Source organism: Hydrogenovibrio sp. (genome assembly GCF_049975065.1).
Taxonomy (GTDB): Bacteria; Pseudomonadota; Gammaproteobacteria; order Thiomicrospirales; family Thiomicrospiraceae; genus Hydrogenovibrio.
In genome coordinates this window covers 1-47,452 of sequence record NZ_JBNGDN010000002.1, presented here as the reverse complement: position 1 = coordinate 47,452, position 47,452 = coordinate 1, and the positions used below count along the sequence as shown (strand labels likewise).

Annotated in this window: 50 protein-coding genes and 3 tRNA genes; 30 read left to right on the top strand and 23 right to left on the bottom strand. The window is 52.9% G+C overall.

The features are described from left to right. Positions 1 to 239, top strand: a 239-nt coding sequence (locus ACP5D0_RS00925; protein ID WP_472363667.1) for a hypothetical protein, incomplete at its 5' end; no start/stop codon positions are given. Here the strand turns inward: ACP5D0_RS00925 and ACP5D0_RS00920 are convergent. From ACP5D0_RS00920 to ACP5D0_RS00895, 6 genes are all read right to left on the bottom strand, one after another. Beyond that, positions 236 to 1,117: an alpha/beta hydrolase gene (locus ACP5D0_RS00920; protein ID WP_472363666.1), complete on the bottom strand. Its 882-nt coding sequence runs from the start codon at positions 1,115 to 1,117 to the stop codon at positions 236 to 238. The two genes, ACP5D0_RS00925 and ACP5D0_RS00920, sit on opposite strands and share 4 nt — an antisense overlap. After that, positions 1,114 to 1,677: a peroxiredoxin gene (locus tag ACP5D0_RS00915; protein ID WP_472363665.1), complete on the bottom strand. Its 564-nt coding sequence runs from the start codon at positions 1,675 to 1,677 to the stop codon at positions 1,114 to 1,116. Before ACP5D0_RS00915 ends, ACP5D0_RS00920 begins: the two co-directional genes overlap by 4 nt. 16 nt (positions 1,678 to 1,693) lie before the next feature. Continuing rightward, positions 1,694 to 4,576, bottom strand: a complete 2,883-nt coding sequence (locus ACP5D0_RS00910) for a methyl-accepting chemotaxis protein (protein ID WP_472363664.1) — start codon at positions 4,574 to 4,576, stop codon at positions 1,694 to 1,696. A gap of 177 nt (positions 4,577 to 4,753) precedes the next feature. Next, positions 4,754 to 5,197 (bottom strand): hypothetical protein, encoded by a 444-nt coding sequence (locus tag ACP5D0_RS00905; RefSeq protein ID WP_472363663.1) that lies wholly within the window; start codon positions 5,195 to 5,197, stop codon positions 4,754 to 4,756. Further along, positions 5,194 to 5,988 carry an FAD-binding domain-containing protein gene (locus ACP5D0_RS00900; RefSeq protein ID WP_472363662.1) on the bottom strand — a complete coding sequence of 265 codons (795 nt, stop codon included), beginning with the start codon at positions 5,986 to 5,988 and terminating at the stop codon, positions 5,194 to 5,196. The genes ACP5D0_RS00905 and ACP5D0_RS00900 overlap by 4 nt, the downstream gene beginning before the upstream one ends. A gap of 13 nt (positions 5,989 to 6,001) precedes the next feature. Continuing rightward, a complete protein-coding gene (locus ACP5D0_RS00895; protein WP_472363661.1) occupies positions 6,002 to 6,250 on the bottom strand; it encodes a TIGR03643 family protein in 249 nt (82 codons plus the stop codon). 171 nt (positions 6,251 to 6,421) lie between these two features. On the opposite strand from ACP5D0_RS00895, the gene ACP5D0_RS00890 reads away from it, so the two are divergent. Next, a complete protein-coding gene (locus ACP5D0_RS00890) occupies positions 6,422 to 7,372 on the top strand; it encodes an alpha/beta fold hydrolase (RefSeq protein ID WP_472363660.1) in 951 nt (316 codons plus the stop codon). Between the two features lie 170 nt (positions 7,373 to 7,542). Here ACP5D0_RS00890 and ACP5D0_RS00885 read toward each other — a convergent pair whose 3' ends face one another. Both ACP5D0_RS00885 and ACP5D0_RS00880 read right to left on the bottom strand, forming a co-directional pair. Next, the gene (locus ACP5D0_RS00885; protein WP_472363659.1) at positions 7,543 to 8,982 is read right to left on the bottom strand and encodes an exonuclease domain-containing protein; all 1,440 of its coding nucleotides are present in this window, start codon (positions 8,980 to 8,982) and stop codon (positions 7,543 to 7,545) included. Then, positions 8,979 to 9,473 (bottom strand): DUF3429 domain-containing protein, encoded by a 495-nt coding sequence (locus ACP5D0_RS00880; protein ID WP_472363707.1) that lies wholly within the window; start codon positions 9,471 to 9,473, stop codon positions 8,979 to 8,981. Before ACP5D0_RS00880 ends, ACP5D0_RS00885 begins: the two co-directional genes overlap by 4 nt. 288 nt (positions 9,474 to 9,761) lie before the next feature. On the opposite strand from ACP5D0_RS00880, the gene ACP5D0_RS00875 reads away from it, so the two are divergent. The 3 genes from ACP5D0_RS00875 to ACP5D0_RS00865 all read left to right on the top strand — a co-directional run bounded on the left by ACP5D0_RS00875 (position 9,762) and on the right by ACP5D0_RS00865 (position 10,071). Then, positions 9,762 to 9,837 (top strand) — tRNA-Phe (locus ACP5D0_RS00875). Between the two features lie 7 nt (positions 9,838 to 9,844). Beyond that, positions 9,845 to 9,928, top strand: a tRNA-Leu gene (locus ACP5D0_RS00870). A 56-nt stretch (positions 9,929 to 9,984) separates the two neighbouring features. After that, positions 9,985 to 10,071, top strand: a tRNA-Leu gene (locus ACP5D0_RS00865). A gap of 232 nt (positions 10,072 to 10,303) precedes the next feature. Here the strand turns inward: ACP5D0_RS00865 and ACP5D0_RS00860 are convergent. After that, on the bottom strand, positions 10,304 to 10,633 hold the full coding sequence (locus tag ACP5D0_RS00860; protein WP_472363658.1) for a BrnA antitoxin family protein: 330 nt from the start codon (positions 10,631 to 10,633) through the stop codon (positions 10,304 to 10,306). Then, entirely contained in the window at positions 10,623 to 10,886 is a 264-nt protein-coding gene (locus tag ACP5D0_RS00855; protein WP_472363657.1) for a BrnT family toxin, read from the bottom strand. Before ACP5D0_RS00855 ends, ACP5D0_RS00860 begins: the two co-directional genes overlap by 11 nt. A gap of 213 nt (positions 10,887 to 11,099) precedes the next feature. On the opposite strand from ACP5D0_RS00855, the gene ACP5D0_RS00850 reads away from it, so the two are divergent. Next, a complete protein-coding gene (locus ACP5D0_RS00850; protein WP_472363656.1) occupies positions 11,100 to 11,450 on the top strand; it encodes a hypothetical protein in 351 nt (116 codons plus the stop codon). Between the two features lie 66 nt (positions 11,451 to 11,516). On the opposite strand, the gene ACP5D0_RS00845 is transcribed toward ACP5D0_RS00850, so the two are convergent. Genes ACP5D0_RS00845 through ACP5D0_RS00835 form a run of 3 tightly spaced genes read right to left on the bottom strand, consistent with a single transcriptional unit; the run spans position 11,517 to position 14,172 of the window. After that, complete coding sequence (locus ACP5D0_RS00845; protein ID WP_472363655.1) at positions 11,517 to 12,821, bottom strand: MFS transporter; 1,305 nt, start codon at positions 12,819 to 12,821, stop codon at positions 11,517 to 11,519. Continuing rightward, positions 12,821 to 13,366 (bottom strand): nuclear transport factor 2 family protein, encoded by a 546-nt coding sequence (locus ACP5D0_RS00840; RefSeq protein ID WP_472363654.1) that lies wholly within the window; start codon positions 13,364 to 13,366, stop codon positions 12,821 to 12,823. Before ACP5D0_RS00840 ends, ACP5D0_RS00845 begins: the two co-directional genes overlap by 1 nt. Beyond that, positions 13,363 to 14,172 (bottom strand): SDR family NAD(P)-dependent oxidoreductase, encoded by an 810-nt coding sequence (locus tag ACP5D0_RS00835; RefSeq protein ID WP_472363653.1) that lies wholly within the window; start codon positions 14,170 to 14,172, stop codon positions 13,363 to 13,365. The genes ACP5D0_RS00840 and ACP5D0_RS00835 overlap by 4 nt, the downstream gene beginning before the upstream one ends. A gap of 202 nt (positions 14,173 to 14,374) precedes the next feature. On the opposite strand from ACP5D0_RS00835, the gene ACP5D0_RS00830 reads away from it, so the two are divergent. The 7 genes from ACP5D0_RS00830 to ACP5D0_RS00800 are packed head-to-tail and all read left to right on the top strand — an operon-like array spanning position 14,375 to position 21,273. Further along, positions 14,375 to 15,766 (top strand): NAD(P)/FAD-dependent oxidoreductase, encoded by a 1,392-nt coding sequence (locus ACP5D0_RS00830; protein WP_472363652.1) that lies wholly within the window; start codon positions 14,375 to 14,377, stop codon positions 15,764 to 15,766. Continuing rightward, positions 15,759 to 16,565 (top strand): DUF1365 domain-containing protein, encoded by an 807-nt coding sequence (locus tag ACP5D0_RS00825; protein ID WP_472363651.1) that lies wholly within the window; start codon positions 15,759 to 15,761, stop codon positions 16,563 to 16,565. The genes ACP5D0_RS00830 and ACP5D0_RS00825 overlap by 8 nt, the downstream gene beginning before the upstream one ends. Continuing rightward, complete coding sequence (locus ACP5D0_RS00820; protein WP_472363650.1) at positions 16,553 to 17,791, top strand: class I SAM-dependent methyltransferase; 1,239 nt, start codon at positions 16,553 to 16,555, stop codon at positions 17,789 to 17,791. The genes ACP5D0_RS00825 and ACP5D0_RS00820 overlap by 13 nt, the downstream gene beginning before the upstream one ends. Then, positions 17,785 to 18,333, top strand: coding sequence for a DUF3833 domain-containing protein (locus tag ACP5D0_RS00815; RefSeq protein ID WP_472363649.1), 549 nt, complete (start codon positions 17,785 to 17,787; stop codon positions 18,331 to 18,333). The genes ACP5D0_RS00820 and ACP5D0_RS00815 overlap by 7 nt, the downstream gene beginning before the upstream one ends. After that, on the top strand, positions 18,330 to 18,881 hold the full coding sequence (locus tag ACP5D0_RS00810) for a chalcone isomerase family protein (protein ID WP_472363648.1): 552 nt from the start codon (positions 18,330 to 18,332) through the stop codon (positions 18,879 to 18,881). The genes ACP5D0_RS00815 and ACP5D0_RS00810 overlap by 4 nt, the downstream gene beginning before the upstream one ends. Then, on the top strand, positions 18,878 to 20,389 hold the full coding sequence (locus ACP5D0_RS00805; RefSeq protein ID WP_472363647.1) for a cryptochrome/photolyase family protein: 1,512 nt from the start codon (positions 18,878 to 18,880) through the stop codon (positions 20,387 to 20,389). Before ACP5D0_RS00810 ends, ACP5D0_RS00805 begins: the two co-directional genes overlap by 4 nt. A gap of 59 nt (positions 20,390 to 20,448) precedes the next feature. Next, complete coding sequence (locus tag ACP5D0_RS00800) at positions 20,449 to 21,273, top strand: MerR family transcriptional regulator (protein WP_472363646.1); 825 nt, start codon at positions 20,449 to 20,451, stop codon at positions 21,271 to 21,273. A 19-nt stretch (positions 21,274 to 21,292) separates the two neighbouring features. On the opposite strand, the gene ACP5D0_RS00795 is transcribed toward ACP5D0_RS00800, so the two are convergent. After that, a complete protein-coding gene (locus ACP5D0_RS00795) occupies positions 21,293 to 21,757 on the bottom strand; it encodes a PAS domain-containing protein (protein WP_472363645.1) in 465 nt (154 codons plus the stop codon). 261 nt (positions 21,758 to 22,018) lie between these two features. Here ACP5D0_RS00795 and ACP5D0_RS00790 point away from each other — a divergent pair, with 261 nt between their 5' ends. From ACP5D0_RS00790 to mtnN, 4 genes are all read left to right on the top strand, one after another. Then, positions 22,019 to 23,071 (top strand): c-type cytochrome, encoded by a 1,053-nt coding sequence (locus ACP5D0_RS00790; protein WP_472363644.1) that lies wholly within the window; start codon positions 22,019 to 22,021, stop codon positions 23,069 to 23,071. Between the two features lie 104 nt (positions 23,072 to 23,175). After that, positions 23,176 to 23,985 carry a glucosaminidase domain-containing protein gene (locus tag ACP5D0_RS00785; RefSeq protein WP_472363643.1) on the top strand — a complete coding sequence of 270 codons (810 nt, stop codon included), beginning with the start codon at positions 23,176 to 23,178 and terminating at the stop codon, positions 23,983 to 23,985. 11 nt (positions 23,986 to 23,996) lie between these two features. Beyond that, on the top strand, positions 23,997 to 24,518 hold the full coding sequence (luxS, locus tag ACP5D0_RS00780; protein WP_472363642.1) for an S-ribosylhomocysteine lyase: 522 nt from the start codon (positions 23,997 to 23,999) through the stop codon (positions 24,516 to 24,518). 26 nt (positions 24,519 to 24,544) lie between these two features. Next, a complete protein-coding gene (mtnN, locus tag ACP5D0_RS00775) occupies positions 24,545 to 25,243 on the top strand; it encodes a 5'-methylthioadenosine/S-adenosylhomocysteine nucleosidase (RefSeq protein WP_472363641.1) in 699 nt (232 codons plus the stop codon). A 25-nt stretch (positions 25,244 to 25,268) separates the two neighbouring features. Here mtnN and ACP5D0_RS00770 read toward each other — a convergent pair whose 3' ends face one another. Further along, a complete protein-coding gene (locus tag ACP5D0_RS00770) occupies positions 25,269 to 26,828 on the bottom strand; it encodes a putative bifunctional diguanylate cyclase/phosphodiesterase (RefSeq protein ID WP_472363640.1) in 1,560 nt (519 codons plus the stop codon). A gap of 585 nt (positions 26,829 to 27,413) precedes the next feature. Here ACP5D0_RS00770 and ACP5D0_RS00765 point away from each other — a divergent pair. Together ACP5D0_RS00765 and ACP5D0_RS00760 are read left to right on the top strand one after the other, a co-directional pair. Further along, the gene (locus ACP5D0_RS00765; RefSeq protein WP_472363639.1) at positions 27,414 to 27,875 is read left to right on the top strand and encodes a flagellar export chaperone FliS; all 462 of its coding nucleotides are present in this window, start codon (positions 27,414 to 27,416) and stop codon (positions 27,873 to 27,875) included. A 152-nt stretch (positions 27,876 to 28,027) separates the two neighbouring features. Further along, complete coding sequence (locus ACP5D0_RS00760) at positions 28,028 to 28,579, top strand: HipA N-terminal domain-containing protein (RefSeq protein ID WP_472363638.1); 552 nt, start codon at positions 28,028 to 28,030, stop codon at positions 28,577 to 28,579. Between the two features lie 337 nt (positions 28,580 to 28,916). Here the strand turns inward: ACP5D0_RS00760 and ACP5D0_RS00755 are convergent, their stop codons facing one another. Continuing rightward, positions 28,917 to 29,186 carry a pyridoxamine 5'-phosphate oxidase family protein gene (locus ACP5D0_RS00755; RefSeq protein ID WP_472363637.1) on the bottom strand — a complete coding sequence of 90 codons (270 nt, stop codon included), beginning with the start codon at positions 29,184 to 29,186 and terminating at the stop codon, positions 28,917 to 28,919. 578 nt (positions 29,187 to 29,764) lie between these two features. On the opposite strand from ACP5D0_RS00755, the gene ACP5D0_RS00750 reads away from it, so the two are divergent. The 3 genes from ACP5D0_RS00750 to rpoH all read left to right on the top strand — a co-directional run bounded on the left by ACP5D0_RS00750 (position 29,765) and on the right by rpoH (position 31,877). Next, positions 29,765 to 30,409 carry a hypothetical protein gene (locus ACP5D0_RS00750; protein ID WP_472363636.1) on the top strand — a complete coding sequence of 215 codons (645 nt, stop codon included), beginning with the start codon at positions 29,765 to 29,767 and terminating at the stop codon, positions 30,407 to 30,409. Next, the gene (locus ACP5D0_RS00745) at positions 30,406 to 30,801 is read left to right on the top strand and encodes an MbtH family protein (RefSeq protein WP_472363635.1); all 396 of its coding nucleotides are present in this window, start codon (positions 30,406 to 30,408) and stop codon (positions 30,799 to 30,801) included. The genes ACP5D0_RS00750 and ACP5D0_RS00745 overlap by 4 nt, the downstream gene beginning before the upstream one ends. A 218-nt stretch (positions 30,802 to 31,019) precedes the next feature. Continuing rightward, positions 31,020 to 31,877: an RNA polymerase sigma factor RpoH gene (rpoH, locus tag ACP5D0_RS00740; protein WP_472363634.1), complete on the top strand. Its 858-nt coding sequence runs from the start codon at positions 31,020 to 31,022 to the stop codon at positions 31,875 to 31,877. 107 nt (positions 31,878 to 31,984) lie between these two features. Here rpoH and ACP5D0_RS00735 read toward each other — a convergent pair whose 3' ends face one another. The 3 genes from ACP5D0_RS00735 to aroK all read right to left on the bottom strand — a co-directional run bounded on the left by ACP5D0_RS00735 (position 31,985) and on the right by aroK (position 34,569). Next, on the bottom strand, positions 31,985 to 32,893 hold the full coding sequence (locus ACP5D0_RS00735) for a D-hexose-6-phosphate mutarotase (protein WP_472363633.1): 909 nt from the start codon (positions 32,891 to 32,893) through the stop codon (positions 31,985 to 31,987). 67 nt (positions 32,894 to 32,960) lie between these two features. After that, positions 32,961 to 34,043: a 3-dehydroquinate synthase gene (gene aroB, locus ACP5D0_RS00730; RefSeq protein ID WP_472363632.1), complete on the bottom strand. Its 1,083-nt coding sequence runs from the start codon at positions 34,041 to 34,043 to the stop codon at positions 32,961 to 32,963. A gap of 1 nt (position 34,044) precedes the next feature. Further along, positions 34,045 to 34,569 (bottom strand): shikimate kinase AroK, encoded by a 525-nt coding sequence (gene aroK / locus ACP5D0_RS00725; RefSeq protein WP_472363631.1) that lies wholly within the window; start codon positions 34,567 to 34,569, stop codon positions 34,045 to 34,047. 137 nt (positions 34,570 to 34,706) lie between these two features. Between aroK and gmk the strand changes: the two genes are divergently transcribed. The 7 genes from gmk to ACP5D0_RS00690 all read left to right on the top strand — a co-directional run bounded on the left by gmk (position 34,707) and on the right by ACP5D0_RS00690 (position 42,367). Then, a complete protein-coding gene (gene gmk / locus ACP5D0_RS00720) occupies positions 34,707 to 35,327 on the top strand; it encodes a guanylate kinase (RefSeq protein WP_472363630.1) in 621 nt (206 codons plus the stop codon). A 61-nt stretch (positions 35,328 to 35,388) separates the two neighbouring features. Further along, positions 35,389 to 36,573, top strand: coding sequence for a DegT/DnrJ/EryC1/StrS family aminotransferase (locus ACP5D0_RS00715; protein WP_472363629.1), 1,185 nt, complete (start codon positions 35,389 to 35,391; stop codon positions 36,571 to 36,573). Between the two features lie 46 nt (positions 36,574 to 36,619). Then, positions 36,620 to 37,693, top strand: coding sequence for an iron-containing alcohol dehydrogenase family protein (locus ACP5D0_RS00710; RefSeq protein ID WP_472363628.1), 1,074 nt, complete (start codon positions 36,620 to 36,622; stop codon positions 37,691 to 37,693). Between the two features lie 68 nt (positions 37,694 to 37,761). Beyond that, on the top strand, positions 37,762 to 38,508 hold the full coding sequence (gene kdsB, locus ACP5D0_RS00705; RefSeq protein WP_472363627.1) for a 3-deoxy-manno-octulosonate cytidylyltransferase: 747 nt from the start codon (positions 37,762 to 37,764) through the stop codon (positions 38,506 to 38,508). Between the two features lie 44 nt (positions 38,509 to 38,552). Beyond that, the gene (locus ACP5D0_RS00700) at positions 38,553 to 39,806 is read left to right on the top strand and encodes a 3-deoxy-D-manno-octulosonic acid transferase (RefSeq protein ID WP_472363626.1); all 1,254 of its coding nucleotides are present in this window, start codon (positions 38,553 to 38,555) and stop codon (positions 39,804 to 39,806) included. Between the two features lie 132 nt (positions 39,807 to 39,938). Beyond that, on the top strand, positions 39,939 to 40,163 hold the full coding sequence (rpoZ, locus tag ACP5D0_RS00695) for a DNA-directed RNA polymerase subunit omega (RefSeq protein ID WP_472363625.1): 225 nt from the start codon (positions 39,939 to 39,941) through the stop codon (positions 40,161 to 40,163). 41 nt (positions 40,164 to 40,204) lie between these two features. Continuing rightward, entirely contained in the window at positions 40,205 to 42,367 is a 2,163-nt protein-coding gene (locus ACP5D0_RS00690; protein WP_472363624.1) for a RelA/SpoT family protein, read from the top strand. Between the two features lie 66 nt (positions 42,368 to 42,433). On the opposite strand, the gene ACP5D0_RS00685 is transcribed toward ACP5D0_RS00690, so the two are convergent. Genes ACP5D0_RS00685 through ACP5D0_RS00670 form a run of 4 tightly spaced genes read right to left on the bottom strand, consistent with a single transcriptional unit; the run spans position 42,434 to position 46,400 of the window. Then, positions 42,434 to 43,303, bottom strand: a complete 870-nt coding sequence (locus ACP5D0_RS00685) for a metal ABC transporter permease (RefSeq protein ID WP_472363623.1) — start codon at positions 43,301 to 43,303, stop codon at positions 42,434 to 42,436. Next, positions 43,300 to 44,709, bottom strand: coding sequence for a metal ABC transporter permease (locus tag ACP5D0_RS00680; protein ID WP_472363622.1), 1,410 nt, complete (start codon positions 44,707 to 44,709; stop codon positions 43,300 to 43,302). Before ACP5D0_RS00680 ends, ACP5D0_RS00685 begins: the two co-directional genes overlap by 4 nt. Further along, complete coding sequence (locus ACP5D0_RS00675; RefSeq protein WP_472363621.1) at positions 44,699 to 45,499, bottom strand: metal ABC transporter ATP-binding protein; 801 nt, start codon at positions 45,497 to 45,499, stop codon at positions 44,699 to 44,701. The genes ACP5D0_RS00680 and ACP5D0_RS00675 overlap by 11 nt, the downstream gene beginning before the upstream one ends. A gap of 1 nt (position 45,500) precedes the next feature. Beyond that, positions 45,501 to 46,400, bottom strand: a complete 900-nt coding sequence (locus ACP5D0_RS00670; RefSeq protein ID WP_472363620.1) for a metal ABC transporter solute-binding protein, Zn/Mn family — start codon at positions 46,398 to 46,400, stop codon at positions 45,501 to 45,503. Between the two features lie 293 nt (positions 46,401 to 46,693). On the opposite strand from ACP5D0_RS00670, the gene ACP5D0_RS00665 reads away from it, so the two are divergent. Next, positions 46,694 to 47,080 (top strand): RidA family protein, encoded by a 387-nt coding sequence (locus ACP5D0_RS00665; protein ID WP_472363619.1) that lies wholly within the window; start codon positions 46,694 to 46,696, stop codon positions 47,078 to 47,080. Positions 47,081 to 47,452 lie beyond the last annotated feature (372 nt).

Here is a 47,452-nt window from a genome sequence, read left to right as displayed (position 1 = left end):
CCCAGCAAATCATCCAAAACAATCTGCGCCTGAACAACAAAAATATCGAAGAAAAAAAGCTGCCCAAACAAACCGTGCCGGTCAACGCCATGGACCCCACCCGTCCCCAGAACGACACCCCAGATCCATCCATCCACTACGGCGAAGCCAGTAATGTGCCCTATTGCGCTTCTTACAATGCCGAACTCTTCAAGCAACTCACCCCGAGAATGGAGCAGGTTCTGCGCAACCGGGTTTAAGCGCCAGTGGCGTGAGGCCCAGCCAAAAAGGCCTGCACCTCGCCGAAATGCGCTTCAATCCGCTCAATGGAATCGTGGTCGGCGCCGGGCACGGACAGACACTTGACCGAATTTGGAGCCGCTTGGCACAACGCCTGATGATCCTCAATCGGAATCACCCGATCCGCATCGCCATGCACCAATAACACTGGCACCTGAATGCGCTTTAAGCTGGTGATGGGGGCGATGTCGTCAAACCGGTGACCAATCACCCATTGCACATAGGCCGCAATCAAATTCACCAGGCCTGGCAAAAAACGCAGTCGGTGCAAATGCCGTTTCATCATTCGCTTGGGGTGGACAAAACTGGCCATCGCCACCACGGCATCCACCTCCGCACCGCGTGCCGCCGCCAGCAACACCGCCGCCGCGCCCACCGAATGCCCCACCAGAATCCGCCGGCGGCTCTCATCGGGATGCTGCTGTTGCAGCCAGTCCAACGCTGCCTGCACATCCTCGGCGAACTTGGGCATGGAAGACACCCCGCGCGCATCGCTGTCACCGTGATTGTGCGCATCCAGCATCAAAATGCAATAACCGGCGGCATGGAAGGGGTTTGCCAGCGGCAACAAATCGCTTTTATTCGCGCCCCAACCGTGCATCAGCACCACCGTCGTGTCTGGGTAAGAAGCACCAGGCCTGGCCGGAAGCCACCACCCAGAAAGCCGCCCACCTCGGATATCTGCAATTGCGCAGGCCTGGGCAAACAGGCCAAAACTATCCGGCGTGATGTCATTTGTCCGTCGCGGCGCACGAAAACTGACATGAATCGCCGCCACCAACGCCAGCACAACCACCAAACAGATCGTCACCATCAGCAAGGCGGTTTCGAGCGTCATTTGCCCTCAGCCTGCAAGGCGCTTAAATCTCGAATCACCTCTTTGACGTGTTCATCTGGGTTCACATCACGATAGACTGTCACCAAACGCCCCTGCGGGTCGATGATAAAACTCTGGCGCTTGGCAAACCGCATCACCACCCAGTCCGACAAGGCGTTGTATTGCTTGGCCACCTCACCGGTTTCATCCGCCAGCAAGTCAAACGGCAACTGATGCTTACGCGCAAACGCCTCATGACTGGCTTGGCTGTCCAGCGACAGCCCCAACACCACCGCTTGCTGCGCAATCAGGCGATTGATATTGTCCCGAAAACTGCAGGCTTCCGTGGTGCAGCCCGGGGTATCGTTTTTCGGGTAAAAATACAGCACCACCCACTGGCCTCGGTAGTCTGACAAGGTCACTGTCTCACCCGCCTGATTCGGCAGACTGAAGTCCGGTGCCATATCGCCGGAGACGAGCACGTCATTCGCCTGAACACTCGGTGCAAATATTGTCACACTGCTGATCACAGTCGCCATCACCCAGCGAGACAAGGACTTAAACAATCGCATCATTTTCATACGGAACTGGCTCCTTTTATTTCAGTTCAAACTTGGCAATCGCCTCGCGCAAGGTCTGAGTGGCCTGACGCAAGGCATCGGTGCTGGCATTGGTTTCTTCCACCAAAGCGGCATTTTGCTGGGTCACACCGTCAATCTGACTGATGGCCTTATTCACTTCTTCAATACCACTCGCTTGCTCATTGGAGGCGCGTTCAATGCTCTGAACCAACTCGCCCAGTTTCAACGTCTCTTGGGTGACGCTCTCCAAAGAATGCGCCACTTTTTCCACCCGCGACACCCCTTCTTCAATGGCACGGGAAGAGTCGTTAATCAGCTTTTCAATTTCTTTGGTGGCGTCGGTGGATTTGCCGGCCAAGTTGCGTACTTCACCGGCCACCACCGCAAAACCACGCCCATGCTCTCCTGCACGGGCGGCTTCCACTGCGGCATTCAAGGCCAACAAATTAGTCTGAAACGCAATCGAATCAATCAGGGTGGTGATTTCCTTAATGTGATTCGAAGCCGCTTCAATCGCCCCCATCGACGCTTTGGTGTCCGCCATTAAACGGTTGGCCTCATTGAGCTGGCTATTTTGGTTGCGAGCAATGACCGAAGCCGCTTGGGTACTGTCCAGGTTGCTTTTAATCTGCGCCGTGGTCTGCTCCATCGCCGAAGAGGTTTCTTCCAGCGACGCCGCCTGCTCTTGAGTGCGCTGATTTAAGCTTTCCATCCCTTCATTGACGGTATCGACATGGTCGTTCACTTCCAGACTGATCTGGCCGATTTGTCTGAGCGTTTGCGTCAAGCTGTCCATACTCTGGTTAATGGCCGACTGCGCCTGCTGCAACGCAAATTCATAATTCCCTTCCATGGGTTGGCTGAAATTACCTTGTGCCATGCGTTCGCTGGCGGCAATCACATCCTGAAAACCATCGCGAATCAACGCCAGCGACTGATTAATCGCCACCTGCAATTGCTTGATTTCACCGGTCTGAATCGACTCGATTCGCTTATCCAGATCACCGCGCGCCGCAGAGGCCATCACCTCATTAATCTCGGTAAACACCTGATCCAGACTCACTAGGGTGGATTTCACCTGATCGATCACGTCTTGATACGCTCCCGGCAAATGCGTTTCAATGCGGGCTTTAAAATCACCCGCCGCCATTTTCCCCAAGGCGTCATCGACTGACGCAAACGTCTCGTGCAAGGTATTCATGGTTTGGTTAATGCGATCGGTCAACAGCTTGTAATCGGACTGAAACGGTGTCTGAATACGATAATCCAGACGGCCTTCCACCAGTTCCTCCATGGCGGCATTGGCTTCCGCAATCAGGCTTTGCGAATGCATCACCTGTTGGTTATAGGCCAAGCCCAAACGACCGATTTCATCCTTGAAATAACTGCGCACGCGTTCAAACAGATCCGTTTGCGACACCGCTTTTTCCATGGTCGCCTGCGCCCGCTTAATCGGGCGAATAATCATCCACCACATCACCAAGGCCACCAAGGACACCATCACCAACACGATCGCCACATTCAGCCAAAGGGCTTCACGCGCCATGGCCGTTTGCTGTTCCACAAACGCGGCAAACTGTTGCGCCGGTTCGCTCACAATGTGATACCCCATCAGCGTGTCAGAATAATCGAAAATCGGTAACGCCACGTGATAGAAGCGATCGGTCAGCAGATACCCTTGCGCAAACAACGCTTCCAAATCCAACGCCCGCAGAATATCAATATGCTCGCCTGAGTTTTCCAGCGAAAAATGTTTATCATTACCCACCACCCAGGCCTGGTCGGAACTCAACGGAATGTTGTTTGCATTACGCTGACGGAATTTATCACCGGCCAGCGCATAGTCGCGCGACATCGCGACCATATAATGACGCCCCACCTGTTCAAAATCTCGGCGAATGGAGCCGACCCCTTGAATCAGCTCCACAAAGCCTTCATAACGTCCGTTGTAAAATACCGGCACCGTTGACTTGATATTAAACCCCGCCGACCCCAGCGCCTGAGTGGCTGATGGCTTCTGTTCCGCTAAATTCGCTTGAACATAGCCTCGACCACTTAAATCGGAACGCACTTGCTCTGAAGCCTTTTTCCAGGATTTAAAGTAGGAAATACCGTCTTCATTAACAAAGTTCATTTTAACGTTTTTAAAGTTGGTATTTTCGCGATACTCCTTGCCCACATTCGCCATCCAAGTCGATAAGGCGGCCGCGTCCTCCTTGGCGGACAAGGCTTTGATTTCGGTCGGAAAGGTCAAACCTATCGCATTGGTCAAGCCAATCTCGGTTTTTTTGGTGACCTTATCCTCAATCAACTCCGAAAACTTTTTGGCTTCCTGCTGCATCGCCACCTCGGTCAATTCGGCCATATCCGCCGACTGTTTTGACAAAATCGTTACCAACATTAGCACCGACACCAGTGCCAGCGACAACAGGGTTTTGGTCAGCAACCCGGCTTTCTGCAACCCCGTCTTCGACAACCAAGCGTGTTGCCAACGCCCGACCCAAATACCATTGGTAAATACCATTTTTCCAGCACGAATTTTGTCGTACAAACGCTCGGCGATCTGAACGCGATCCGGCTCGGTGATGATCCGCTTAATGGACGTATAGCCTTGATACTGCCCCTGGGTAAAAATCGGCTGAATCGCCATATCGGCCCAATAGGTGTCGCCATTCTTTTTCACCTCATGCACCGGAAAACGCACGGGACGATTTTTGTGCATCTGCTCCCGAATCACCTCCTGAATCAACGGCGGGCTATCCTTCGCGCGCAATTTCGCCGTCGGCTGCCCAATGATGTCGGCGTTCTGGTAGCCCAACCAGTTTTTATAATCACGATTGATGTAAATAATTCGGCCTTCAGAATCGACATTGGCCGCCAAACGGAGATTTTCATTCATAACAGCTACTCATACTTTGGGGGCAAAGCCCCCTATTAATACTCAAAAAACGCTACAAGGTCACGCCTTTTAATGACCATAAACATTCAGTATACCCAAAGGGGCAGATACTTTTTAGCCAGATAATATTGATTTTTTCAATGCCGCTGCATCAGCCAATTTGCACGAACCACCCGATCAACGCACACGGTGATGGGTCTCTGTCCGCCTCGCCCCCAACAGCAATGGCTCGACTGTTTTCCAATACGGAAAAAACCGCCTCAACGGCAAAGGGACGGACGAATCCACCAGGCCTGGTGGAAACAGAATTTTCAGCCTTGGCAAGACGCACTGCGCACGCGCCATCAACGCCTGCAACACAGGGTCTTGCGCACACTCCGTCACCCAGTCGCCCGCCTGAAAGGCCGTGTTTTTCATCACCGTCACCGTTTCACCGCCCACCACCTCACACCCTTGCTCCGCCAAGGCACACAGGGTTTCATAAAGAAACACCTGCCGCTTTAATGACCAGGCCTGGTCAGCGATATAATCGGCATCCCAAATGTACACCCAACGATCACCTGCCGCTAAATCCGCCGGGCGATGCAAGCACTCGTCATGCACCCAAAAGATTCGACTCATCGCTCGCCTCCAACGCCTTGCTGCGGAAACAATCGCGCCGCCAATTCGTCATAGGTCGCATCAAACAACCGATTGCTAGGGTGCGCCCAATCCAGATGCTCTCCAGCGAAACGCTGAACATTCTCCAAGTTAAAGATATAAGGTTTGGCACTGAAAGTGGAAGCCACCCACTGCCATGAATAATTATTGGAAGCCATGTCACCATCCAGCAAATGCTGCAGAAACCATTTTGCGCCCGCTTGCCAACGCACCCGACGCCAATGCACCACATAAGCCGCCAAATACAAGCGCCCATGATTATGCAAAACGCCCTGCGACAAAAGCGACGCAATCAACTGATCAATCAATCGAACACCGGTTCGCCCCAAAGCAATGTCCTCCGGCAGATTCTCGGCATAATCCGCCGCGCACAGCCCCGTTTTATACGGCTCGTGGTCTTGCCAAATGCGCTCTGGTTGCGCCTGATGCACCCGATGAAAAAAATCGCGCCAGGCCAGCTGCTGAATAAAACGCGCCCGCGTTGCAGGCGCAAACCGCTCACCCAGATCCTCCGCCAGCGTTTTGGGCGACACCACACCGTGGCGAATGTAAGGCGACAAACCGGAAACCGCACCGCCCAAATAATTGCGCTCACGCCCATATTTCACCGGATCCAGCTGCTGCAGTCGATCAAGTGCCGGTTGCACGCCGCCCCGCAGTTCACTCACCGACTCATCCGCCACACCGGATAAATGACGCACATAATCGACGAGCGCCGCCCGATCACAAAAGCTTGTCTCCAAAGGCTTCATATCGTCACCCAACTCAACGCGGTTTATATTGCGTGGGGCAGTAGGCACGCGACACCGCTGGGTTGCGTAACGCCGCGTGTTTGGTTTTTCGCCCAGAGACGCGTGCACGCCAACAACGAAAACTGCCAGGCTTCAGTTCCCGCCGCATCAGCTTAATCACCTCCGCCTCAGTCAGCTGAAAGTTCGCCTCTATGGCTTCAAACGGCGTGCGGTCTTCCCACGCCATTTCAATGATTCGAGACACCTCCTCAGTTGAAAGCATTCCCTCCCCCTTGTTGTCTTAGTTGTTGCTTTAGTTGTTTTCTTGCAGTCAAAATCTTATACAATAATTATATATTAGCTATACAATAATACAACCAATCGCGTTAAGATTGTTTTTCTGCAAAAAACACTGTCAGACACATGATGAAAGACACCTTATGAGAGACACACTATGAGACACGCCTTCCAACACACCCTCAACCTGAGTGCCTTCCTATTGCTCGCGCTTCTCGGCACAAGCAGCCAGGCCAACTACACCACACCGGCGATTGCACTCAACGACGGCCAAGCCCCCACCATTCACTACCACGCCATCGGCAAACCGCAAGCGCCTTTGGTCATCGTTTTAGGCGGTGGCCCAGCCTTTTCCAGCTGGAATCTGGAACCCATTCAACAGCAAATTGCCCAACACGGCTATCTTGCCACCTTAACGGACATGCAAGGCCTGGGCGAAAACCCGCAAACCCCTCCCCACATCTTAACCGGCTGGGTCACGCAAATTAACCGCTTAAAGACACACCTATCACCGCACCAACCGGCGATTTTAGTGGGGCATTCCTGGGGCGCTCTTATGGCAATGCTCTACACCCGTGAACACCCCAACGCCGTGGCCAAGCTCATCCTGCTCAACCCAGTGGATCCCGAAAAAAAATCCATGCAACAACTGACCGACGAAATTCACCATCGCAACCATCAAGAACAAGATCAACAGGCATTCGACACCTCCGAAGCCATGTGGGATAACCGCATCCCAGAAAACATTGATCTCGAAGCCATTACCCTGCGCCAAATCCATCAGGTGCTTCCCACCTATTTTTACGACTACGCACTCGGTCTGGAATATGCCCAACAATTCACCGCGCAAGACTTCGATATCGACCTCAATGTCAACGCCTGGAAAGAATACGACGCCAACCCAATTCAATATGCCCAAATCCCCAAAACACTGCCAAAATACTTTATGGACTGCACCCACGACTACTTAATGCCCTACAACCTCAACGCCATGCAAGCCCATTGGGCATTTAAACAAACCGCCGTGTTCGAACGCTGCGGACATTTTCCGTGGATAGAAGCCCCCAAAGCTTTCAATGAAGCGCTTCAAGGGTTTTTGGAAGAATAAGATATGAAATGAAGGTGCAAACTAATACGCACGCTCGACCCGTGGTGAAAGACCGGGCAAAACGCGAATCAAGCGGCTGAAAAACGTCTAAACAAACCCAATTTTTCGGGTTTTATGCTTATCCAACTGCTCGGTAAATCGACGCCAGCGTCATCTCCGGAGCTTGGGTTTTAATCTGGATACCCGGCTCGGGTTAGCGGGTGCACCTGAATTTTTGGGCTGGGGTTCAGCAGGAATTTGATGAGGATTTTATACACATCCAACTCGATTTGATGGGAAGTGGATTGGGAGGCCAGTATGTCTTGCAGCTGGCTTTCGTCTTGCGCACTGCCCAGCCAGCACCATTGATCAATCAAATGCACTTGCTCCAGCGCGGCCTGTTGTTCTTTGACCAAAATCGCGCCCGGCCAAGGCCAGGCTTTTTCTCGAAGTGGGGCTAGGGCCATATTCAGTCGCACATTATACGTATCTGGCGGCTCTTGCCCACAGCAGGCGCCTTTGCAGCGTTTGAGCTGGAATGCAAAACAGGCACCGTTTCGTTTGTTTTCCAAGCCGGTCAGCCGCTGGCACAGCTGGTATTGTTGCACGAGTTTTTCCAGGGCGCTGAGGGCTTGTTTTTTGGAGCGGTATAAGCCGTATCGGTTTTGCAGGCGCTCCGCACTGAGCTGTTCGGTGCTGACCAGCTTGAGATGGTGGTAGCCTTGTGCGTCTGCCGCCGTCTCAAAGCTCCAAAGCCGGGTGGTTTTTTTCAGCCGCACATTGTATTTCGGACTGAGTTCTTTTATCAGTTTCGCTTCCAGCAGCTGTGCACCCAGATCCCCCGCGCATTGAATCCAATCAACATCGGTCATCTCATGGGCGATATTCAGGTCTTTGGCGTTTTTACGCCCCACGCTAAAGTGGCTGAGGATTCGACTGCGCAGGTTGACCGATTTGCCGACATAAATAATCTGCCGCTGCGCATTGTAAAACCGATACACGCCGGGGCTTTCTGGGCAGTCGTCCAAACTGTGCGGGTCCAGGTGGGATGGCAGGCTGGGCAATTTAAGCTGCTGCTTAATCGCCTCCCAAACCAGGCCTGGTGGTTTTTGGCTTAAAGCCACTTGCAGGAATTGCCACAGCATATCGGCATCGTCCATCGCCCGATGGCGGTGTTCACACGCCAACCCAAACCGCTCGATAATCTGATCCAGCCCATGGCGCTTGTGTTCTGGGTAGAGCGCGCGGGAGAGCTTGACGGTACACATCACTGGCGCTTTAAACGACAGCCCGACGTGTTCAAACGCGGCTTTGATAAAGCCATAATCGAAACGCGCATTGTGCGCTACAAACACTCGGTTTTGAAACCAACTGGCCAACGTATCGGCGACTTCCGCAAAATCCGGCGCATCCGCAACCATGGCATGGCTAATGCCGGTGAGGCGGGTAATCCAAGGTGGAATGGTGCGGCGTGGTTTTAAAAAGGTCTGAAACCGCCCGACTTCTTCCCCTTGGCAGATATGAATCAGGGCGATTTCGGTGATGTCGTCCACATTGAGCTTGCCGCCGGTGGTTTCAATATCCACAAACACCAAATCCGCCAGTGCTGGGTCGTCAGCCCAATCATTCATAACGCCGCCTGATTCAACTGATGAATACCGGTCGCCACCAGACTGACCACCGCAATCGCACTCGCTTGCCAGCGCAAGCTCCAAAACCCTGGCCAAACACGGGGCAGTTTCGCCAGCCGCACCTCGAGCCAAAGCAACCAAACAAAGCCCAGCGCCATCCCAAACCAACTGAGCGGTTCGGCTTGCAACCCCCACATCAGCCAAGCCCAAAGGGCAACAACATTGGAATTGAGCAAGAGCCATTTCGCTTGGCGTTCAGTCATTTGCCTAGGTTCACTTATCGGCTTAGATTCACCCGTCTGGCTAGCTTCCAGCGCCAGCATCCAGTGAATGCCACTAATAAAGCTCAAAATCACCGCCGCATAGGCCAGGCCCCAGCGCGAAACCTCCATCAAACCGAGCAACGAGCTCGGCACACCGCCGAAACTGGCGAACAACAAAAACCAAAAAGGCAAGGTGCCGGCATACACCAAACCCCGTGCAAGATGCATCAGACTCACGGCGTGATTTCCTTGTGAACAGTTACCCCGAAAAACGCCCTAATTAAGTGCCAAGCAGGATCTTGGCGCAAATTTAGGAATCGAAAAATCAAAAATAAATTATCGGATTAGACTTTATCAAAAGCACCGAACATTTGGTACCGAATTTGTCAGACTGTATTCGTGTAATGGTTGAATTCAAGAACCGTGAAATCGGTCTTGTTCAACTTTTTCGGTTTATTTGAAAATAAAATTTGACACCCCGAAACCCGCTCCCTATAATACGCGAATTCATTTTATGGCCACATAGCTCAGTTGGTAGAGCAAAGGATTGAAAATCCTTGTGTCCCTGGTTCGATTCCAGGTGTGGCCACCACATTTTCGCGAGCGTGGTGGAATTGGTAGACACGCCAGATTTAGGTTCTGGTGCCTTTGGTGTGAGAGTTCGAGTCTCTCCGCTCGCACCAGCTTCTAAAGCCCGAGCCTGTCTCTCGGGCTTTTTTCATTTAAAAACACACATCAAGCGGATGTGGCGAAATTGGTAGACGCGCAGGGTTCAGGTCTCTGTGGGGTTAAACCCGTGGGAGTTCGAGTCTCCCCATCCGCACCATATTTAAACCCTAAGACATTGATGTTCTTGGTTTTTTATTCCCTGAAATTTACGATATTGCAAACAATACGGTATTTTGTTTTATTTCATCCTTTCTTCACACCACTTCACCCATATTGAATTCAAGCATTGACAACTCCCTCCTGTGAAGGAAGTTAAATGAGGTGGCCTTGTCAGGCGGCTGGATAGGCCATTTTTTCGGGTGAACTGCACAAGGCAATGCCTATACTGTTTAGTGTGTTGCGTGTTCTTTCATCCACTCATTAAGCGCGTCATTCATTCGGGTTTGCCAGCCTTTGCCGGTGCTTTTGAAATACTCGATGATTTCCGCGTCATAACGAACCGTGACCGCTTGCTTTGGATTCAGTGTTTTTGGTCTGCCCACTGGACGCGCTTTTAATTCGCCTTGTTGTTGTGCTTTCACCAAATCCGGCAAAACATTACTCAGGTTTTGCATTGCCTGCAGATTTAAATCATCCATTAAAGTGCCATCTTCTAGGCCGTGCTGTGTGGCTTGCTTGTCTTCTTTGTCGGTTGGCATCACTACCGTTTTATTCGCCATACTTTTTCACCTCTCGCTTATTAGCCTTGCGTAAACTGATTACCCTTACTCCGCCTGTAATTGGGGTAATGACGGCCACATAAAGCCGTTGCTCTACCACGCCATACACTTGATACCGTTTTTCAGGGTATGGATAACGAGTATCTTCAATGACTTTTGCCGTGCTTAGATCAAACCGTAAAAACCGTTCGAACGACAAACCACGCTCTTTAATGTTCTTCTTATTTTTGTTGTGGTCGTATTCAATATTCATTGATTTATTGTAGTTACATAAATAAAGAGTGCAAGGGTTTTGATTAGGCCGCTAGCCTTTGCGCTGTTACGAATTCGGTCACTCACGCCGCATTTTCGCATTATTTGCCCATTCCTGTCCCCCACCCCTAGGGCGTTTTGTGCTAAAGTTAATGTCTAACTAAGAATAATTTCTTACGATTTCCTTACAAAAATTGTCGAAAAGGCGATGGTGATGGGTCAGCGTTTATTTAAAACCGAGCGGGATAACGACATCATTCAGTGGCTGGTGAATCTGCCACAAGAAACATTGCAAAAAGAGCTCAAGCAGTGCGACTTGAATTCGCTGGCGCAGGCGATGGCGAAGCACTTTTCCCTGGAAGACGCCCGCAAGGTGGCCAATGGCTTGAACCCGACGTTGAAAGCGGAATTCATTAAGGCCGTCCGCATTTACAAAGGCGAGCTGCCGTTTCCCACCAAACGCCGCCAAACCTTGATCCGGTCGCAATTTCGTTACTGGCCAGCGCTGTTGGCCAGCGGCCTATTGCTGTTGCTCATCGTGTTTTTGGATCACTATTTGGGTTAAGGAATTTCTGGGTTGAAGAGCCGGCGTTAAGGTGCGTTTGATTGAATTCGCCAGGCCTGGTCAATCTCAGCGGTGGCCTTTTCGCCACAGCCACCACACCGCCAAGCCTTTCAACCCCACCGGCACCACCGCATACAACCACCATAGTGCGGAAACGGCCGCAGGCGACCCCGCTTCCAGGTCCAGTGCATCCAATAATGGCAAGGCAATGCCAATGGACAGCGCAATCGCCAACTTGGTCAATAACCCCCAGACACCGAACAGGGTGCCCGCGGCTTCCACCGACTGGGCTTCCAACTTCTGCACCAAGTCCACCTGCAATGAAGACGGCAGCGCCAAATCCGCCCCAAGGCTCCATCCGGTTAAAATACAAATCAGTAAATAACCGGTGTAGTCGCCGGTGTCCACCCAAATCAAACCACTGAAACTGACCGCCGAGAACACCATGGAAAACGCCCAGGCCTGGGCTTTTCCAACCTTTTTCGATACCCAGAACCAAAACGGCAAACCCGCCAGGCCAGACACAAAAAACACCGCCAGCAAAACGCCCGCTTGGTCTTCAAGCCCCAGCGCATAACCGACAAAGAACATAAACAGCGTCGCCGGAAACGCATTGGCCAGATTATTAAGAAAATACGACGGCATAATCCGAAACACCCAAGGGTGCTGACGCCACAAGGTGCTTAAATGGATGCGTGCCGGGGGTTGCGACACTTGGTGCCGTAACCGCTCTGTCATGCGAACCACCGGCGACAATTGCCAGGCCTGCCAAAACACCCCCACCGCCAACCCCAGCACCAAAAGCCCATACAACCATGCAAACACCTCCGGCGACGTGGGCGAAGCCGATAGCATCACCGGCAGACTCAAGGCCAACATCACCCCGAGCAACCCAAAGCCTTCCCGAAAACTGGTCAAACGGGTTTTTGCCGCCTTTTGATGCGTCAATTGCGACACCAGCGCCTGATATGGCACCGCCACCAACGTCCAACCCAAAAACGCCAACAAACTCCACACCACCAGATAACCGAAAGGTTCGGACTGAAACCAAGCATCAAATGGAAAAAACAACGGCCAAAATCCCACCAGTAAGATCAAAGCGCCCAACTGAATCTGCCGCAATCGCCCTATCCGCTGCAACCAGCGATCTGAATAAAATCCCACCAACGGATCCGTCACCATATCCACCAAACGGGTCAGAAACAGCGCCGTCCCAATCGCCGTGAGACTCACCGACCAGTGCTCAAACCAATAATTGGGCATGTAAAAATAAAACGGCAACCCCAGCACCGCCAACGGCCATCCCAGCCAACCGTAAGCCAAATCCACCCGCAACCGGTGTTTGTCGCCACGCGCGTATCGTTCCGACATCACCTTTCCTGTCCTTGGTGCGGACTTTTGTTTTGCTCTTTGCCTGTCTCTTTATCCACTTTTTTATCCAGCGGCGCTTTCAAACGGCGATTCACCCAACGGATGACACTGCGCAAAACCGGCACCTGCTGATACACATAACGCCCCGTATCCCAGAAATCAATGTGCGACAGCACAAGGCCATTGGCATCAAACACCACCTTAGAGGTACCGACAATACAATGCACCTGCCCGCCGGCGCGGCTAAAGGTAAACTGCCACTCCAAAAAGGCCACCGGCAAATGACCGGACACCACTTGCGACTGATTCAACGCGGAATGAGTCACTTTAAATTGAGGCTTCTCCACACTGTCAAACATATGCTCGAACACCCGTCCGATCGCCGCCACGCCATACACCCGATTAAACGGGTCTTCAAAATACGCACCGCGCGCAAACAATGGCAACAGTTGCGTGTGCAAGGAAAGGGGCGTCAGCGTTTCATAAGCCTCAATATAGGCACGTAACGCCCGTTTATAATTCTGTGTCTCGATCAACGAATTCATCCTTCACTCTCCCTTGGATGCAACAGGCGGCGCGTCACTGCCAACCGCAACCCAGACGGCAAACACCGAAGCACTTTTAAAAATAACGTCAGTTTTTTCGGGAAATGCAATTCAAACCCCGACGTTGGCCTATCCAGCCAATCGGCAATGCGCTCGGCGGCCGCCTCCACCGACATCAGACCCGGCATAGCAAAATCGTTTTTCTCGGTCAGACGGGTTTTCACAAACCCATGATTCACCACCTGCAAGCGAATGCCCTTTTGCGCCAGCTCGGGCTGCAGCGACTCCGCCAAATTAAGCAACGCCGCCTTGGGCGCAGAATAGCCACCGCCATAGGGCAGCCCTACCTGATTGGCAATGCTCAGATTCCACACCCAACGCATGGGTGGACGCCCCTGCGCCAACCAAACATCGCGCAGCGCCAGTTGCAGTGCGACACACCCCAGATAATTCACCTGCGTCATCTGCCGATAATCGTCCCATGTCATGGCCTCCCACGCACCGGGCACATAAACACCGGCATTGTAAAACCACACATCCACCCGACCAAAAAATGCCCAGGCCTGGTCAACGGCGTGTTTCAACGCCGCCTCGTCCGCCGTGGCCGTAACATCCAAATTCAAGCACTGCAAGGACTCAGGAAAGCGTTGTTTCAAGCTGGCCAGAGGCTCGCTCGTTTCCGCCGTGCGCGCCGAAGCCACCACACGGCATCCCTGGCTCAACCAGCGTTCTACCAACGACAAGCCAATGCCGGACGAAGCGCCGACCAGCCAGATAACGGTTGGTTGCGACGCGGTTGATTTCATTGTTGACGATCTGCCCCGCCCGATTTGGTTTACGTTATTCATACTCTTCTCCATGACTCAATCGCCGATGTGGCCAAAACATTTTCCAAGGAAATGTTCGATAAGACTTGCATCTATTGTACAACCTATGTATAAATATATCCAACAAGTTATACAAACTAACCAAACATCCTGCCCGCAAAGGAAACAGAGGCTTACAGACATGACCACACACACCCGCCAATTAGACACCCCCCCACCCAACAGCCGCATTGCCGTCATCGGCAGTGGCATCAGTGGCTTGGCCAGCGCCTGGCTGCTCAGCCAAAAACACGACGTCACGCTGCTGGAAAAAAACGACTATCTCGGCGGCCACACCCACACCGTCAACCTCGATACCGGCGAAGGCAAGCCAGTGGCAGTGGATACCGGCTTCATCGTGTACAACGAACCCAATTACCCTTTGCTGACCGAGATGCTGCGCTACCTCAAGATCGACACCTTGAAAACGGAAATGAGCTTTGCCGTGTCCATCAACCAAGGCGAAGTGGAATATTCCGGCGACAACCTCAACACCCTGTTCGCCCAGCGTCGCAACCTGTTTTCGCCGACCCATTGGCAAATGCTCACCGACATTGTGCGCTTCAATCGCCTCGCCAAGCAAACTCTTGCCGCCGCCAAAGCCAGCGTTATCCCGCAGGATTACAGTCTAACGCTGGAAGATTTTCTGGCGCAACACGGTTTCAGCGACGTCCTCATACACCACTATTTGCTGCCAATGGCCGCCGCCATCTGGTCGTGTCCGACCGACACCATGTTGAAATTCCCAGCCCACAGCTTTCTGCAGTTTTTTGAAAACCACGGATTGCTCAACATCGACGACCGTCCGCAATGGCAGACCATTCACAACGGCAGCAACCGTTACATCGAAGCGATTTTCGAAGACGCCCAACGCCACAAGCGCCTCAGCGCCTTCACCGAAGCCCCGGTTGAAAACATCACCCGCGAGGCGGACGGCTACGCCATTGACACACCGCAAGGGCGATTTGACGGCTTCGACCACATTGTTTTCGCCAGCCATGCCGATGAAAGCTACGCCTTGCTGCCGGACGAGTTCAAGGATCAGTTTGCCCCCTTACGCGCCTTCCAGTATCAAAAAAACACCGCCTATTTACACGGCGACCGTCAACTCATGCCCAAACGCCGCCTCACTTGGGCGGCCTGGAATTACCTGCGCGATAAAAACGTGGCGGAAAACCGCGTGGCGGTCACCTACTGGATGAACAAACTGCAATCCCTGCCCACCGAGCAGAATGTCTTTGTCACCCTCAACCCGATTGAGCCACCGGCTCAAACGCTCACCCATGCCATTTTCGAATACGACCATCCGGTGTTTGACAGCGCCGCCATGCAGGCACAAGGCCAGCTCGACAAACTGCAAGGCCTGCACAACCTCTGGTTTGCCGGTGCCTACACCGGTTACGGCTTCCATGAAGACGGCCTGCGCAGCGCGGTGAATCTGGCCGAACGCTTCGGCTTAACCCCGCCTTGGACGCCCAACGTGGAAACCGCCAAAATTGATCGCGACATCCAACCTGAGGTGCGTCATGCCTAGTGCCCTTTACGCCTGCCAGGTCATGCACCAGCGTTTCGGCGAGGTCACTTATCGTTTTAAATACGCGGTGATGGCGCTGAAAATCGACATCGACACCTTTGAATCGGAAGCCGCCCACCACCGCTGGCTATCATTCAACCGTTTCAATCTCATCAGTGTGCGCACCGAAGACTTCGGCGCACGAAACGGCCAGGCCTGGCGGGAATGGGTCAACGATCTGCTGGCGCAATACGGGCTGCCACAGCCGCCGCACCGGGTGGAAATCGTCTGCACCCCGCGCATTCTCGGCAAGGCCTTTAACCCGCTGGCGCTCTGGTACGCCTACGATGCCGAAAACCGCCTGATCGCCGTCATCGGCGAAGTCAGCAACACCTTTGGGCAATGGCACCATTATGTTTTGACCCATCCAACACAGCCAGGGCAACCGCTCAATCGCGACGGTAAGCGCCTGCACACCCAAGCCGACAAACGCTTTCACGTCTCGCCCTTTCTCGGCATGGACAGCCATTACGAATTCCGCCTGTCGGCACCGGACGATCATTATCACGTGTGGATTAAGCAATTCGAACAACAGCAGCCGCGCCTGATCGCCACCCAAAGCGGGGTGCGTCAGTGCTTGACCGATGCCAACCTGCTGAAAGCCTTTGGCCGCTTTCCGCTGCACGCGCTCAAGGTGCTGGGACTGATTCACTGGTGGGCGCTGAAAATCTGGCTAAAAGGTGGCCGTTTTCACCGCACTCCTAAACATCTAAACGACATTCAACACAGCCATTCGGAGATGACGCTATGTTCAAATTAATCACTCACCCGCTGGAACAACTGCTGCCAAACTTTGTGTGGCAAAAAGTCATTCAACGTCTGCCGTTTGACGGCATTCGCTTTGGCAGCCTCACCATTCGCTATCGCAATGAAGCCTACCGCTTCGAAGGGGCTGAAAGCGGCTGCCATGCCGACCTGACCATTACCTCGCTGCTGCGTTTCTGGTTTCTGATGAAAACCCAAGGCGAGCTGGGTGTCACCCAAGCCTACATTGAGCACACCATCGACAGCCCATCGCTGCATCAGCTGATGACCTTTGCCCACCAAAACCGCGAATCTCTGGCGCACCTGTTGGCCAGCCAAAAACCGCTGGGGTGGTGGCACCTGTGGCAACATCGCCGCCGCCACAATTCGGTGAAAAATGCCCGCCGCAATATCTCGGCGCACTACGATCTCGGCAATGATTTTTACCGCCTGTGGCTGGACGAAACCATGACCTACTCCAGCGGGATTTTTCGCCATGAAAACGATTCGCTGGCGATTACCCAACACCGCAAATACCAGCGCATTCTCGACCAGCTTGCCATCCAACCGGGCGACCGAGTGCTGGAAATCGGTTGCGGCTGGGGCGGGTTTCTGGAAGCCGCCGCCCGCCAAGGTGCGCACGCCAAAGGCCTGACGCTGTCGCACGAACAGCACGCCTACGCCCAGGAGCGCCTCTCACGTCAGTCGCTCGACCACCTGGCGCAGCCAGTGCTGCAAGACTACCGTCACGAAACCGGACAATACGACCACATCGTCAGCATTGAAATGTTCGAAGCCGTTGGCCGTGAATACTGGGACACCTATTTCACCCAACTGCAGCGGACCCTCAAACCCGGCGGCAAAGCGGTTTTGCAAATCATCACCATCGACGAATCCGTGGCGGAAGACTACCAAAACAGCGTGGACTTCATTCAGGCCTACATTTTCCCCGGTGGGCTGCTGCCGAGTGTGACCCAACTCAAACAACTGGCGCTACAGCATCACTTTGACTGGCAGGACGATTTTGCCTTTGGCGAAGACTATGCCCGCACACTGCAACACTGGCACACCCACTTTAACCGCCAGACATCGACACTGGACAGCCTCGGCTACGACCAGCGTTTCCGCCGCCTGTGGCGCTATTATCTGGATTACTGTCAGGTCGGTTTTGAACAAGGCCACATCAATGTGTATCAAATCACCCTGCAAAAACAAGCCCCCGAGGAGGTGTGCGCATGTTAAAACGTCTGCTACTTTGTCTGCTCCCCTTTAGCCTCACCGCTTGCAGTCACACGCCGGTCAGCCAATACGCCGAGCTGGAACCCAAGCTGGATCTGTTCGACTACTTTGCCGGAAACACCCAGGCCTGGGGACAATTCCAAAACCGCAGTGGCGAGCTGGTGCGGCGCTTTACCGTGGACATCACCGGCACCGTCTCCCAAACCAAAGACGGGCAACCCCAACTGACGCTTGACGAACGCTTTGTCTACGACGACGGTGAACGCCAAACCCGCATCTGGACCATTGTGGAAACCGCACCCAACCAATATCAGGGGCAAGCGGGTGATGTGGTGGGCATCGCCCAAGGCGAATCCGCCGGTCCGGCATTAAACTGGCGCTACACCCTAGACTTGCCCTATCAAGATGCCAGTATTCACGTCCAGTTTGATGACTGGATGTATCTGCAGGACAAACACACCCTCATCAATCGCGCGGAAGTCACCAAATGGGGCTTTAAAGTGGGCGAAGTGACGCTGTTTTTCCGCAAAGGAAGCGAGCAATGACACCGCGCTTCTCAACACTGGGAATCCTATCCCTCAGCGCCCTGATGGGGCTTTTGCCTGGCCTGGCGAAAAGCGCCGAATGGCAACCGGTGGGTGAAGCCACCGCCTATTGGGCCGGCCTCATTCCGGTGTACGACGCCCAGCTGGAAGCCTCGAGCGATGCCGCCCTGGACACACTTTTGTCGGACGACACCCCGTTGAGACTGCAGCTCTGCTATCGGGTGAAACTGACGCAATCCGAATTTATCCAGGCCGCCGAACAAGCCCTGCCGAAGTCCCTCAGCCCCGCGCACCAAAAAGCGGTGAACAGCCTGCACCAACGCTACCAAACCGTGCAACCCAACGACTGCTACCAACTGGTTTACGCGCCGCAAACCGGTGTCGAGCTGAGGCTCAATAACGTTGTACAATACCGCGACAAGACCCCCGGGTTCAAAGCGGTTTATTTCGGCATTTGGCTGGGTGACGCGCCTTTATCCGACAGCGTAAAAGCCGACCTGACCGAAAAACTGCCGCCATCCACCGACCAAACGAGAACCGAATCATGACGCCCCGCAACACCGCCGCCAAGACCGCATCGTCTGACGCCATCACCTTGGTTTGGTTGCAGCGCGAACTGCGGCTGCACCACAATCCGGCCTTGTCCAGTGCTCTGGAGCAGGCGGCGCAAACCGGTCAAGCGGTGATTGTGGCCTACTTTCACGACCCGGCACAGACCGTCGGCGACGCCAACAGCGTCTGGCTGGCACAGAGCCTGCAACAGCTCAAACACAGTCTGCAGGCACAAGGCGGCGACCTTTGGCAGGTGGCGGGCGACTTTCGCCAGGCCTGGTCAAAACTGCTGCAAGACTACCCGATTCAGCGGGTGCACTACACCCGGCAACTCGGCCAGCCGTTCAGCACACTGCAATCCTGGGCACATCAAATTTCTGCGGAACACGGCGTGGCAATGCACGCCTTCGACAGCGAAAACTGGCGGCCTTATGAGGCACTGCGCAATCAAACCGGCCAACCTTATAAGGTGTTCACTCCTTTTTATAAAGCCCTGATGCAGCAACTGGATCAAATCGAAACGCTGGACGACAGCCGCCCAGACGTCACCGCCAGCGCCCAAATTTCCTGCCCGCCCGCCTACGCCGACACGCCGGAACCCTTGAAACAACTCTGCGCCCAGCCTTGGGCTCAAAAAATTCTGCAACACTGGCGCATCGGCGAACACCAGGCCTGGCAAAAACTGGATAGGTTTGTCACCCAGCGCCTGAACGCCTACACCGATACCCGTGATTTCCCCGCGCAACCCGGCACCAGTGAACTGTCGCCTCACCTGCATTTTGGCGAGCTGCACAGCCGCGCGGTGCTTCAGGCGTTATGGCCACACGCGGCCGACACCCCAAAAGCCGCCGCACCTTGGCTGCGCCAATTGGCTTGGCGCGAATTCGCCCGCTCCATTCTGTGGCACTTTCCCGAATCGGAAACCCAGCCATTCCAACCGAAATTTCGTGGCTTTTACACCCCACTGGACACACAAAATGCGCGACAGCACGAAATCTACCAGGCCTGGTGTCGCGGTGAAACCGGCGTGCCCATTATTGACGCAGGCATGAAACAACTCTGGGAAACCGGCTGGATGCACAACCGAGTGCGAATGCTGGTGGCCTCTTGGCTCACCAAAAACGCCGACATCGACTGGCGCGCGGGCGAACACTGGTTTCGTCAAACACTGGTGGACGCCGACCCCGCCAATAATGTGATGGGCTGGCAATGGGTGGCTGGATGCGGCGTCGATGCCGCGCCCTATTACCGCTTATTTAATCCGGTGCTGCAAAGCGAAAAATTCGATGCGAACGGCGACTACTTAAAACGCTGGCTGCCAACATTGCAGGCCTGGCCGAAACACGCGATTCACGCACCCTGGCAAGCCGGAAAGGGCAAAGACGCCTCACCGCAAATCGGCCTGTTTGGCGAAGCGCCACCGCCGATTGTGGATCTCACGCTCAGTCGGCAACGCCATCTGGAAAGGGTGCAAGCGCTCAAAGCGCGTGCAACGCCCGACTGAACGCTGATTTAAAACGTCAAGATTGACCTTTGTATAACGTTTGTATAAGATAACACATTATGAATTCAACCGCACCCGAAGCCCATTTGGTTCCCATCCGTGAAGTGGCGAAAATCACCGGACTGAACCCCATTACCATCCGCGCCTGGGAAAGACGCTACGATCTGGTGGAACCGATTCGCACCGAATCCGGCCATCGTCTCTACACGCCCGAGCACATCGTTACCTTGCAAGAAGCGGTAAAACTGACGCAGCAGGGCATTCCCATCAGCCAGATTAAAGCCCTGCTGCCGGAGCCAAAGGTGGCTATTCCCGCACAAAACGACGACATTCGCCAGCCGCTGATTCAGCAAGTGGAAAAACAAGATTCGACGCAGCTCAACCAACTGCTGGAAAGTTTACTGGCCGATTTCCCCGACAGCTTCTGGATCGCCGCGTTACTGAAAACCGACTTTGCCCTGCGCGATGCCGCGACCACACAACGAAATTTCTGGGAAAGCCTTCTTTTACCCAGGCTTTACTCGCGGCTGTATCTCGCGCAACGCTCGCAAACCAGCCGCCGCCCTTTGATCTGGGTACAAGCACAAACACAGCGGGAAAGGGTGTTACAGATATTGGCGGCGCTGCAGATTAACTTGGGTGGCGGACGCGCCTTTATCACGTCGGAAACGCTGACGCCGGACGACAACGCTATGAAACAGTTGCAGGCCAACCACTGCAAAGGGCTGGCCGCGGCCAGTTTTGCGCCGGACTTTCACGCCCGAGCCTGGCAGAAATGGTCACAGGCACACCCCAGTTTTCAGTGTCACCTATTTGCCCACCCGGCACTGAAACCGCTGGACGAAAGCCACAGCTTGAGTGTGACGTTTTTCGATCAGGAATGAAGCCAACAAGCCGTGAGGATCAAGAGTCTTTTTGCGCTGACGCCAGTTGTTGTTCCAACTCGGCGATGCGTGTTTCCGCCGCTTCCAACGCTTGGCGCAGTTCGACGATTTCGGTGACATCTTTCTGAATGCCAATGTAATAGGTCACTTGGTCGCCTTCATCATAAAAGGGCGTGACGCTCAATTCGTTCCAGAAATGCGTGCCGTCTTTACGGTAATTTTTTAGAATGGTGCGCACCGGCGCGTTTTCATCAATCGCGCTGCGAATCTGTTTCACCGGCAACTGGTCGGTTGCTTCGCCCTGCAAAAAACGACAGTCCTGATAAAGAATTTCATCCGACTGGTAGCCCGTCAGCTTTTCAAACGCCGGGTTAACGTAAATCAACACCGTGTCACGATCTTCCTTCTCGGCAATCACAATTCCGTCTTGTGCATTTTCCACCAGTTGTAGCAGCGTTTCGTAACGCAGTTTTGCATCCTTCATTCTCATTCCGTCCTTGTCGCCAATGCGTAACAAAGTGCGCGTGATCGTCAAAAAGCAAGAAAAAGCACGTCTCTCCGCTTTTTCAAAAACGTCATTCTACCGAAAATCTTAACCGAGGTCACACACCCCGCCGCAAAATACCTTATTTCGCTTGACAAATGCCGCCAAACCCTTAGCCTTAATGGGGTCAAGGCGCATTGCGCGACATCGACGACTCAACGTTAACGGTTCAACTTCAGCGGCTCATAATCAGGAGATTTCATGAAAACGCCCAGCAAAACCACTCGCACACTCACTCAATTAACGGCACTGGTGTTCTGTGGCAGCCTGACCGCCACGACCATGGCAATGGATGTCAGCCCGTTTAAACCCGGTGACACCCTCACCGCCGAGCAGGCCAGCGAACTGCTGAAGCGCTACAAAGACCGCTTGGTACAGCCTTGGACGGTGCCGGACAAAGCCGACATTAATAAGGAACCCAACGCCGAGTCGATTCGTTACGGCATTCAAGTGCTCAACCAAACCAATGACACCATCGGACCGAAAGTGGCCAACCCGAACTTGCGCTATTCTGGCAACAGCCTTAATTGCACCAGTTGCCACATCTCCGGCCCCCAGGGCTTGCCGGGCACCATGCCGTATGGCATTCCGTTTGTGAATGTGATGAACGACTACCCGAATTTCCGCAAACGCAGCATGAGCATCGGTTCGCCAGAAGACCGTGTGGAAGGCTGCATGACGCGCAGCCAGGGCGCAGGCAAACCTTTGCCGAAAGACTCCAAAGAGATGAAAGGCATTATCGACTACTTTACCTGGCTGGCCAAAGGCACGCATCCCAACCAAGCGATGCAATACACTGGCTTACCGAATATCGACTTCCCAAGTCGCGCCGCCGATCCCAAAACCGGTAAAAACCTCTATGCCGAACACTGCATTGCCTGCCATCAAGCCAATGGACTGGGGTTAAAAGCCGCCAGCTACGACAAGGATGGCAACTACACCTTCCCACCACTGACCGGACCGGATTCGTTTAATAACGGCGCGGGCATGAGCCGCTTAATGACCGCCACCAAGTTTATTTACGCCAATATGCCGCTGGGCGCGACCCACAAATCGCCGGTGCTGAGCGTGGAAGAAGCTTATGACATCGCGGGTTACATCGAGTCGCTGCCCAGAAGCGAACACCCAGGGCGCGATAAAGACTTTCCAAACCCGAAATTCCGCCCGAAAGATTATCCGGTGCCCGCCTATTTTAACGGCGATCAAGCCGCACTGGAAAAAGCCAAATACGGGCCTTTTACCAGCGGAAAATAACCGACGTTCACTGCCCGCACCGGCGTCGCTGACGCCGGCACGGCGCATTACCCTGTCACAACAAATATCACAATATCACAACAACCTTTTAGCGGAAAATCACCATGCACACTTTTTTTCAAGGTCGCTTTTTCGGCCTGTTTGGACTATTTGGGCTAGTAGGGCTCACTTTTGGCTTATTGCTGAGCGGTTGCTCACAATCGGATACGCCGTCACCATCGACATCACACAGCACAACATCCGACGCGCCCTTGCCAGCCGTACCGAACTTTGCCGCCATTCCGGACGGAGAAGCACGCAAAAAAGCCTTTTTCGATTTTATGGCACCGTTGGTTCACCGCGCCAATGCCGAAGTGCTGACCCAGCGTCAGCGCCTGCAAAATCTGATGCAACAGGCCACACGCCAACCAAATGACCAGGCCTGGCTGAAAACGCTGGCGGCGCGTTACGGGCTGAAGCCTTTCAACCCCGAATCCACCGCCGACCGCAAGGCGCTGTTGCAACGCATCGACAAGGTGCCCACCGCGCTGGCGCTGGCGCAGTCGGCCAATGAAAGCGCCTGGGGCACCTCACGCTTTGCCCGCGAAGGCCACAATTATTTCGGCCAGTGGTGTTACACGCCCGGCTGCGGCCTCGTGCCCAGCCAGCGTGCCCAAGGCGAGATCCAAGAAGTGAAACGCTTTAAACACCCTTACGACTCGGTCGTCAGCTACATTCACAACCTCAACACCCATAACACCTATGCCAAATTGCGCGACATCCGCGCCCAGGCACGCGCCGACGGCCAATCGCTCACCGGGCTGGAAATGGCCAATGGGCTGGTAAACTATTCCGCCCGCAAAGAAGAATATGTCAAGGCATTGCAGAGCATGATTCGTTATAATAAGCTCACGCAATTCAATGAAAATCATTAAAAGGAAGACTTATGCCACTACTCGACAGCTTTACTGTGGATCACAAAATCATGAAAGCCCCGGCGGTGCGCGTGGCCAAGACCATGCAAACCCCGGGCGGCGACACCATTACGGTGTTTGATCTGCGCTTCAATAAACCCAATGAAGACATGATGGGCGAAAAAGGCATTCATACCCTGGAACATCTGTTTGCGGGTTTCATTCGCGCCCACCTCAATGCCGACGATGTGGAAATCATTGACGTCTCGCCCATGGGCTGCCGCACCGGTTTTTATATGAGCCTGATCGGCACGCCGGAAGAGCAGCGCGTGGCCGATGCTTGGCTAAAAGCCATGCAGGACGTATTGCAAGTGGCGAAAATGGAAGACATTCCCGAGCTGAACGAGTACCAGTGCGGCACCTATAAAATGCACTCGCTGGACGAAGCCAAGGCGATTGCCCAAAATATTATCGACCACGGCATCGGTGTCAACAAAAACGAAGACTTGGCAATGGATGCTGAAACGCTGCGCCAACTTGGCAATGACGTTTAAATGACGTTTAAAAGAGGTGAATCGGAATGAAAGTCGCGATTATCGGGGCGATGGAAGAAGAAATCGCCCTGCTGCGTAACCAGATTGAAAACCGCACCACCGAAACGCACGGCGGCTTTGAATATTATCTCGGGCAGATTAACGGACTGGAAGTGGTGCTGTTGCGCTCCGGCATCGGCAAGGTGAATGCCGCCATTGGCACCGCCTTGCTGATTAAACTCTACGAACCGGATTGTGTCATCAACACCGGTTCGGCGGGCGGGTTTCACCCAGACCTGGAAGTGGGCGACATCGTCATCAGCGCCGCGGTCACCCATCATGATGTGGACGTCACCCCTTTCGGCTACGTCAAGGGTCAGGTGCCGGGGCACCCGGAAAACTACACCGCCGACCCAGGCCTGGTGGAAATCGCCATTCACAGCATTGAAGCTTTGCAGGAAGTCAGTCACATGCACGGATTGATCGCCACCGGCGACCGTTTTATGCACCTGCCGGAAGACGTGGAAACCACCCGCAGTCATTTTCCAGAGATGTTGGCCTGCGAAATGGAAGCGGCCGCCGTGGCGCAAACCTGCCATGCGTTTGAGGTGCCGTTTGTGATTATCCGTTCGCTGTCGGACATTGCCGGTAAAGAAAATGCGGTGACCTTTGAACAGTATCTCGACAAGGCCGCGACCCATTCGGCCAGGCTGATTCTGGAGATGCTCAAAGAATTGAAGTCGTAACCGTTCGGCTCGCCAGACGAGCCGATTATCGCAGTAACGCCTCAAAGCGCTCCGTAGCCATCGGCAAGCTCCAGTAAGGGCCTTGGCCGAAGTGACAGCCCCAGTCGCGCAGCGCGCTCACTTCCGACTCCTCACTCAAGCCGGTGGCCATCACACAGGCATCCAGCCCTTGCGCCATCTGAATCAACGCCTGAATCCACTTTTGCCCTTCGGGCGTGACCATGTGACGTTTCAGCCAGACCTGGTCAAATTTCATTTCCTGCACATTCAGACCGGACAGGCTCGCTAACTGCAACGGACTGGCCCCCAGACCGGTCAACGTTAACTGAAATCCGGCCTCAGACAAGGCTTGCAGCCTCGCGATCCAATGCGGCTCCACCTGTTCTAGGTGCGCCAGCGCAAAGGCCAGTTGCAGTTGATTGGGGGCAATATCAAATCGGTGCAGACGCTGACGCATTTTGGCCAATAAATCGTCCTGCTGCCACAGGCTTTCGAACACCGGCACCGTCACCATCAACTCGGCATCCCAAGCCGACCACTGTTTCACATAATAACAAGCGGTGTCCAGCAGCCAGTTGCCGATCGACATTTCCTGACCACTGCTGCGCAGCAGCCCTTGCCACTCTTCATACGGCGGGTGCAGAACGGGCGACGAGGTGGCATTCGTCGCATCTTCCCGCTTTTTCACCGCTTCGGCATGCGTCCAATGCAGGCATACGGAACCGCCAACAACCCGGTTCTGCTTTAAATCCACCTGCGGCTCCACCACGGTGAAAAAACGATTGTGGCGCAATGCCTCACGAAACGCCTGCTGCCAATCCTGCGACTTCTCTGGCGCTTTCGACTGAACGTCCTGATAAAAACAAAAGGTGCGCTTGCCTCTTGATTTCGACAAGTACAGCGCCTCATCCGCCTGCTCGATCAGCTCAGATGCCAGCTTAGAGTCCTGCGGAAACTGAGCAATACCAATGCTGCTGGAAGTGCGCACTTCCTGACCGTCAAACCAGTAAGGACGCGCCACCTCGTCCACAATGCGCTGGCAGACGGATTCAATTTCCGCTGTGGCCACCCGCTCCGGCAGCAAAATTACAAACTCATCGCCCCCTAGGCGACAAACCACATCCTGCTGGCGCACCACCGCCAGCAATCGCGCACTGACGTAACGCAACAAGTCATCGCCAATGTGATGGCCTAGGGTGTCATTAACGCTTTTAAACCCGTCCAGATCCAGAAACAGTAATGAAAAGTCCGTCTGCGCCTCAGTGGCCGACTGAACCAGGTCGTCCAGCAACTCGTGAAAATAGCCGCGATTGGGCAAATGCGTCAGAGAATCGAAATTGGCTTTGTAATACAACTCCGCCGTGCGCTGCTGCACTTCCGACTCAATCAGATAGGCCACATCCGGCGTATCGGTAAACCGTGTTTGCAACTCGCCTAAAAGGCGCTGCAGTCCGGCCTGTTTCATGGTATCGTCCAATGCGGATGCGGTGGCGTCTGTCACCACGGATGACATCGACGACGATGACCAGTCACGTTTTCGTCCGGGTTTTGCCTTGCGTGCGGTAGGATGCGTTAACTGCGTCATAATCACTTACCCTTTTCGATCAGCTCGATCATTGCTTGCTCTGTGTCAGTTTGACCTGGGTCGGCTTGACCCTCGTCAGCTTGACCCAAATCAATTTTGCCTCGTTTGCAGACGATCAAGCAAGGGCAGTGCCAATTTCTACGAAGCCTTTTGTCAATGGGTTTACCGCCATTCAATTGACTGAACCACTGATTTAACCCCGCCGTTTTAAGACCCCAACAAAACCAATCGCAAACGAAAAGGGCGAAAATTGCCGCCAGCCTCCCGCCCTATCGCTCACCCCTTTTCATTAAGCCTCATTACTCAGATGACGCCGAAAAACAGACACCCGATCCCGATGTGTCAACTTTCTGATAAAGCGCCATTGTGAGCAGGCCAAACATCTGTCGAAACGCCGTCAAAACCCTAAAAAAATACAGGAAATACTAAAAACTTATTGTTTATTTTCAATCAGTTATAAATCACATCTCTCGCATGGCACAGTGACTGCTTTGTACTAGGCAACCGATTTAGAACCGTCGCTGACCGCGACGCCATTTCAACGCAAAAACCGAAATCCATTTGGACAAACAGGAGATTGTTGCCATGATGATGAACGAAATGATGCAAGACACCACGACCGAAGCCACCGCCGCACAGGCCGGTCAACCCAAAGCACCGATTTTAAAAGACTACCAACAAGACAGTCAGTTTGAAGCCGAGCTGGTCACCAACCCAATGAAAACCGTCATGCTGCTATTACAAGGCGTAGTGGATAAGGGCAATCTGGCCAAAGTGTGTCACCAAAGCCAAGCGCTGGTGGAAAAAGGCTTCCACCTTGGACGCATGACCACCATTCTGGACGCCTTGCGCGACCGCTTAAACCTAGCGGAAAACTCGCCGATGGCGTTTGATCTGGAAGAGCTGTACAACTACGCCGATAAAGCCATTCAGGAAGCCGTGTTTGAAAAAGACACTTTTTATCTGGACAGCGCCATTGAAATTCTGACCGAAGTGCGCGACGCCTGGCAGGAAGCCATCACGCAAACCGACCAACCGAACGCTTAAAAAGCCCCTCCCGTGTTTCAGCCGAATGTCCCCTTCAACATTCGGCTTTGCTGTGTTTTAGTCTCCTCCCCTCCACTTTCCACTCGAACGCCATGATTATGACCGACTGAAGACGCAATGCACCCAACGCCCGAAAGGTTCCGTCGAGCAAGATGGCTTTTAAACCGATTCAAAAACTACAGGTGCATCGAACCCTGGAAACCGGTGAGCAGGTTGCCGTCGGTGTGTTGGCACAAAATCGTCAAGGCGTGTTTTTTCAATATGATGCGGCCTATTTAAGTGAATTCGGCCACCTTTCGCCCTTTAGTTTAAACGAAACACTTGATCTTCAGCCTGCGCCTAAAACACCTCACGGTGGACTGCATGGTGTCTTTGCCGATTGCTTGCCAGACGGTTGGGGTTTGCTGTTGCAGGATCGATTATTTCGTCAGCAGGGGACTGCACCCTCTCAAGTGACGCAGATGGATCGTTTGGCACTGGTCGGGTCGCGCGCGCTCGGCGCATTAAGCTTTGAACCACAATCCGACTGGATTTCTGAGCAGGTCGGTGAGACAGACTTAGCGACCTTGGGCATGCAAGCACAAGCTCTTTTTGATGGGCAAACCGATGAATTTTTAATGGCGTTATATGCGTCGGCAAGCCGTCCAGGCTGGTCTGGTTTTTCTGTTCCCAGTATTCCGAAATGCCGTCTTCGCCTTTTCTAACCGCCCATTCGTTCAGCTGTTCGCGCTCCTCGACATAGTCGAAAAACGGCACACCCATCCCACAAGAGGTTTGCACTAACCCGAAAATTTCATAAATTTGCGCCAAAATCGCGCAGGAAATTGTTTTCACAAGGAAATTTTCGAAGAAGTGTCGACTCCACGATTACGACCGACTGAGAAAATATGGCTTGTGGAATCAAGGGGCAAGCGAGATGGTGCCTAATTTATGAATTTTTCGGGCTAAATCAATGAATCTGACGTGCACCGGGAAGGGGGTGAAAGAGGCGATACAATCATTCCATTGCGGGTCTTGGCGATGCACCACTTTCGCCGTGCCTTATAAACGCAAAATCAAAGGCGCACCTTCAAACGTGCAAAACATCAGTGTCATACGCGGCTGTTGTTGCACATGGGCGGCGGTTTCATTACCGCTGCCGGTGACATTTAACCAAGCCACTTGATTTGCCGAAAGCACGCGCAACGAATCCATCCCCTTGGGCGACACATTCACGGGACTGTCTTGGGTGGCGGTGCCGACAAAATAGATTTTTTGCTGTTGGATAAAATCTGTCAGTTTGTCGTTTAACGCTTCAAGTTTCTGACCCATCGTGTTTTCCTTGTCCGTATCAAACGGATTAAACGGGTTAAACCCTAATATATTTGTGTCACCAACATCATACCGCAACAGTTCAATCGGTGTTACATCCTGAACGTTACACCCTAAACGCGAAAGTCAACACGATGCAAGTTCGACCCGGTGCGAATACAAGGGAGTTAAAATCGAATCCCAATATGTGTAAATCGATCCCCGCTCTTTTAACCCGACGAGTTCACACAGTTGCACCGACCTTGCGAAGCACAAATTCATGAAATCGTCGGGTTAATGTGTTTATAATAATTTTTAAGCTCGAAAAAATTCATAAATTATCAGAAACATAAATTATCAGAAAGTAGGCATCTTCTTTCTTGCCGTTTAATTCCTCAAACCCTATTGTCAGTCGCTCATCCTCGTAGAGTCGACGCTTATTCGAAATTTTTTGTGAAAACAATGCCCTGTTCGGCCTTGGTACCCATTTATGAATCGAAAAACCGAAGGTAATTTTTCGAGCCAACGACTCAAAAAGGCTCTACTATGAAGGCTCTTACTCAAATTCGCGTACTGCTAATGCTCGCCCTGTCCTTTTTTTGTTCGCTTGCAACGGCAACAACAGTCATAACACAGACAGCGATCAGACAAAACTCTATGTGCTGGAAGCCAACGAGGCGGAATTGAACACGGCTCCTGGGACCAATACCTATCAATTAAAAACCGCGCAGCATCAAGACCCGATGGTTTGGTTTCATGACCGCCCCGGACGCGATACCGGCACGGAAAACCTATTGCGCTTCACCCAGCAGACCTGGCCAAAATACTTCAAACCCTATCCGCCGAATATCGGTCTGGCGTATCGTGATGCCAATGGCGACTGGTTTATTGCCCCGGCCAAGGTGTTATCTTTGGAAGCGAATGCGCTTTCCACACAGCTGACTTGGACATTACAAACCGACAGTTTGCTGGAAAGCGGCGTACTGCAACAAGCGATTCTCTATTTGGACAATGAAGGCGGCTTGCTGAAAGCCGACCAGAGTCACACCTTTCTTCAAGCCGCCGCCCGTGGTCAGCTGCAAAGCACGGCTAACGGTTACCGCCTGACCCTTTCCTACCCGCTGGATGAGATACTGATGTTGCCCGTCACCCCAAACAACGATTTCAGCGTCATCACCACCGACTTTTGGGTGGATGACATCTGGCCAAAAAACTTTCAAACCACCCCCCTAATGCGTCTGTGACGCTGCAAACGGATGACAATCGCCTGCACACCCTTCTGGTCACACTCTCAAGCCCGCAATGGGACGCTGATCGCCAAACACTGACCTATGGTGCAGAGATTCTACGCGGCAATGTGCCTGAAACGGCTGGCACGGCACTGGTGTACATTGACACCTATTTTGACGACGACAGACGGAACTCTAGAACCTACAAAGTGCTTGTCAATCGTGAAGCGCAATATGCTATCTGGCTGGCGGATCGGGAATCCCCTATTGGATGGCAAGACGCTGGTTTTCAGGGTTCAAAGGTCGAATGTCTGGATTACATTGACGACGTCTGGACGGATATGCGCCCACTTTCTCTGCGCAAAAAAATGGACGAAATGGAGCGCAACAGCGGCTCGGATTGGTAAACGGCTCGATCTATGATTTCACAGGTGAACCGCCGCACGCATCGTGACAAATCACTTCACTTAAAACGATTAATTAATTGATTTAAAAGAGTTCATGACGCTATAAAAACACGGCAAAATCTGGCCAAAAACCCCTAGCACTCTCTTGACTTGAGTGCTAACAACAGTGTAGTATGAAGGTATTAAACCTTAACCCAATTTCGATTAGGAGAAAGTGCATGACTCATGATGTAATCCGGTTTGCGAACAATCTGACTCCTGGCCAAAACTTGGAGACCTACCTCCGCACCGTTCAAGCCCTGCCGCAACTGACGGCGGAAGACGAAATGTCGCTGGCGGAAAAACTGTATTACCAACAGGACTTGGAAGCGGCTCGCCAATTAATCCTATCGTCTCTGCGTTATGTGGTGCCGATTGCGCGCTCTTATAAAGGCTACGGCTTGCCATTGGGCGACCTGATTCAGGAAGGCAATATCGGCCTGATGAAAGCGGTGAAACGCTTTAACCCGGCGGAGAATGTGCGTTTGATGACCTTTGCGGTGCATTGGGTGCGCGCGGAAATCAACGAATACGTTATCCGAAACTGGCGCATTGTCAAAACTGCCACCACTAAAGCCCAGCGCAAACTGTTCTTCAAGCTGCGCAGCACCAAAAAAACGCTGGAATGGTTTGGCGACAAGGATGCCGATGCGGTCGCAAAAGAACTGGGCGTGACCCGTAAGGACGTACTGGAAATGGAGTCCCGTCTTTACGGACAGGATATGTCAGTCGATTTGCCAACGGATGACGAAGAAAACGGCCAGCGAAACAACACGCCCCTGCTGGTCAGCCGCGAATTGGATCCGGAAACGCAATTGGTCAACGAATCTCAGGCCGATTATGACCTGAACCAAATGCAACAGGCACTGAAAGCACTGGACGACCGCAGCCGCGACATTCTGCAACTGCGCTGGTTGACCGAAAGCAAAACCGGCCTGAAAGAGTTGTCGGAAAAGTATGGCGTGTCGATGGAGCGCATCCGCCAAATTGAACAGCAGGCCATTCAAAAGCTGCGCGCCAATATGGTGTTGGCTTAATCGCTTAAACAACCTCTTCTGACACTCGGCGTCAAAACCGAGTTCACACACTAAAACGGCGCTGTTCAGCGCCGTTTTTTATAAGATGGATCAGTCGACTAGTTGCGCTAAAGCGGCGTTTCCGAAATCACCATTCGCAGCACATGCTCGGTTTTGGGCGCAATGGTCACGGCGTTGTCCAGTACATTGCCCGCCTCCACGCACAGCATTTCCGGCCAGGCCTGGTCATTCATGTCGGCAAAGCCTTTGACAATCTCCGCGCCGGGGTTCCACACCACCGAGGACTGCGCCGATTCTTTTTCGATGCAAAGACAACGCCCCAACCCCGAATCGTTGATTTTCACCAGGCCTGGCTGATTTAAGAAAACCGAATCAATCGGCGGCTGAATCGCCAGCGACTCGGTTTGCGTCACAGGCTCAGCGTGGGTTAATTTATCGTGACGTTCGCTGCCTTGCAATCCATCCACCCACACATCCGGCGCATTCGATACTGAAAAATAGCTGTGAAATGCCTCGGTGATTTCAAACGGCTTGTCCGTTGGGTTCAACGTGGCCAAGGCCAGCGTCAAGGTCTCGCCCACCGTGACCGTTAAACGCAGTTCAAACACCTGCGGCCAGAGCGATAAGGTTTCAAAAGAAGTGGCAAATCGTAATTCGATCCGTGTTTCGGCAGGCGACAGCGCCGTCACCGATACCAGATCCCACACTTTATTGCGCACAAAACCGTGCGCCGGAAGCCCGTCTTTTTCGGCCGCACCAAACCAAGGCCAGCAAACCGGAATGCCGCCACGGACGGGTTTTTTGCCATGATACACCGCCGTGTCCGATACCCAAAGCCAGTCCTGCTGAGACGTTCCTTCGCCAAGAGGTGTAAAGCTGAGGACGCTGCCGCCATGTGTGGTCAACACCGCTTTAGCGGCCGTATTGACCACTTCGACCATGACTAACTGATCCTGTTGATAAAAACGCACGCCGTCAACGGCAAAATCGGTTTGCAGGGTTTCAAGGGTTTGCATAAAAGACTCCTAGCGACTTTAACCCAAACCCATCTTATGGACTTATAGAACTTGGGGTAAAATCAGGTTAACGATATTCGGTCAAGGTTTGCTCTAACAATTGCGGCGGGTAATCTCCGGTGACATAAGCTTGCCCAATCGCCTTCAACAACACCAAACGGATTTTACCGGCCTGAACTTTTTTATCCCCAGCCATCAATTGTAAAAAACGTTCATTGGGCATGTCATCGGTGGACGGCGGCAACACCGGCAAACGCGCCGCCGTTAAAATCGCCGCAGCACGATCCTGATCGGCCTGGGTCAAATCCCCCATCAACTTGGACAGGTAAATCGCCTGCATCATCCCGGCACTGACCCCCTCTCCGTGCAACCAGACGCCATAGCCCATTCCGGCTTCAATGGCATGGCCAAAGGTGTGCCCCAAATTAAACAAAGCGCGCAATCCGGCTTCTTTTTCATCCTTGGCGACAATGTCCGCTTTGTTCTGACAGGAGCGTTCAATGGCTTCCGCCAATACTTCCGCTTTGCGGTCCAGCAGGCCTGGCAAATTTTGTTCCAGCCATTCAAAGAACGGATAATCGACAATCAGGCCGTATTTGATAACTTCCGCCAGGCCGGCCGACAATTCGCGGTCTTCCAAGGTGTTCAAGGTATCGGTGTCGATGACCACACACTCCGGCTGATGAAACGCGCCGAGCATGTTTTTGCCCTGCGGATGATTCACGCCGGTTTTGCCGCCTACCGACGAATCTACCTGAGACAACAAGGTGGTCGGCATTTGAATAAAGTTCACCCCGCGCTGATAAGCCGCGGCGGCAAACCCGGTCATATCGCCAATGACCCCGCCGCCCAAGGCGACAAAAGTGCATTTGCGGTCGAAATGGTGCTCAATGGCCACATCGAAAATACGGTTCAGAATCTCAAGGTTTTTATACTGTTCGCCGTCCGGCAATACCACCGTCTGCACCTCGTAATCGGAAAAGGTCTGTTTGACCCGCTCCAGATACAGTGGTGCCACCGTAGTATTGGAAACTATCAGCACTTGCGTACCGGTGACATAGGGCTGGATCAATTCGGCTCGGTCAATCAAGCCTTGACCAATAAAGATGGGGTAGCTGCGCTCCCCTAGCTCAACTGTGAGTGTTTTCAAATTAAATAACCTGTTTTTCCTGAAGTTGATCAACAATCATGCGAACCACCCGATGCACCGGAATCTGCTCGGTTTCAATCACCAAATCCGCAACGTCTTCATATAAAGGGCCACGCTGTTCAATGATGGTTTGCAACACCTGCTTCGGGTCTTCGGTTTGCAACAAAGGACGATTGCGGTCGTGACGGGTGCGTTGCACCAGAGCATCCAGCGACGACTTCAGGTACACCACAAACCCGCGCGAACGCAAACATTGACGATTTTCCGGCAACAGCACCGCACCGCCGCCGGTGGCCACCACCGTCTCGGTGCGTTGCGTGAGTTCATCAATCACCGCCGCTTCGCGTGCACGAAACCCCGCCTCGCCCTCTATGTCGAAGATCATCGGAATGGTCGCGCCGGTTTTCGCCTCGATCTCATGGTCGCTGTCCACAAAATCGTATCGCAACCGTTCGGCCAGAAAACGACCCACGGTTGACTTTCCGGCACCCATTGGCCCCACTAAAAAAATACTTTCATTATGCATGCGCCTATTGTAGCCTAATCCCAACAAAATTAGGTAAACTCTGATAAAATGTTCGCACTCAGAATTCGTCTTTTTTCGACAAAAACCTACGCTCAGAACACCATTCTCAGAACCCAGAACCGTTAAAGGAAATCGCCATGGCTGGAACGCTTTTTATTATTTCCGCACCCTCCGGTGCCGGTAAAACCTCATTAGTCACCAAGCTGATTGACCGTGACAGCCGTATCCAGGCTTCCGTTTCCAGCACCACCCGCCCGAAACGCGACGGCGAAGAAGATGGCGTCAACTACCATTTTCTATCGGTCGAAGCCTTTGAGCAGAAAATTGAAAACGGCGATTTTCTGGAGCACGCCAACGTCTTTGATAACTTTTACGGCACCTCGAAAAGCGATGTCGAAACCCTGCTCGCCACCGAAAAAGACGTCATTCTGGAAATCGACTGGCAAGGCGCGCAACAGGTTCGCACCCTCATGCCGGATGCCATCAGTATTTTTATTCTACCGCCCAGCCTAAAAGAGCTGGAGCGCCGCCTGAAAGGTCGCGGCACCGACAGTGAAGCGGTGATTCAACAGCGCACGCAAGAAGCCATTTCGGAAATGCAGCACTACAAAGAGTTTGACTACCTTGTCATCAACAATAACTTTGACATCGCTCTCAACGAACTGCACAGTATCTTCTTGGCGAACCGTCAGAGTCTGGCGCGCCAATACGCCGAACACGCCACGATGATTAACGAAATGACACAAGTCAACGCCTGACGCCATCCAAGTCCACTGGCTCCCGAACAAACCATATGATTTAACACTAAGGAAACACACCATGCCCGGTTTTGAACTTTTTGATGATACCGAAAAACAACAGATTGACGACGTTATGGACAAGGGGTTTACCTTTCGCTATAACTTCGATGGCATGCGCAGCGATGTCTGGAAAGCGCGCGAACTGGAAGGCCTGATTCGCAACACCTTAAACGTCAAACACGTCCACTTGGTCTCCAGCGGTACGGCGGCGCTTTCTACCGCGCTGGCCTCTGCGGGAATCGGTGCCGGTGATGAAGTCATCGTGCCGCCCTTCACGTTTGTGGCTTCGGTGGAAGCGATTGTGCTGGCGGGCGCCATCCCGATATTTGCGGAAATCGACGAAACCCTAACCTTATCCCCCGAAGGCATCGAAGCCGTCATCACGCCGAAAACCAAAGCGGTCAACTTTGTACACATGTGCGGTTCCATGGGGCATATGGACGAAATCAAAGCCGTTTGCGACAAGCACGGTCTGATTCTGTTGGAAGACGCCTGTCAAGCCACCGGCGGCACCTATAAAGGTCAAGCCTTGGGCACCCTAGGCCAAGTCGGCACCTTCTCGTTTGATTCGGTGAAAACCATTTCCTGCGGCGAGGGCGGCGCGGTGCTGACCAATGACGACACCATCTACAAGCACGCCCACCAATACTCCGACCACGGCCACGATCACATCGGCTCGGATCGCGGCGCGGAAAGCCACCCGATTATGGGCACCAACTACCGCATATCGGAAATGAACGCGGCCGTGGGTGTGGCGCAATGGCAGAAGTTGGATCGTATTCTCGACATTCAGCGTAAAAACAAACACGCCTTAAAAAAGGCTTTATCACAATACGATGAGGTCTCCTTCCGGGTGATCCCAGACGAAGCCGGTGACAATGCAGGCTTTTTAAGTCTTATTTTGCCCACGGAAGCGCGTACCCGCGAGGTGGTCAAAGCGTTGGGCGACGCCGGTGTACCGGGCGTGTTTTACTGGTATGCCAATAACTGGCATTACTTCAAAAACTGGGATCACATCCACAACATGACGGGGCCGGCCAAGCTGCCCATCGAGCTGATTGCCGACCGTCCTGATTACACCCAGGTCTCGACCCCGAAATCCGACGACATTATGAGCCGGACACTTTCCATGCTCATTAATCTGTCCTGGTCAGACGCCGACATCCAAATGCGCATTGATGCGTTTGCCAAAGTCTTTAAATAAGTCTCAGTACCTCTTTTAAACACGAATTACCAACAGGAATGACCCAATGAAACATCGCAACTTTAAAACCGTGCCCAGAATGATTTTCGGACGCGGTTCTTTCGACCAACTGGATGACGTTTTAATGGAAGAACGCCAAAATGCCGACGATTATGTGGTGTTTCTGGTAGACGAAGTCCATCAAGACAAGCCGCTTAAAGATCGCATACCCAATCAGGCGCACGATCTGGTCATCTGGCTGGACGTCACCGACGAACCGAAAACCACCTATGTCGATGCCTTGACCGAACAGGTTCAGGCCTTCGGTAAGGGTAAAGATCCGGTCAGCGTTGTCGGGATCGGCGGCGGGTCTTCCATGGACATCGCCAAAGCGGTTTCATTGTTATTAACCAATCCGGGCGGTGCGGTGAAATACCAGGGCTGGGATCTAATCCAAAACCCGGCGATTCACCATGTCGGCATTCCCACCATTTCCGGTACCGGTGCCGAAGCATCGCGCACCACGGTGTTGACCGGGCCTGACAAAAAGCTGGGCATGAACTCCGACTACACCGTCTTTGACCAAATCATCATGGATCCGGATCTGGTCGCCGGCGTACCGAAAGACCAGTGGTTCTATACCGGCATGGATTGCTACATCCACAATGTCGAGGCGTTGAACGGTACTTACATCAATGAATTCGCCCGTGCCTTCGGTGAAAAATCGTCCGACCTGTGCGATGAAGTCTTCCTAAACGACCACCCGGAAGCCGATGAAAAACTGATGATGGCGTCCTACATGGGTGGCCAATCCATTGCCTACAGCCAAGTCGGTGCTTGTCACGCCCTATCTTACGGCCTGTCGTACGTATTGGGTTACCACCACGGCATCGGCAACTGCATTGTCTTTAACGTTCTGGACGATTTCTATCCGGAAGGCGTAACAAAATTCCGCCAGATGATGGATAAGCACAACATCCATTTGCCAACCGGTATTTGCCAGGATCTCTCCGAGGAACAAATGGACAAAATGATTCAAGTGGCTTCCGGCTTGGCGCCCCTTTGGGACAATGTCTATGGCCCGAACTGGAAAGAAAAGGTCACACCGGAGCTGTTGCGTTCTCTTTACCTGAAAATGTAATCCCCTGTTACAGGCTATCTCTGATCCGTTGCCGCCGTAACGGATCGATTCAAGGACACCAATTCTCTATGAAAACCTATGTTTTTATTCCGGCGCGTTACGGCTCCTCCCGCCTGCCCGGCAAACCATTGAAACCCATTAACGGCCGGCCGATGATTCAACACGTTTTCGAACGCATATCAAAAGCACAAGGGATTGAGGCGGTGTACGTCGCCACCGATGACGAACGCATCAAGGACGTGGTGGAAGCCTTCGGTGGCCAGGTTGTTATGACCCCGCCGGAAGCCGAATCCGGCACTGACCGTATCGCTCAAGCCGCTAACGCCATTGGTTTAAACGATAACGATTTAATCGTCAATGTTCAAGGCGACCAACCGCTGGTGCATCAAGGTTCGATTGAAGCGGTCATCGCCCCGTTTAAAGCCGACGACTATGACGGTTCGTTTGAAATGAGCACCCTGTCGTTCAAGATTGTCAACGAGGCCGAAATCACCAGCCCGAAGGACGTCAAACTCGTTACCGACGTCAATGATTTTGCATTGTATTTTTCACGCGCCACCATCCCGCATGGCCGCGACTACTGGGATCACGACTCCTTCAAACACCTGGGCGTGTACGCCTACACCAAACGGTTTGTCGATACCTTTAACGCTTTACCGATGGGGCGTTTAGAAGACATCGAAAAGTTGGAGCAGTTACGCGCACTGGAATTCGGTCATAAAATCAAAGTGGTTGAAAGCCAATGGGATTCGCCCGAAGTGGACTTGCCAGGCGATATCGAAATCATGGAAGCCTTACTCAGTGCGGGTCACTGATTCCACCAGGCCTGGTGAAACCTCTCAAACGGTATTTTAAGGCGATGCTGTACGCGCTACTGATCCGACTTTTCAGCCCTGTCATTTTCCTGATAACGCTTCTGGAAGCCACCCGCCGCCAAGGCGGCTGGCGCTTTCTAGCAGAACGCTTTGGTGGCTATCGAACCGCGCCAACAAGCGCCGATCCCACTTGGATTCACTGCGCCTCGGTCGGCGAAGTCAAAGCCGCCGAGGCCCTGATAAACGCGCTTATTTTGCAAGAAACGCCATTGCTCATCACCACCAACACCCCAACCGGGGCCAAACTGGTGACCGAACTCTTCCGGCAAAAGGTGATGCACAGCTACCTGCCACTGGACTACCCGTCTGCCATACGCCGTTTTCTCAAACACCACCACCCCCACGAATTATGGGTACTGGAAACCGAAATCTGGCCCAACCTCTATCGCTTGACCCACCAACAGGGTGTGCCGATCCAACTGATTAACGCACGCCTTTCAATCAAAACACTCAAAAGCCCTGCTTGGGTGAAACGGCTTTACCGTCAAACCTTGCGCTACGTCAGCCACATTTATGCCCGCAACCCAAGTGAAGCCAATCGGTTTCGCCAGCTGGGGGCGGACGACGATACACTCCAAGTGCTCGGCAACCTGAAGTACGCCGGACTCACCCCGCAACCCGACTACCCCAACCCGCTGAAATGGCCGAACCCCGATTCAAGCGGACAGACGTCTGAATACGTTTTAGCCGCCAGCACCCATGCCGAAGAAGAAGCCGCACTGGTCGAACTCTGGCAAGGCTTAAACCGCCCCGAACGACTGGTGCTGGTGCCGCGTCATCCTAAACGACGCCAGCGCATTCTCAAACGACTGGTAGCCGTTCGCGAACAACTGGCGGTGCTCAGTCTTAACGAACCCATCACACCCCAAACCCACTATTTTCTCTACGACCGTATCGGCGGCCTCATGCCGTTGTATCAGCATGCAAAACTGGTCATTATGGGCGGTGCTTTCGTTGCAAAAGGCGGGCATAACCTTCTGGAACCGGCGGCAATGAAAGCCTGCATTGTTACCGGACCGGACATGTCCGATTTCGAAGAAGAAACCCAGCAGTTAATAGAGCGCCACGGCGTCTTACAATGCCGCCACCTAACCGAGCTGCAACAGCAACTGCCCCGTTTGCTCGACCACCCCGAAGAGCGCCAAGCCATGGGGCAGGCCGCCTACCAGCTGGTGGTCGAAAAATCGCACCTGCTTGATGACTATCTAGCCGCCCTGGGAAACAACACCCGCCAATAACCTCCGACGATTCATTTTGCTTTAATCAATCGTTGCAATCTCTCCAATCGTTTTAAAAAAATTAGTTGTTGAATAGACCGCCCGATATTCGGTAAAATAATAGTTTACTGAAAATTATAGGAAGAACCGCCAATGGCACGCGTCACTGTAGAAGATTGTTTAGACCAAGTTGAGAACCGTTTTGAGCTGGTGATTCTGGCCGCCAAACGCGCACGCCAGCTATCGAATGGTGCCGAAGCCACACTGGAATGGGAAAAAGACAAACCCACCGTCATGGCACTGCGCGAACTGGCCGACAACACCATTAACAAAGAAGTCGTGATGTCCGACCCGGACACGCCGCCTTACTTCACCTGATCGCCCGCCTGACCTCAGCCAAGGAGACCTTTCCGACGTTTATGCCCACCCCAACATCCATTGACGGCCTGATCGAAAAAGCGTCGGTATATCTCAAAAAAAAACACCTCAAACAACTGCGCGCCGCCTTTGAGTTTGGTGCAGAGGCACATCAAGGGCAAAGCCGAAAAAGCGGCGGCGACTACATCTGGCACCCGGTCGCGGTCGCCGAAATTCTAGCGGAAATCCAACTCGACCACGAAAGTCTGATCGCCGCCATCCTGCACGATGTCATCGAAGACACCCCTTTCTCCAAGCAAGACATCATCGACCGCTTCGGTGAAAATGTCGCCGAAATCGTGGATGGCGTTACCAAACTCGGTAAACTGGAATACGACAACCCCCAAGAAGCGCAAGCCGAAAGCTTCCGCAAAATGGTACTGGCCATGGCGCGCGACATTCGCGTCATCCTCATCAAACTGGCCGATCGCCTGCACAATATGCGCACTTTAGGCGTCATGCGCCCCGAAAAACAGCGCCGAATCGCCCGCGAAACGCTGGAAATCTATGCGCCTATTGCGGCACGACTCGGCATTAACGCCATTCGGATCGAGCTGGAAGATTTGGGCTTTAAAGCCATGTACCCCTACCGTTTTGCCGTACTGGAAAACGCCGTGAAAAAATCACGCGGCAACCGTGCGGAAGTCGTTGAACAGATCAACGATTCCATCAGCCAGCGCCTGCAAGAAGACACCATTCCAGCACAAGTGATCGGGCGAGAAAAGCATCTTTACAGCCTGTATAAGAAGATGAAATACAAGCACCTGAGCTTTGACGAAATTCTCGATATTTTCGCCTTCCGCGTGGTGGTGAACACAGCGGATGAATGCTACCGCGTTCTCGGCTCGGTGCACTCACTCTACAAGCCGTTTCCCGGGCGCTTCAAAGATTACATTGCCATCCCCAAATCCAACGGTTACCAGTCATTGCACACCGTTTTATTCGGCCCTTTCGGTGCCTATATTGAAATCCAGATTCGCACCAATGAAATGCACGAAGTCTCCGAACACGGCATTGCCGCTCACTGGGTCTACAAACAAGGCTTGGAAGAAGATTCTTTAACCAAGGTCGAACGCCCCATTTCCGCCGTTGAGCTCCGCGCTCAGGAATGGGTCAAAAACCTGCTGGAAATTCAACAGGGCGCAGGCAATTCACTGGATTTCCTGGAAAACGTCAAAATTGACCTTTTCCCAAATGTCATCTATGTTTTCACACCGAAAGGCGACATCGTCACTTTACCGGCCGGCGCCACCGCTGTGGATTTCGCTTACGCGGTCCACACCAATATCGGCCACGCCACCGTCGGCTGCCGAGTCGATAAAAAGCTCATTCCATTACGCACCCATCTGGAAAGCGGACAAACCGTGGAAATCATCCGCAGTAAGGAACTGCAGCCCAACCCATCTTGGCTGCATTTTGTTACCACTGCGAAAGCGCGTTCGCAAATTCGATCGTTTTTGAAAAACCAGCAGTCCGAATCCGCGCGTGCACTCGGCCAGAGACTGCTGGAAAAAGCGCTGCGCAACTTCAATATGTCATACAACGGCTTGACCGATGCCATACGCGAAGGCTTAGCCATTGAGTTAAAGCTATCTAACTGGGATCAGCTACTGGAAGAGATCGGACTCGGCAAACGCCTGTCAAACCTGGTGGCCAAGCAAATCCACGACGTCGTGCTGGGTAAAGAAGACTCCGTCTTCCGAACGCCCGACAACGACGAATCCGCCCTGCCACTTGTCATCACCGGCACCGAAGGGATGGCTGTGAATTTCGCGGGCTGTTGCCACCCCATTCCCGGCGATGAAATCATCGGCTTCATCAGCGCGGAAAAAGGCTTGGTCATCCATCGCCAGGAATGCAAGAACGTGCGCCATTTTAAAAACCACCCGGAAAAATGGCTGGATGTGAACTGGGAAGACAACATCACTCAAACCTTTGATGTCGAACTGCAACTCGAAGTCCACAATCGACGCGGCGCTCTGGCGACCATTGCCAGCAATATCGCCGAAATGAAAACCGACATTGACCGTGTCCGCTCCGAAGACAAAGACGAAACCTACAGCCTGATGAACATCGTCATCCGCGTCCACACCCGAAAACACCTAGCGGATGTCATGCGCAAACTGAAACGCCTATCCATCGTCGAAAAAATTCAACGACTCTGATTCGCCACCAACCACGATTATTGAAAACCACCAGGCCTGCTATGAGCAGGCTTTTTCATATCCTTGTCAAGCGCGAACCAATCGTCCCTGACGACGTGTTTTCAAGGCTTGCAAAATCAACACTGTCACCATCAGCAGTATCCCGGCCATCACCGCAATGGATGCGGCAATCGAACTGTCCAACCAGACGGCAAGGGCGTAGCCTCCCAAAACGGAAAGCTGTGCATAGGCCGCCGCCAGCCACAACATACCTTTTAAAGACTGGGCCAATAAATAGGCCGAACTGGCCGGAATCACCAGCAAGGCCACCACCAGAATCGCCCCCACGGCATCGAACGACGCCACGGTCGTCAAGGACACCATCGTCATCAACAAATAATGCCAAAACACCACATTGACCCCTAAAGACACCGCCAGCGCCGGATGAAACGACACCAGTTTAAAGCGCTCAAACCCCACTAAGACAACCACCAGATTCAGCACAAAGACGGCCAGAATTAACCAAAAAGCGCGCGGTCCCAGATCGGTTTCCCCCCAAAGAAGGGTATCAAACGGCACAAACGCAATTTCACCGTAAAGCACGCACTCCTGATCCAAGTCCACCTGTCCGGCGTAAACCGAAATCAAAATCACCCCGACGGCAAAAAACCAAGTGAAAATAATTCCAATACTGGCATCGGCCTGCAGCTTTCCGACTCGGTGCAGCGTGTTCGACAACCAGGCGGTCAGCAACCCTATGGCGGTCGCACCGATCATCATCGCCACAGCCGAACGTCCCCCAACAATCAAATAGGCTAGCACAATGCCCAGCAACACCGAATGACTGATGGCATCTCCCAGCAAACTCATGCGGCGCAACACCAGAAAAACCCCCACCATCGAACAACTGATCGCCACCAGACTGGCCGTAGCGAGAATCCAAATATCACCGATCATGATTCGGCTCCTTTGGGTTCGGATGAAGCTTGCGCCGCCGGAATTCGTCGTCCATGCGGATCTTTCAGCGAACCCTGGCGATGCGTGCCTCGCAATGTTTGCTCCAACGCTTGGGTTTCTTCATCTGTTAACAGATGCTCAATCTGTTCGGCTTGCGTGTGCACCTGATCCGGCGTTAACGCCAGCTGTTCGGTTAAATAGTTTTCCCAAAGACGATGACGGCGTGTCAGCGCCATCGCCCGTTCCGCACCGGCGGGTGAAAGTGCCACCGCCCGCACGGTTTCCGTTGCGGTCAACCAGCCCTGTTTTTTCATTCGCGCCAAAGTCTCTTTCAATTCTGCCAATGGCATGGTGCGCAACGTCAAAATATCTTCTTCTCCAAACGGCAAATCCAACGCCAAATCGGTTTGAGCATGATGACGATTGGCTGGGTGACGTTCATTGAGTACATACAAAGTGCGCAGCACATTTTCATCACACACCTGACGTCGCAGGCGACGCTGCCGCAACACATTGGAAAGCAAGCCACGTTGCGGCGCAAATAAAAAGGACACCGCAAACACCAACGACAACACCACCACCATCCAAGGCCCGGTGGGCATGGCCGGTGCCATATAGGAAATGTTGGCACTCAACAGCCCACTGACACCGCCAATCAACCCAGCGGTCATCAGCATAACCGACAGATTATGCCCCCAGAAGCGTGCCGCCGCCACCGGCGTCAACAGCACCGCCGCCATCAACACCACCCCAACGATCTGCAAGCCGATGACCACTGACATCACAATCAGCAGCGCCAGCACCAATTCATAAAACGCAATGTTCAGCCCCAGCGATTGCGCATAGGTTCGGTTAAAGGCAATCAAACGGAATTTCTGGAAGAAAACCGCCACCGTCAGCAACACCACGACGGCCACCGCTGACAACAGGTAAATATCGCTCGGCAGCATCGCCGCCGCCTGACCAAACAGAATTTTGTCCAGGCCTGACTTGCCCGCCACCTCCATGCCCTGAATGTACGACAGCTCCATCAGTCCCAGTGCAAAGAAAAACGATAAGGTAATCGCCATGGCGGCATCCGGCTTGATTTTGGTGTGCTTGGGAAGCCAATCCATGAGGAACAGCCCCATAAAACTGCTAAACAGCGCACCGAAAAACATCAGCAATGGCGACTGGGCATGAAATAAAATAAACGCTGTCATCACCCCAGGCAAAGCGGCATGCGCCAGCGCATCGCCCATTAAGGAACGCTTGCGCAAAAAGGCAAATCCGCCAATCACCGACGCACTGAAGCCCAGCAAAATCGAGCCGACCATCACCCAGACGGCATTGGCATCCTCGAATCGCCAAAACGCCAGAAACAGCGCCCAGTAATCCGGCGAATAGGCGACAAAATCACTCGTCATCGTGCACCTTATCCAGATTGGAGCGGTAGAGCTTTTCGGTCATTTCGCTCAACAGCGACAGACGACCGCCATAGGTTTTATTAAGGTTTTCCGGCGTCATCACTTCCTGCACCGGCCCGGCCGCCACCAAACGCGCATTCACCAGCAACACCCAGTCGAAATAATCGCCAACGGTGTTCAAGTCGTGATGCACACAGACAATGGTTTTGTTTTGCAATTTCAACTCGTTAAATAACTCAATAATGGCTTTCTCAGTGGTGACATCCACCCCGGCAAAGGGTTCGTCCATTAGATACAGGCTGGCTTTTTGCGCCAAAGCCCGCGCCAAAAACACCCGTTGCTGTTGACCACCAGACAGCTGGCTGATTTGACGATCCTTAAAATCCAGCATACTGACCCGTGCCAACGCCTGCTCGGCCATCAGCACATCGTCGCGCGACGGACGTTGCCAGAACCTCAAATGACCGTGTCGCCCCATTAACACCACGTCCATCACATTAATCGGGAAATCCCAATCCGACTCCTCGCGTTGCGGCACATAGGCCACCGACAACTGCTTCTGTTTCAGCGGTTGCCCGAAAAAACGCACTTCACCGCTCATCAACGGCTCCAAGCCCATAATGCCTTTCAGTAACGTGGACTTCCCCGCCCCGTTCGGCCCGACGATGGCAATGTTCTGACCTTCCGGAATGGCGAAACTCACATCGGTCAACACCGGCTTGTATTGATAGCGCATGCTCAACTGCGTCACCGTCAGCGGCGAATTTTCAATGGTTTTCCAAGCCTCCATATTATTTCAACGCCTCGACGATGGTAGTCACATTATGCTGCATCATACCGATATAAGTGGCTTGCGGCGTGCCAGGCAGCCCCAGCGCATCCGAATAAAGCTCGCCCCCGATGACCAGATGACCACCCGCCTCATTCACCCCGGCCACCAACGATTGCAGGAACTTTTTCGGCACGCTGGACTCCACAAACACCGCCTTGATATGGCGCTCGACAATCAAATCTTTTAACCGCTTAATGTCATGCAGCCCAAATTCCGATGCGGTGCTGATGCCCTGCAAGCCCCGCACTTCCATGCCGTAAGCACGCCCGAAATACCCAAACGCATCGTGCGCGGTAATCAGCACCCGCTGTTGACTTGGAATCGTTTGAATCTGCTCGGCGACCCAAATATTCAAGTCCGCCAATTGCTGCAGATAATCCTTTGCATTTTGCTGATAATGCACCGCATTCCGTGGATCCAGCTCGACCAGCGTTTTCAATACAAACTCACCCGCTCTTTGCCACAGGCGCACATCAAACCAGACGTGCGGATCCGTGGCCTGCCCGAAATGCAAAATCGCATCCTTCGGAAACTGCGACGTCACCGCAAACACCGGCTTTTTTCGCGCCAGTTTTTCCAGAATGTCCTGCATTTTGCCTTCCAAATGCAACCCGTTGTAGAAAATCACGTCCGCCTGTTGCAAGCGTCGCAGATCACCGTGAGTGGCTTTATACAGATGCGGATCCACTCCGGTGCCCATTAACGCCGTCACCTCAACCCGATCCTGACCAATATGCGTTACCAGATCGCCCACCAAGCCAGTGGTGGCAACCACCTTCAGCGGCTCAGCCTGTAACGACCACGGCAAAAGACTGACGACAACGAACACGACACGACTCAAATACCCATTAATATCCATTCACTCTTTCACCCACCTGATTGAAAATTTAGCCAAGGCTAATAATTAAAAACTCGGCCAGTATAGCACAAACCAAAGTCCTCACAAATCCCCTCTTTAACTCAGAAAAACGCAGCGAAATGCAGAAATAATGACTGAACCCAGGCTTCGTAAACCAAGCGTCGTAAACCAGGCTAATGACCAGGCCTGGCAAAAACCGTTATCGGCTCGTCAGCCACCGTCTTCGCATTTTGTGCTAAAATCCAAGCTTTTTTCAGCTACCCTTTTCAACCCCCCATAGTGAGGAAAACGTCATGCGAGAAATCATTGCCACCGATAAAGCGCCACAGGCAATCGGCACTTATTCACAAGCCGTTAGAGTCGACAACACCGTCTACCTCTCCGGACAGATTGCCTTGATTCCCGAAACAATGACTCTGCAAGAAGGCGATATTGCCGAACGCATCCACCAGGTTTTCAAAAACCTGACCGCCGTGTGTGAAGCCGCCGGAGGCAACTTGCAAGACATCGTCAAACTGAATATTTTCTTGACCGACCTCAGCCATTTCGCCACCGTTAATGAAATCATGGCGCAATACTTTGAACAGCCTTATCCGGCGCGTGCCGCCGTCGGTGTCAAAGAACTGCCGAAAGGCACCGATGTGGAAATGGACGGTGTCATGGTGCTTTCCTCTTACTGAGACCGCCTACCGAAATGACACGCCACACGGAAATCGATTGGAACCCAGTCGATTTCCGAGCACGATTGCAACGCACCCGAATGTCAATGGCTACACCAACAATCGCACCTTAAACGATCACATTTTCACCAAAAAAGTGCATCTTTACATTAAACTTTTCAAACAAAACCGCCGCCCACATCCAATACCCATGCTTTATAAGCCTATTCTAAAAAGGGTATAAATATTGCTTGTAAATGATTAATCGAGCCATATTTCTTGCGAAAACAGGGGCAAGAAAGGTCGATGCAAATTTATAAAACATTCGGGTCAGATAGCGATGAGTGATCAATCGGTTGATATTCTATGGGTGCTGATCAGCGCTGTGCTCGT

Bases quoted from the DNA above. Each gene is read 5' to 3' on its own strand.
- ACP5D0_RS00920 (WP_472363666.1), bottom strand. From the start codon at position 1,117: ATGACGCTCGAAACCGCCTTGCTGATGGTGACGATCTGTTTGGTGGTT.
- ACP5D0_RS00915 (WP_472363665.1), bottom strand. From the start codon at position 1,677: ATGAAAATGATGCGATTGTTTAAGTCCTTGTCTCGCTGGGTGATGGCG.
- ACP5D0_RS00910 (WP_472363664.1), bottom strand. From the start codon at position 4,576: ATGAATGAAAATCTCCGTTTGGCGGCCAATGTCGATTCTGAAGGCCGA.
- ACP5D0_RS00905 (WP_472363663.1), bottom strand. From the start codon at position 5,197: ATGAGTCGAATCTTTTGGGTGCATGACGAGTGCTTGCATCGCCCGGCG.
- ACP5D0_RS00900 (WP_472363662.1), bottom strand. From the start codon at position 5,988: ATGAAGCCTTTGGAGACAAGCTTTTGTGATCGGGCGGCGCTCGTCGAT.
- ACP5D0_RS00895 (WP_472363661.1), bottom strand. From the start codon at position 6,250: ATGCTTTCAACTGAGGAGGTGTCTCGAATCATTGAAATGGCGTGGGAA.
- ACP5D0_RS00890 (WP_472363660.1), top strand. From the start codon at position 6,422: ATGAGACACGCCTTCCAACACACCCTCAACCTGAGTGCCTTCCTATTG.
- ACP5D0_RS00885 (WP_472363659.1), bottom strand. From the start codon at position 8,982: ATGAATGATTGGGCTGACGACCCAGCACTGGCGGATTTGGTGTTTGTG.
- ACP5D0_RS00880 (WP_472363707.1), bottom strand. From the start codon at position 9,473: ATGCATCTTGCACGGGGTTTGGTGTATGCCGGCACCTTGCCTTTTTGG.
- ACP5D0_RS00860 (WP_472363658.1), bottom strand. From the start codon at position 10,633: ATGGCGAATAAAACGGTAGTGATGCCAACCGACAAAGAAGACAAGCAA.
- ACP5D0_RS00855 (WP_472363657.1), bottom strand. From the start codon at position 10,886: ATGAATATTGAATACGACCACAACAAAAATAAGAAGAACATTAAAGAG.
- ACP5D0_RS00850 (WP_472363656.1), top strand. From the start codon at position 11,100: ATGGGTCAGCGTTTATTTAAAACCGAGCGGGATAACGACATCATTCAG.
- ACP5D0_RS00845 (WP_472363655.1), bottom strand. From the start codon at position 12,821: ATGTCGGAACGATACGCGCGTGGCGACAAACACCGGTTGCGGGTGGAT.
- ACP5D0_RS00840 (WP_472363654.1), bottom strand. From the start codon at position 13,366: ATGAATTCGTTGATCGAGACACAGAATTATAAACGGGCGTTACGTGCC.
- ACP5D0_RS00835 (WP_472363653.1), bottom strand. From the start codon at position 14,172: ATGAAATCAACCGCGTCGCAACCAACCGTTATCTGGCTGGTCGGCGCT.
- ACP5D0_RS00830 (WP_472363652.1), top strand. From the start codon at position 14,375: ATGACCACACACACCCGCCAATTAGACACCCCCCCACCCAACAGCCGC.
- ACP5D0_RS00825 (WP_472363651.1), top strand. From the start codon at position 15,759: ATGCCTAGTGCCCTTTACGCCTGCCAGGTCATGCACCAGCGTTTCGGC.
- ACP5D0_RS00820 (WP_472363650.1), top strand. From the start codon at position 16,553: ATGTTCAAATTAATCACTCACCCGCTGGAACAACTGCTGCCAAACTTT.
- ACP5D0_RS00815 (WP_472363649.1), top strand. From the start codon at position 17,785: ATGTTAAAACGTCTGCTACTTTGTCTGCTCCCCTTTAGCCTCACCGCT.
- ACP5D0_RS00810 (WP_472363648.1), top strand. From the start codon at position 18,330: ATGACACCGCGCTTCTCAACACTGGGAATCCTATCCCTCAGCGCCCTG.
- ACP5D0_RS00805 (WP_472363647.1), top strand. From the start codon at position 18,878: ATGACGCCCCGCAACACCGCCGCCAAGACCGCATCGTCTGACGCCATC.
- ACP5D0_RS00800 (WP_472363646.1), top strand. From the start codon at position 20,449: ATGAATTCAACCGCACCCGAAGCCCATTTGGTTCCCATCCGTGAAGTG.
- ACP5D0_RS00795 (WP_472363645.1), bottom strand. From the start codon at position 21,757: ATGAAGGATGCAAAACTGCGTTACGAAACGCTGCTACAACTGGTGGAA.
- ACP5D0_RS00790 (WP_472363644.1), top strand. From the start codon at position 22,019: ATGAAAACGCCCAGCAAAACCACTCGCACACTCACTCAATTAACGGCA.
- ACP5D0_RS00785 (WP_472363643.1), top strand. From the start codon at position 23,176: ATGCACACTTTTTTTCAAGGTCGCTTTTTCGGCCTGTTTGGACTATTT.
- luxS (WP_472363642.1), top strand. From the start codon at position 23,997: ATGCCACTACTCGACAGCTTTACTGTGGATCACAAAATCATGAAAGCC.
- mtnN (WP_472363641.1), top strand. From the start codon at position 24,545: ATGAAAGTCGCGATTATCGGGGCGATGGAAGAAGAAATCGCCCTGCTG.
- ACP5D0_RS00770 (WP_472363640.1), bottom strand. From the start codon at position 26,828: ATGACGCAGTTAACGCATCCTACCGCACGCAAGGCAAAACCCGGACGA.
- ACP5D0_RS00765 (WP_472363639.1), top strand. From the start codon at position 27,414: ATGATGATGAACGAAATGATGCAAGACACCACGACCGAAGCCACCGCC.
- ACP5D0_RS00760 (WP_472363638.1), top strand. From the start codon at position 28,028: ATGGCTTTTAAACCGATTCAAAAACTACAGGTGCATCGAACCCTGGAA.
- ACP5D0_RS00755 (WP_472363637.1), bottom strand. From the start codon at position 29,186: ATGGGTCAGAAACTTGAAGCGTTAAACGACAAACTGACAGATTTTATC.
- rpoH (WP_472363634.1), top strand. From the start codon at position 31,020: ATGACTCATGATGTAATCCGGTTTGCGAACAATCTGACTCCTGGCCAA.
- ACP5D0_RS00735 (WP_472363633.1), bottom strand. From the start codon at position 32,893: ATGCAAACCCTTGAAACCCTGCAAACCGATTTTGCCGTTGACGGCGTG.
- aroK (WP_472363631.1), bottom strand. From the start codon at position 34,569: ATGCATAATGAAAGTATTTTTTTAGTGGGGCCAATGGGTGCCGGAAAG.
- gmk (WP_472363630.1), top strand. From the start codon at position 34,707: ATGGCTGGAACGCTTTTTATTATTTCCGCACCCTCCGGTGCCGGTAAA.
- ACP5D0_RS00715 (WP_472363629.1), top strand. From the start codon at position 35,389: ATGCCCGGTTTTGAACTTTTTGATGATACCGAAAAACAACAGATTGAC.
- ACP5D0_RS00710 (WP_472363628.1), top strand. From the start codon at position 36,620: ATGAAACATCGCAACTTTAAAACCGTGCCCAGAATGATTTTCGGACGC.
- kdsB (WP_472363627.1), top strand. From the start codon at position 37,762: ATGAAAACCTATGTTTTTATTCCGGCGCGTTACGGCTCCTCCCGCCTG.
- ACP5D0_RS00700 (WP_472363626.1), top strand. From the start codon at position 38,553: ATGCTGTACGCGCTACTGATCCGACTTTTCAGCCCTGTCATTTTCCTG.
- rpoZ (WP_472363625.1), top strand. From the start codon at position 39,939: ATGGCACGCGTCACTGTAGAAGATTGTTTAGACCAAGTTGAGAACCGT.
- ACP5D0_RS00690 (WP_472363624.1), top strand. From the start codon at position 40,205: ATGCCCACCCCAACATCCATTGACGGCCTGATCGAAAAAGCGTCGGTA.
- ACP5D0_RS00685 (WP_472363623.1), bottom strand. From the start codon at position 43,303: ATGATCGGTGATATTTGGATTCTCGCTACGGCCAGTCTGGTGGCGATC.
- ACP5D0_RS00680 (WP_472363622.1), bottom strand. From the start codon at position 44,709: ATGACGAGTGATTTTGTCGCCTATTCGCCGGATTACTGGGCGCTGTTT.
- ACP5D0_RS00675 (WP_472363621.1), bottom strand. From the start codon at position 45,499: ATGGAGGCTTGGAAAACCATTGAAAATTCGCCGCTGACGGTGACGCAG.
- ACP5D0_RS00670 (WP_472363620.1), bottom strand. From the start codon at position 46,400: ATGGATATTAATGGGTATTTGAGTCGTGTCGTGTTCGTTGTCGTCAGT.
- ACP5D0_RS00665 (WP_472363619.1), top strand. From the start codon at position 46,694: ATGCGAGAAATCATTGCCACCGATAAAGCGCCACAGGCAATCGGCACT.